Origin of the sequence: Pantoea dispersa, assembly GCF_014155765.1 — a bacterium.
GTDB classification, from domain to species: Bacteria; Pseudomonadota; Gammaproteobacteria; order Enterobacterales; family Enterobacteriaceae; genus Pantoea; species Pantoea dispersa.
The window spans coordinates 1-52,404 of the sequence record NZ_SCKT01000008.1; the positions used below are offsets into that span (position 1 = coordinate 1).

Below are 52,404 nucleotides of genomic sequence, written 5' to 3' on the forward strand. Positions count from 1 at the left end.
CCTGCTGAGCCGCCTGCGTTGCCGCTTTGCCGTCTCAGTGGTGGCGCATTATAGGGAGTTAATTCTGGCTGACAAGGGTTTATTGCAAAAAAATGATCGTTCGGCCTAAATTTCACCACTACGCGTTATTTTGCGGCAATTTGCCTGGTAACTGTGCGAAATCCTGGGCAAAACGCGTGACTTTCTCCCAGTCAGTGTATTCAACTTCTTTGGTGGTATCCGTTTCGCCGCCGGTCATACGCATAATGAACTGAATCATGATGCGATCGAACCAGCGATAGCGTGGATAGCGCAGCGCACCGGCAAACACCGCACAGCGATCCGGTTGCCACGGTGACTGCGCCAGGAACTTACGCGTATAGGCATTGGTTTCCGGCGTGCACTTATCGGCTTTGCGCGCAGTAAGATTGACGCTGAAAAAGCCGCTGACGCGCTGCTGCAGTTCCGCCTTATGTTGCGTGACGAATTTCATCAGCTCGGGCTGGAAATGACCATAGCGGATCGAGGCACCAATCAGCACGCGATCATACTGTGCCCACTCCACCTGCGGTGCCTGCGCCAGATCCAGCACATCACACAGCTGCTGCGGTGTCAGCGTGCGGGCAATACGCGCCGCGATTTCACGGGTTTGCCCGTCGCGGCTGGAATAAAGAATTAACGCTTTCATCACTCATTCCTGTTTTATTATTCGCGCCAGAAGGTGGGCGTGAACAGCACCAGCAGCGTGAACACTTCAAGGCGTCCAAACAGCATGGTGGAGATTAAAATCCACTTGGCGACATCATTCATCGACGTGAAGTTATCTGCCACCACACCCAGCCCCGGGCCAAGGTTATTCAGCGTCGCCGCCACCGCGGCGAAGGCCGAGAAGTCATCCACACCGGTGGCGATAATCGCCAGCATGCTGACCAGAAACACCAGCGCGTAAGCCGAGAAAAAGCCCCACACCGCTTCGAGAATACGTTCCGGCAGCGCACGGTTGCCCAGCTTAATGGTATAGACCGCATTGGGATGCACCAGGCGTTTCAGTTCGCGCGACCCTTGCTTGCACAGCAGCAGAATACGAATCACCTTCAGGCCACCGCCGGTCGAACCCGCCATACCGCCGATAAAGGCTGAACACAGCAGCAGCACCGGCAGGAACAGCGGCCAGCGCGCAATACTGTCGGTGGTAAAGCCCGCCGTCGTCGCCATCGATACCACCTGGAAAAACGCCTGATTGAGGGTTTGCCAGCCGCTGGAATAGACATTATGGAACCACAGCACCAGGGTACAAATCAGCACCAGCGTCAGCTGCACGCCAATGAACATGCGGAATTCCGGATCGCGCCAGTAGACTTTCAGGTTTCGCCCGCTGAGCAACGAGAAGTGCAGGCCGTAGTTACAGCCGGAGATCAGCAGGAAAATCGCCACGATGGTATTAATGGTCGGGCTATTGAAGTAGCCGATGCTGGCATCATGGGTAGAAAAACCGCCGATGGCAATGGTCGAAAAGCTGTGGCCGATAGCATCAAACATCGGCATGCCCGCCAGCCACAGCGCCAGCGCACAGGCCACCGTCAGCAGCACGTAAATCAGCCACAGGGTTTTCGCCGTTTCGGCAATGCGCGGGCGCATTTTGTTATCTTTCAGCGGTCCCGGCATCTCGGCGCGGTACAGCTGCATGCCGCCGACGCCGAGAATCGGCAGAATGGCCACCGCCAGCACGATGATCCCCATGCCGCCAAGCCACTGCAGCATCTGGCGATAGAACAGAATGGCTTTGGGCAGCGAGTCGAGCCCTACTAACGTAGTGGCACCGGTGGTGGTTAAGCCAGAGAACGATTCGAAGAAGGCGTCGGTCACCGACAGGTGTGGCTGCTCGGCGAAGATAAACGGCATTGCCCCCACGCTGCCCAGCACGGTCCAGAACAGCACCACAATCAGAAAGCCTTCACGCGGTTTCAGCTCACTTTTTTGTTTGCGGTTGGGCCACCACAGCAGCGAACCGATGACGATCGCCATCATAAACGTCTGACTGAACGCGCGCCCGGCACCGTCGCGATAAATCAGGGCCACTAAGCCAGGCAGGATCATGGTTACCGAGAACAGAATCACCAGCAGGCCCACGATGCGGGTAATGGCGCGAAAATGCATTCAGCCGTTTCCTTTAAACAGATGCGGTTAGTTGTCCAGCGGGATCAGCGCCAAAGCGCCCCGGCTGTAATCAGAAAGGTTTTGCCTGAAGCCATCAATCTGCGGATGGGGCAACGCCAGACGTAGCGTAATGCGATCCTGATAATGGCTCTGTTCAATGCTGCCGTCAAAACGCTGCAGCAGGCGCTCTATATCGCTCAGTTGCGCATAGTCACACTGCAGGGTGAAACATTGCATCGGCACTTTACGCTGGCGCGCCAGCAGCTTCAGCCCCTGCTGCACGCCGCCACCGTAGGCTTTCACCAGCCCGCCGGTGCCCAGCATGATACCGCCATAATAGCGCACCACCACGGCGGTGATCTCGCCCACGCCGCTGCCCATCAGCTGCGCCAGCATCGGCTTACCGGCCGTGCCGGAGGGTTCGCCATCGTCAGAAAACCCCAGCTGTTGTGAATCATCGGGCGCGCCCGCCACCCAGGCCCAGCAGTGATGCCGCGCGGTCGGGTGTTCGTGCTTTACCTGCTGCACAAAGGCGCGCGCAGCGGCCACCCCATCGGTATGCGCCAGCAGGGTAATAAAGCGGCTCTTTTTGATGGTCTCCTCGCTGAGACTGACGGCCTCAGCGGGAATGTCGTAAGCGTCCATCAGGCCAGATGCAAGTCACGCGTCATGTTTTCGATGCGGCTGGCGTGAATCACCACATTATCCTCGATACGAATGCCCCCGTACGGCTTCAGGGCATCAATCGCCTGCCAGTCAAAGTGCTGACTAAACTTACCGCTGCGCAGCGGCGCCAGCAGTGAATCGATAATATAGAAGCCCGGTTCAATGGTCAGCACCATGCCCGGCTGCAGTACCCGCGTACAGCGCAGATAAGGATACTGCGATGGCGCCGCCAGATGCGTGCCGCTGTCGTCCTGCATAAACCCGGCAACGTCGTGCACCTGCAGGCCGAGCGGATGGCCGAGACCGTGCGGCATAAACGGCCCGGTGAGATTTTCCGCCACCAGCGTCTCTTCGCTTAGCCCCTGCACCAGTTCAAACTTCAGCAGCAGACGCGCGATACGCTGATGCATTTGCAGATGGTAATCGGTATAGCGCACGCCGGCTTTCAGCGTGGCGATCAGCGCCAGCTCTTCTTTATTCATCGCAGCAACCATTTCCGCGTAGCGCGTTTTGCTCTGCGCCGCGTAGCTGCGCGTCAGGTCTGCCGCATAGCCAAGATACTCTGCGCCGGCATCTATCAGGAAGCTGTGACGTTTCGCCGGCGGCTGATGGTCAAGCCGGGTGTAGTGCAGCACCGCAGCATGTTCATTCAGCGCGATGATATTGCCATACGGTACATCAATGTCACGGTGGCCGGTGGCGGTCAGATAGGCAAGATTGATATCAAACTCGCTCATGCCGGAGAAGAACGCCTCTTTCGCTGCGCGATGGCCTGCCACCGCCAGCTTCTGCGCTTCGCGCATACAGGCCAGCTCGTAATCGGTTTTGATGCTGCGATGATAATGCAGGAAGTCGATCACGCCCTGAGGATTGATCCCCTCGCTGCGGATGCCCAGTTGGGTGGCGCGGGACGGTACCGGCCCGATATAGGCCACATTGTCGCGCTGTGCCGGCAACAGCTGAGCGATATCGTCAGCGTTTTTCAGGCCGATGACCTCGACATCCTGGGTCCAGAAGCTGTCCGGCAGTGGCTCGACGTTGTGCCAGTAATCGACCGGCGAGTAGAACCACAGTTTGGGTTTATTCACGCCATCGATCCACAGCCAGCAGTTGGGCACCTGGGTCACTGGCACCCAGGCTTTAAACTGGGGATTCACCTTAAACGGATAGTCATGATCGTCAAGAAATACGGTCAGCAACTCGCCTGAATGAATCAGCATGGCGTCCAGCTTAAAGCGCGCCAGCACCTGTTGCGCACGCTGCTGCAGCGTTGAGATATGCGCGTGATACAGGGTTTTCAGTGAATCCATGGACTTGTCTCCGATGTCGCGAAAGTGGCGGCAGTGTAGCACAGCCGCGCGGGGGATGCCGTGCTGCGCGCGCTGTGATCGCCGTATCAAATAAGCAAACTCTCGTTTGCAAAAAATTAACATGACACCCACACTCCTGATCATCTGGTATGACCAGATCACCTTTCGCGTTTCAGGAGACGGACATGCTCTACCAAGGCGATACCCTTTCAGTGCACTGGCTTGACGATGGCATCGCCGAGCTGGTTTTTGATGCGCCCGGTTCGGTGAACAAACTTGATACCAAAACCGTCGCCGCCTTAGGCGAGGCGCTGAGCGTACTGGAGCAGCAAAGCACGCTGCGCGGCCTGCTGCTCTCTTCCGCCAAACCGGCGTTTATTGTCGGGGCGGATATCACAGAATTCCTGTCGCTGTTTGATGCGCCCGCTGAGCAGCTCAGCCAGTGGCTGACATTCGCCAACAGCATCTTTAATCGTCTGGAAGATTTGCCGGTGCCAACCATCGCCGCCATTGACGGCTACGCGCTGGGCGGGGGCTGCGAGTGTGTGCTGGCGACCGACTTCCGCGTGGCCACGCCCACCGCGCGCATTGGCCTGCCGGAAACCAAACTCGGCATCATGCCGGGCTTCGGCGGCAGCGTGCGTCTGCCGCGCCTGCTCGGTGCCGACAGCGCGCTGGAGATCATCGCCGCCGGTAAAGATATTGATGGCCCGGGCGCGCTGAAGCTCGGTCTGGTGGATGCGGTGGTCAGCAGCGAGAAGCTGCGCAGCGCGGCGCTGACCATGCTGCAGGATGCCATAGCCCAGGGAAGCTGGCAGGCGCGTCGTGCGCCGAAGCTGGCACCGCTTAAGCTCAGCCCGATTGAAGCTGCGATGAGTTTTACCCTCGCCAAAAGCATGGTGCAGCAAACCGCCGGTAAACACTATCCAGCGCCGATCGCCGCGGTGCGAACCATCGAAGCGGCAGCGGGCTTAGGTCGTGATGATGCGCTGAAGCTGGAAACCGCTGCTTTTGTGCCGCTGGCGCAGAGTGATGTGGCACGCGCGCTGGTCGGCATCTTCCTCAATGACCAGTACGTAAAAGGCCTGGCGAAGAAACACAGCAGCGCGGCCGGCACGCCAGAGCAGGCGGCGGTACTGGGCGCAGGGATCATGGGCGGCGGGATCGCCTGGCAGTCGGCCTGGAAAGGCGTGCCGGTGAAGATGAAAGATATTAATCCGCAGGCGCTGACGCTGGGCATGAATGAAGCCAGCAAGCTGCTTAACAAGCAGCTGGAGCGCGGCAAAATCGACGGCACGAAGCTGGCGAGCGTGCTGGCGAGCATTCAGCCGACGCTGGATTACAGCGGCTTTGATCGCGCCGATGTGGTGGTGGAAGCGGTGGTCGAGAACCCGCAAATCAAAGCCAAAGTGCTGGCTGAAACCGAGCAGCAGCTGCGGGATGATGCCGTGCTGGCCTCGAATACCTCCACCATTCCAATCAGCCAGCTGGCGCAGGCGCTGCAGCGTCCGCAAAATTTCTGCGGCATGCACTTCTTCAATCCGGTGCCGCGTATGCCGCTGGTCGAAGTGATTCGCGGTGCGCAAACCTCTGAAGCCACTATCAGTAAAGTGGTGGCGTGGGCCAGCAAGATGGGCAAAACGCCGATTGTGGTGAATGACTGTCCCGGCTTCTTTGTGAACCGCGTGCTGTTCCCCTACTTTGCCGCCTTCAGCCTGCTACTGCGCGACGGCGCGGACTTCCGCCAGATCGATAAAGTGATGGAGAAGCAGTTTGGCTGGCCGATGGGGCCGGCGTGGCTGCTGGACGTAGTGGGCATTGATACCGCGCATCATGCACAACAGGTGATGGCCCAGGGCTTCCCGTCGCGGATGCAGAAAGATTACCGCGATGCCATTGATGTGCTGTTTGAAGCCAAACGCTACGGCCAGAAAAATGGCCAGGGCTTTTACCGCTGGGAACAGGACAAAAAAGGCAAAGCGCAGAAGCGCGCCGATGTGGAGGTCGATGCGCTGCTGGAGCCGGTATGTGAACCGAAGCGGGTATTCAGCGATGAAGAGATCGCCAACCGCATGATGCTGCCGATGCTCAACGAAGTGGTGCGCTGCCTCGAAGAAAACATCATCGCTTCCCCCGCCGAGGCGGATATGGCGCTGGTGTATGGCTTAGGCTTCCCGCCGTTCCGCGGTGGCGCGTTCCGCTATATGGACACGCTGGGCATCAGCAATGTCGTCGATCAGGCTAAACGCTACCTCGCGCTCGGCCCACTGTACGCGCTGCCTGAGCTGCTGGTTCAGAAAGCCCATCAGCATCAGAGCTGGTATCCCGTCGCTCAACCGATTGATGCAGCGGCGCTGCAAACTGCCTGAGGTAATGAACATGGAAAACGTAGTGATTGTTGATGCCGTGCGCACGCCGATGGGCCGTTCCAAAGGCGGCGCCTTTCGCCAGGTGCGCGCCGAGGATCTCTCCGCCCATCTGATGCGCGAACTCCTCAGCCGCAATCCGGCCGTCGATGCCGCCGCGCTGGATGACATTATCTGGGGCTGCGTGCAGCAGACGCTGGAACAGGGCTTTAATATCGCCCGCAACGCCGCGCTGCTGGCGGAGATCCCGCATCGCGTGCCGGCCAGCACCGTCAATCGCCTGTGCGGCTCGTCCATGCAGGCGCTGCACGATGCGGCGCGCGCGATTATGGTCGGCGATGCCCACAGCTGTCTGATTGGCGGCGTGGAACATATGGGCCACGTACCGATGAACCACGGCGTGGATTTTCATCCCGGCCTGGGGCGCACCGTGGCGAAAGCGGCGGGCATGATGGGGCTGACCGCCGAGATGCTGGCGCGCATGCACCACATCAGCCGTGAACAGCAGGATGCCTTCGCGCTGCGTTCACACCAGCGCGCTGCGGCCGCCACTCAGCGCGGTGATTTCAAACGCGAAATCGTGCCGACCTACGGCCACGATGCCGATGGCGTGCTGAAACGCTATGACAGCGATGAAGTGATTCGCGAAGACACCAGCCTTGAAGGCTTAGCCGCGCTGCGTCCGGCGTTCGATCCGGTCAACGGCACGGTTACCGCCGGCAGTTCGTCGGCGCTGTCCGACGGCGCGGCCGCCATGCTGATCATGAGCGAAAGCCGCGCGCGCGAACTGGGGCTGTCGCCGCGCGCACGCATCCGCAGCATGGCGGTGGTTGGCTGCGATCCGTCGATCATGGGTTACGGTCCGGTACCGGCCAGTAAGCTGGCGCTGAAGCGCGCCGGGCTGAGCGTGCAGGATATCGATCTGTTCGAACTCAACGAAGCCTTCGCCGCGCAGACGCTGCCGTGCCTGAAAGATTTAGGGCTGCTGGAGCAGCTGGATGAGAAAGTGAACCTTAACGGCGGCGCAATCGCACTCGGGCATCCGCTGGGATGTTCCGGCGCGCGTATCAGCACCACGTTGCTGAATCTGATGGAGCGTCGCGATGCACAGTTTGGTCTGGCAACCATGTGCATTGGCTTAGGCCAGGGCATCGCGACGGTATTCGAACGGGTTTAATACGTTGACCACTACACTTGCACGTGTTCCCGCCCAACCGGGCGGGCTTTTTTGCAGCAGCACGTGCATGCGCACCATGTCACGCATCAGATAAAGGCAAACGCATCGCCATACATCTGCGCTTCTAACGCACCACGTTCGGCACAGAAGCGCTCGCGGGCAATTTTTGCCATCTCAAACCGGCCAGCAATATAGATATCGTGTCCGCTCAGGCTGGCATAGTCCTGCATCACCGCGGTCAGCACCGTGCCGCTGCGCCCCTGCCAGTCCTCCGCTGGCTGCTCCACCACCGGAATCACTTTCAGGTTCGGATGCTTCACCGCCAGCGCATTGAGCTCATCCAGATCGTACAGATGTCTCAGCTCGCGGCCGCCCCAGTAGATAGCGATATCGCGATCCGGCTGCTGCGCCAGCGCGGTCAGCAGAATCGAACGCGCATAGGAGAAGCCGGTGCCGCCGGCAATCAGCACAATCGGCCGCGCGCTGTCTTCACGCAGCCAGGCGTCGCCGTGCGGCATATCCACGGTGATCTGCCGATCGTTTTTGATGCGATCCATCACCGCCATGGCGTACAGGTTCAGCTCTGAGGCACCAATGTGCAGCTCAATGATGTCCTTTTCCATTGGCGTCGATGCCAGCGAAAACGGGCGCTTGTCGCGCTCATCCATCACCACCATCAGATACTGGCCGGCGCGGAAGCTAAAATCCGCCGCTGGAATTAACCGCACGCGGTAAACCGTGTCCGTAATTGCTTCAACCGAAGTCACTTTGCAGCTTAACGTCGTCATAGGTGCCCTTTTTTATGGTTCTCAGCCGCCATCAGCGCTGCGGCGGCTCGGCAAAGATCGCTAACTCATCCCAGATTGCATCAATACGCGCCGTAACCGCAGGATCTTTCACAATCGGCGTCCCCCATTCACGCTGGGTTTCACCCGGCCACTTGTTGGTGGCATCCAGTCCCATCTTCGAGCCAAGTCCGGAAACCGGCGAAGCGAAGTCGAGATAGTCAATTGGCGTGTTTTCTACCAGTACCGTATCGCGCGCCGGATCCATCCGCGTGGTGATGGCCCAAATCACGTCGTTCCAGTCACGCGCGTTGACGTCATCGTCACACACAATCACAAACTTGGTGTACATAAACTGGCGCAGGAACGACCACACGCCGAACATCACGCGCTTGGCGTGACCGGCATACTGTTTTTTAATCGTCACTACCGCGAGGCGATAAGAGCAGCCTTCCGGCGGCAGGTAGAAATCCACAATCTCCGGGAACTGTTTGATCAGAATCGGCACCAGCACTTCGTTCAGCGCCACGCCCAGTACCGCGGGTTCATCCGGCGGACGGCCGGTGTAGGTGGAGTGGTAAATCGGGTTGCGCCGCTGGGTCACGTGCGTCACGGTAAACACCGGGAAGCTGTCTACTTCATTGTAGTAGCCGGTGTGATCGCCGTACGGCCCTTCCGGCGCCATGTCGCCCGGTTCGATGTAGCCTTCCAGCACGATTTCGGCGCTGGCCGGCACTTCCAGATCGTTCGAGACGCACTTCACCACCTCGGTTTTGTTGCCGCGCAGCAGACCGGCAAACGCATATTCCGATAGCGTATCCGGCACCGGCGTCACCGCGCCAAGAATGGTGGCCGGATCGGCGCCCAGCGCCACCGCCACCGGGAAGCGTTCACCGGGATGCGCTTTGCACCACTCCTGGAAATCCAGCGCGCCACCGCGATGCGACAGCCAGCGCATGATCACCCGATTTTTACCAATCACCTGCTGACGATAAATGCCGAGATTCTGCCGCTCTTTATGCGGTCCGCGTGAGACGGTTAAACCCCAGGTAATCAGCGGCGCCGCATCGCCCGGCCAGCATTTCATGACCGGGATGCGCGCCAGGTCGACCTCGTCACCGCTGAAAATCTCTTCCTGACACGGCGCATTACGCAGCCGTTTGGTCGGCATGTTCAGCACCTGTTTGAACTGCGGCATCTTATCGAACAGGTCGCGGAACCCCTTCGGCGGCTCCGGCTCTTTCAGAAACGCCAGCAGCTTACCCACTTCGCGTAGCGCGCTGACCTCTTCCTGGCCCATACCCATCGCCACGCGCTTCGGCGTGCCAAACAGGTTGCACAGCACCGGCATGCTGTAGCCCTTCGGGTTTTCGAACAGCAGCGCCGGGCCACCGGCCCGCAGCGTGCGGTCGGCGATTTCGGTCATCTCGAGGACAGGATCGATCTCCTGAGTGATGCGCTTTAACTCGCCGCGCTGTTCCAGCAGCGCGAGAAAGTCTCGTAAATCCTGATATTTCATGCGGCGTTAGTCTTCCGGCCAGAGTGAAGCGTCATTATAAGTTTGTTCACGCCAGCGTGTTTGAGTTTCTGCGTCAGGCGGGCTGACAGGAAAACGGCACCAGCGACTGCAGGGCCAGCACATCGTGATAAGCGGCAATCGCTTCACCGTGACGGAACACTTTGAAATCTTCACCGCGCGCGCTGTAGTAGCGCAGACGGTTCTCACTGACGTGCAGGAAGCTGGCTTCCCGCAGCGCAATCACCGACTCCTGCGGATTCACCGCGCAGAATTCGGCCAGACGCTCATCACGGGTTTCGCCCATGTGGCCGCTGACGTGCGCATCGAGATAGTGAGGATTGATTTGCACCGGGAACAGCCCCAGCGCAGGCAGCACCACGCTGCTGCGTACCGGCATATCATTGGTGGTGCGAATCGACGGTGTCGCCACGTTGCAGCCCGCGCTCCAGCCAACGTAAGGGACGTCGCGCTCGCGCACTGCGCGCTGAATCGCCACGATCAGCCCCTGCTCGTGCAGCATCTGGTTCAGCAGCCAGGTATTGCCGCCGCTCACCAGAATCAGCTCCGCCTGCTCAATGGCCGCAACCGGTGTCTCGAACTCGTGTACCGTGCGCACCGGAATGCCCAGTGACTGAGACAACGCCTGCGCACGCTGGGCGTGATCGTCACGAATAATGGCATAGGGCACCAGCACCGCCGAGGTGATGCCGCGCTGGGCAATCATCGCGTGCAGCTGCGGATGCGCATAGCTCAGCAGCGGCGCATCGTCGGCCACTTTGCCATTGCTCAGTAAAAACAGTTCCATCAGCCCGTCCTTTTTCTTCGTCTAATGGGTTGGCAGTCTGATACAGATGATCGCCAGACGTCAATTTTCTTGCTGAAAAGCGTTAGTTCGCCGCACCAATCGGAAAATTCGTAGAGATTTTTCTTGTGTGACCGGGTTTCCGGCCGCCGATGCGCTATAACTCTGACAACAGGTTTGTTATTCTTAGCGTCCATTATTTGGGAGCAGTTATGGAATCCTGGTACTTACTCTATTGCAAACGTGGTCAGCTGTTGCGCGCGAAGGAGCATCTTGAGCGGCAGGAGGTGAATTGCCTCAGCCCGATGATCGCTCTGGAAAAGATTGTGCGCGGCAAACGCACCACCGTGAGTGAGCCGCTGTTTCCCAACTATCTGTTTATCGAATTCGATCCGGAAGCGATTCACACCACCACCATCAGCAGCACGCGCGGCGTCAGCCACTTTGTGCGCTTTGGTGCCATGCCCGCGACGGTGCCGTATGAAGTGATCGAAGCGCTGCAAACTGATGCGCCGCAGATCCTGCTGGATCCGGAAACGCCGCAGGTCGGTGATGAAGTGCTGATCACCGACGGCACCTTTGAAGGGCTGCGCGCTATTTTTGCCGAGCCCGATGGTGAAACCCGCTCAATCCTGCTGCTTAACCTGCTGAATAAACAGGTGATGCGCAGCGTGGACAACAAGCAGTTCCGTAAGGTTTAAGCCAGCCTGAATAGCTGACGTGCGTTGTGGTCGACGCGTGCCGCCAGTGCGTCTGGCTGTTCACCACGCCAGTGCGCCACCTGCTGAACGATATGCGGCAGAAAGCAGGGTTCGTTACGGCGCGAGGTCGGACGCGGACGCATATCGCGCGGCAGCAGATAGGGCGCGTCGGTCTCCAGCAGCAGACGATCTGCCGGAATCAGCGGCAGCATGTCACGCAGTGCCATTCCGCGCCGTTCATCGCACACCCAGCCGGTAATGCCCACCGATAAACCCAGCGCCAGGCAGGCTTCCAGCTCGTCACGCGTGCCGGTAAAACAGTGCACCACCGCGCCCACCAGTTTCGGCAGCCACGGCTGCAGCACCGCCAGAAAACGTTCATGCGCCTCACGACAGTGTAAAAACACCGGCAGCTGCAGTTCCGCCGCCAGCTGGAGCTGCGCATCAAACGCGTACTCCTGCTGCTCGTGCGCGGAAAGATTACGGTTGAAGTCGAGTCCGCATTCACCAATCGCCACCACCTGCTCGCTGTCAGCCAGGCGGCGCAGCGTACTGGCGGTTTCCGCCGACCACTCGCTGGCATGATGCGGGTGCACGCCGGCGGTCGACCAGCAGTAGCCCGCGTGCCGGGTCGCCAGCTGACGCGCCTGCTGGCTCTCCAGGGCATTGGTGCCGGTGATTAACAGGCCGGTGACGCCTGCTTCGCGCGCGCGTTTTACCACCTGATCGCGATCTTTTGCGAATTGCGTGCTGGTCAGGTTTACACCGATATCAAACATGTTTGCTCCCCATTCCGTCTTAAAGCGACGGATAGAAAAACCGCCCGGCAGGCGGGCGGTTAAGATTCATCATCACCCCATCAGCGGGATGCCCTGCATAAAAGACATCAGGCGTCGGGGTTCTGTTCCTCATCGTCTGCCGCCTGACGTCCTTTACCCACATAGTAGCGGGAGAAGAATACGCCGACTTCAAACAGGCAGTACATCGGAATAGCGAGCAAAGTTTGCGAGAAAACGTCCGGCGGTGTGAGCAACATCCCAACCACGAACGCGCCGACCAGAATATACGGCCGTTTCTTTTTCAGATCGTCCGGGCTGGTAATGCCGGTCCAGCACAGCAGCACGATGGCAATCGGTACCTCAAACGCCACGCCAAACGCCATGAACAGCGTCATGACAAAGTCGAGGTAGTTAGTGATGTCCGTGGCGATGGTGACGCCCTGCGGCGCGGTTTTGGCGAAGAAGCCAAATGCCAGCGGGAACACAATGAAGTAGGCAAAGGCCACGCCGACATAAAACAGCAGCGTACTGGAGAACAGCAGCGGCATCACCAGGCGGCGCTCATGGCGATACAGCGCGGGGGCGACAAACGCCCAGACCTGATAAAGAATCACCGGCACCGCAAGAAACACCGACACAATGATGGTCAGTTTGATCGGCGTAAAGAACGGTGAGGCCACGTCGGTGGCGATCATGCTGGCGCCGGCGGGCATCTGGCTAATCAGCGGCGCTGCCACCGCGTGATAGATGTCGTTGGCGAAGTAAACCAGACACAGGAAGATAACAAACACCGCGATGATGCAGTTCAGCAGACGCTTGCGCAGCTCAATCAGGTGGCTGATGAGCGGTTGGGTATCTTCAACGGCCATGTTTATCGTTCATCTTTTACGGGAGGAGTGGTCGCAGGCGCGACGGAATCGGTGTGGCTGGTGGCTGGTGCAGGCTGCGGCGCCTGCGCCGGGGCGCTGGCCTGATGTGCCGCGCTGGCCGGCGTCACGACGCTGTGCGGCTCTGCGGGCTGCGGTGCGGCAGCGGGCTGTGGCGCGGCAGCGGGCGGCTGATGAATGGTGTTGGCTTCATCTTCCGCTTTCTCGATATCGATGCTTTGCTGCACCGAGCGCTTCATGGAGTCCGCGGTTTTACGCAGCTCTTCCATGGATTGCTTCAGCTCCGGCGACAGCGTGCCGCGTCCTGCCTCTTCGACCTTTTTCAGGCTGTCCTGCAGCTCCTGCAGTTTCAGCTCCTGGGCCAGTTCGTTCTGCACATTAGCAGCCAGCGAGCGAATGGCCCGGATCCAGCCAACAACGGTTTTCACCGCAACCGGTAAGCGCTGCGGGCCCAGTACAATCAGCCCGATCACGAACACCAATACCAGTTCACTAAAACCAATATCGAACACAGTTTTACCTTACTTGTCCCGGGCGTCGTCTTTGCTCGCCGGGGTGTGCTGTTTGTCTGCCAGTTTGGCGTTGAAGTCAGCGTCCTGCTCTTTCGGTTGATCCTTTTTCTCGTCTTCATCGCTCATGGCTTTTTTGAAGCCGCGAATGGAAGAGCCTAAATCCGAACCCAGGTTACGAAGCTTATTGGTACCGAACAGAAGTACAACAATGACGGCAATGATTAACAATTGCCAAATACTGATACCGCCCATGAGATATGCCTCTAATATTCTGTGAAAAACGGTTAACTGTAACGCACAGAAAGTCCGTTTTTACCCGGACTTAAGCCTGCGACATTACGCGATTTGCACCAGGCAGACAATCAGTTTGTCTTGCGCCAGCCGATGAGCCAGGTGACGATGCCGGCGGCCATTAACAGCGCCGGGAAGAAGTCCCAGTCAGGCCGGCTCAACAGCACGGCGGTGCCACTTAATAACAGTGTAGCCCCGACGCCAAACAGATAACGTGCCTGATGATGACGGGTGCGCTGCGCGTTCAAATCGGTGACGAGTTTATCGACACTGTGCTGCAATAACTTGTGCTGGCGCATACTGTCGTAAAAAAGCTCCGGCAGCTCCGGCAGTTTCTCCGCCCAGAACGGCGCCTTCTCTTTCACCGCCCGCAGGATGGCCGGAATGCCAATCTGATCCTTAATCCAGTCCTCCAGGAACGGCTTGGCGGTTTTCCACAGATCGAGCTGCGGATAGAGCTGACGACCAATGCCCTCGATGTACAGCAGGGTTTTCTGCAGCAGCACCAGCTGCGGCTGCACTTCCATATTGAAACGGCGCGCGGTGTTGAACAGATTGAGCAGCACGTGACCAAAGGAGATTTCCGCCAGCGGCTTTTCGAAAATCGGCTCGCACACGGTGCGAATCGCGAACTCAAAATCTTCCACGTTGGTATCCGGCGGTACCCAGCCCGAGTCGACGTGCAGCTCGGCCACTTTGCGGTAGTCGCGGTTGAAGAAGGCGATGAAGTTTTCCGCCAGGTAGCGCTTGTCTTCTTTGTTCAGCGAGCCAACGATGCCGCAGTCAATGCCGATGTACTGCGGATCTTCCGGATGCTCGTAGCTGACGAAGATGTTGCCGGGATGCATATCGGCGTGGAAGAAGCTGTCGCGGAACACCTGGGTGAAGAACACCTGCACGCCGCGTTCGGCCAGCAGCTTCATGTTGACGCCGTGCTGCTCCAGCGTGGCAACATCGGAGATAGGAATGCCGTAAATGCGCTCCATCACCAGCATGGTTTCGCTGCAGTAGTCGGAGAACACTTCCGGCACGTACAGCATGCGGCTCTGGTCAAAGTTGCGGCGCAGCTGAATCGCATTGGCGGCTTCACGCAGCAGATTGAGTTCATCAATCAGCGTTTTTTCGTAGTCGCGCACCACTTCCATCGGACGCAGACGGCGACCGTCCGGCAGCAGACGTGGCACCCAGCGCGCCAGGCGGTAAATCAGCTTCATGTCAGCTTTGATCACCGGCAGGATATCCGGGCGAATCACTTTGATCACCACTTCGCGGCCGTTGGATTTCAGCGTCGCGGTATGCACCTGGGCGATCGAAGCCGATGCCAGCGGTTTGATATCGAAGTCGTCGAACCAGGTTTCCACCGGGCCGCCAATCGAACGCTCAATCTGCGCTTTGGCTTTCACGCCGTCGAACGGCGCCACACGGTCCTGCAGAATCGCCAGCTCATCGGCAATTTTCGGCGGGAACAGGTCGCGGCGCGTCGAGAGCATCTGACCGAACTTGATCCAAACCGGACCGAGCTGCTCCATGGCCAGACGCAGACGGATGCCCATCTCGGCTTCTTTGTGCCGGTTGGGGATCCAGAAAACACAGCGCCGCCACAGCCGCAGCGGCAGCGTAATGCGCATATGCGGAATCAGTTCATCCAGCCCGTAGGTCAGAAAAACTTTGATAATGAAGTATAAGCGCCGAATTTCTCCCAGCGTCATTTCGCCTCCAGCTGTGCCAAACGCGCCTCAAACGCATTAAGCGCACGTTCCATCGCTTCTACCTCCTCACAAAACCACGCCTGCTCCAGCGCCCCAGGTGCCACGCGCCACTCTTCGGTCAGCACCTGCCCCAGATAATCCTGACGGCGGGTGACCTGCTGCCTGAGCTGGGCCAGCGCACGCTGAGCGGCCTGGCTGATGCCCTGTGCCGCGATGTCGCCCACCCACGGCGCGAGATATTCGGCCGGGTCGAGTTCAGCCAGATCCATCAGCGCGGAGAATTGCTGTACCACCTGCAGATCGCCTTCCACGTCCAGCTCACCGCTGCGAATCAGGCTGGTCAGCTGCTGACGATCGCGCAGCTTAGGCAGCGTGCTGAAACGCAGGCTGACGCTGCAGTCGCTGCGGTCCTGCCAGTCACTCAGCACATCCAGCTGGTTTTCACTGAACACCAGCACCAGCGGAAAATCCAGCTCCTGCAGGCGCAGCAGCAGGACTTTGCCGGCCAGACGCTGGCGTGCGGTTTTCAGGCTGCGATCGCGGTACAACACACGGTTCAGGGCGGTCTCAAGACCGCCGGTGATGAGAGGGGTAAAAGTCATGATTAATCAGAACTTAAAGCCACGATGCAGCGCCACAATGCCGCCGGTCATGTTGTAGTAGCTGGTATTTTCAAAGCCAGCGTCGTTCATCATCGCCTTCAGGGTTTCCTGATCCGGATGCATACGAATCGACTCCGCCAGATAGCGATAGCTCTCCGCGTCTTTTGCCACCAGCTGGCCGATGCGCGGCAGAATGTGGAAAGAGTAAGTGTCGTAGGCTTTGCTCAGCGGATCGAAAACCGGTTTAGAGAACTCCAGCACCAGCAGACGGCCGCCCGGCTTGAGCACGCGGAACATCGACGCCAGCGCCTTCTCTTTTTCGGTCACGTTACGCAGGCCGAAGGAGATGGTGATGCAGTCGAAATAGTTATCCGGGAACGGCAGCGCTTCTGCGTTAGCCTGCACGTAGCTGACGTTGCCGGTTACGCCGAGGTTGCGCAGCTTTTCGCGTCCCATCTTCAGCATTGAGCTGTTGATGTCCGCCAGCACCACCTGACCGGTTTCACCGACCAGGCGCGAGAATTTTGCCGTCAGATCGCCGGTACCGCCGGCCAGATCCAGGACGCGCTGACCGCGGCGCACGCCGCTGCTGTCGATGGTAAAACGCTTCCAGACGCGATGGATGCCGAACGACATCAGATCGTTCATCAGGTCATATTTCGCCGCGACGGAGTGAAACACGTCCGCGACTTTATCGGCCTTTTCACTTTTGGCGACGGTCTGAAAGCCAAAATGGGTAGTTTCCTGCTGTGATTCATCTGCCATCGGTTTTACCTGTTCCACAAACAATACTTCCCGAAGTGTATCAGAGTCGGGCGATCCGAGCACGCCACCGGCGTGTTATTCGTTGATGCGGCGCAGGGAGGCGGCGGAAGAATCTGCCGCATTTTCAGCGGGCTCGCTGTCATCGGCCCATGCATCATCCGCCGTGTCGGGCTGCGCCTGCTCCGCCAGCTGCGGGTTAATCGGCCGTTTGATCTCCACGCCAAGCGCACGAAACGACTCGCTCTGGGCGATCAGGTTGCCGCGCCCCTGCGCCAGCTTTTTCATCGCCAGCTGATAACTCTGCTGCGCTTTGTCGAGGCTATGCCCGATGCCGCTCATGTCATCGACAAACAGCCGCATCTTGTCGTACAAGCGCGCAGCGCGGTCGGCGATGCGCTGGGCATTACGGCTCTGATGCTCATAGCGCCACAGATTATTAATGGTGCGCAGCGCCACCAGCAGCGTGGTCGGGCTGACCAGCATAATGTTTTGCTGCAGCGCTTCGCTGATCAGCTCCGGCTGACGGTCGATCGCCAGCAGAAACGCCGGTTCGACCGGAATAAACATCAGCACATAATCCAGCGAGCGTAAACCGGGCAATTGTTGATAATCTTTACGCCCCAGCAGCCGGATATGGCCGCGCACCGCGTTGATGTGCTCCTGAATCGCCTGTTCGCGCGTCAGCTCATCGTCGGCGTTGAAGTAGCGCTCATAGGCAATCAGCGTCATTTTGGCGTCAATTACCACATCTTTACCCTGCGGCAGACGCACAATCACATCCGGTTGCATACGGCCCTGCTGCTCCAGCTGCACGCTGACCTGAGTCTGGTACTCGTAGCCTTCGCGCAGGCCCGACGCCTCCAGCACCCGGCTGAGCACCACTTCGCCCCAGTTGCCCTGAATTTTATTGTCGCCCTTGAGCGCTTTGGTGAGGTTAATCGCTTCCTGCGCCATCTGTGCGTTGAGCTGCTGCAGCTGACGAATTTCGTGTGCCAGCGTATGACGTTCACGCGCTTCCTGGCCGAAGCTGTCGTTGACCTGGCGACGAAAGCCGTCCAGCTGCTCGCGCAGCGGGCCGATCAGGCTGTTGAGGCTCTGCCGGTTCTGCTCGTCGACGCGTTTTCCGCTGTTTTCGAAGATTCGGTTGGCGAGGTTTTCAAACTGCGCACTCAGGCGCTGTTCGCTGTTGGTCAGCAGACGCTGCTTCTCCTCAGCGGCGAAACGCGTCTCTTCTAATCGAATGGTGACTTCGCGCAGTTCGGCTTCCTGCGCGCTGTTAACTTCCAGCTGATTACGCAGCTCGCGGCTGAGCTGTTCACTCTCGGCCCGCCAGTAATCCAGCTGCTGCAGGCGCTCCTGCGCGCCGCTTAGCGTGCCGTGTAGCTGGCGCAGCTCCTGTTCGCGCTGCTGCAGTTGCTGTTGCAGCTGCTCCAGCTGCTGCTGCTGACGCTGCTGCGCCTGTTCCAGCAGGCGGCGTTCGGTGGTGAAGCTGGCGTGCTGATGGCCGGCGCGCAGCTGGGCAATAATCCAGCCAATGCCCAAACCGGCCAGCGCCAGCGCGCCGCTGATGATAAGTTGCTGATCCATAATCCCCCCGCGGATCGTCTCGCTGAGGAGAAGGTAGAGCGCCACTGTATGAATGTCCAGAACATTCATGGCAACCCGCGGATTTTATCGCGGGCGCGATGGGCACCGTCCGGGCAACTACAGGGCGCGCACGGTCAGATCGCCGGCTTTCCAGGCGTCAATCAGGAAAAACGGCATCGGCAGCACCCATTCGCTGTCGCTTTTCACCTTCGCCGGATAGCACCAGCTGTTGCCGCCGTAGGTCAGCTCCACCTGCTGCTGGCCATTTTCGGCGTTGGCCACTTTGCCGGCCATGCTGGCGAAACCGGCGTTGCTGCCGACGTGGAAGCTGTCGGTCTGCCAGCGAATCGGCGCATGCGCCGGCCACGGCTGCGCGTGGTGGAAGTGAAAGATATCGTCGTGATTGAGGATGCTGTCGCGCACCGTTGGCCACAGCGCTACCTTGAGGAAGTACTGGTCGGTAAAGCGCTCGCTGCCGTCATACTGCGCGATAAAGTCGCGCATTTGCTGCTCCACGTTGTGAAACACGCCGTGACAGCCGCCCCACATGCCGGCCAGTAACAGCTCGGTGTGAGAATAATAATCGCGCATGTGGTGGAACCAGAATGGCGAAGCCAGCCAGGCGTCGACGGCCGCGACTTCGCGCTCTGACAGCAGCGAATCCGCATCCCGCACGATGTAGCGTTTTACGCTGACATCGTCCATCACCAGAAAACGCCACAGCGTAGGGAAAATGGTTTTCTCCTGCGACATATCCACCAGCTGGGTGTTTGGCTGGGTCAGGCGCTGCCACACGTGCTGCGGCACGCTATCGTCGAGATAGATGCGGCACATCCAGTCCGGATAGAGCTCGCGCGCCACCTCAACGTTTTTAATCAGGGTTTCGCAGTAGCGCGGCTGACCGCCGTACAGGCTGAAGGAGATGATATTTTCTGCCGGATTGCTGCGGTTAATCGGCGCAGGCGCCGGTGCGGGAAAAGTCGCTTTCGCGCCCTGACTGAAACGCACGTCGGATTGGGTGAGCGATTCCAGGCCATAACGCGCCACTTCATCTTTCTTATCCAGCCAGCCACACACTTCCGTCAGGCCATCCAGCCAGGTTTCCGACGCCTGCGCGCGCTGCGCCGCCGGTGCCTGATAGATTTTCTGGTAAATCTTGTAGGATTTTTTATGTTCGCCGACGCGCATCAGCGTCAGCGCGTAGTCGCTGAGCACCTGCATCTGGTTAGGCATGACGCGCAGCACTTCTTCGCAGCACTGGCGCGCCAGAGGATAATCTGACGCGGCCATTGCCTGACGAAAGCGCGCGGCGGCACTCTCAACGCGGGCCTGCATTGCAGCAGGGCGGCTGGTAAAACCCGGACGTGGGACAGAGATCGTTTTGCGCATAGGAAATTTCTCAGAATCGGCTGAAATTGCGCGCATTCTAATCAGGCAATTGCTGAGCTCCCTATAAGCCTGGTCTCGAAATCATTCCCTGACTGGCGCGCTAAAGTAAACGACGCGCGGCATCCACCACAATTTTCACCGCATCGCTTTCTGTCTGCTTCATAGTGGCCGCATCCGGGATCTCTTTTTGCGTGCGATTCACGATGACGCCAGCCACCATGCCGGCACGCAGTCCCTGACTGGCGCACATGGTTAACAGTGTAGCGGATTCCATCTCATAGTTAAGCACGCCCATTTGCTGCCACTCTTTCATCGAGCCCTGGAAGCGGCTCACCACGCGTCCGGAGAAGGTGTCGTAGCGCTCCTGGCCAGGATAGAAGGTGTCTGACGAGGCGGTGACACCAATATGCGTGGTCGCACCGCAGGCTTCTGCCGCGGCCACCAGCGCGGTGGTACAGGCGAAGTCAGCCACCGCCGGGAATTCCATCGGCGCAAAGTGCAGGCTGGCACCGTCCAGACGGACCGAGGCGGTGGTCACCAGCACATCACCCACGTTGATGTGTGGCTGAATCGCGCCGGTGGTACCCACACGCAGGAAGGTACGTACGCCCAGCTGCGCCAGCTCTTCAACGGCGATAGAGGTGGACGGACCGCCAATACCGGTGGAACAGACAACCACCGGTTTGCCGTCGATCTCCGCCAGCCAGGTGGTGAATTCACGGTGCGACGCGAGGTGCTGTGGATTCTCCATCAGCGCCGCGATTTTCTTCACGCGCTCCGGATCGCCAGGAACAATCGCCAGCGTGGCTCCTTTCAAATCGGCTTTGGTGATGCCAAGGTGGAAAACGTCAGACTGGGCCATATCAGACTCCTGGAAGATAAGGGGGAATAAGCGCGCCACTTTACGTCAGCGGCCCGGATAAATATGTGACTGAATTCACTATCAATAATGAAAGTTACTTTGAACTAAAAATATTGTGTGACTCTAATCACATATTAGCGGTCTGCTGCGCTGAATTGCTACAAGCGGTGCTGTGTAACCGTAAAAGGCAGTGTTAATAGAGAAGCAGACCAGGTTAACCATCCCCCGTACCCTACGCCAGCCTTGCCGTAAGGCCAGGCTATAGTTACGTGATTGCGCACTTGCTAGCACGGAGAGAACCATGAAAACCGAAGACAATATGGCACAAAAATCCGCCACCGACGGCTTTGCGCCAGCGGTGCAGCCCACCGCAGCCAGCACTATCATTACCGCCAGCGATGCCATTCACGCGGGCGAGACGTCCGTGCCGAGCCAGGGTGAGAACCTGCCGGCTTATTATGCTCGTCCGCAACAGTTTAGCGGCACGCTGCCGGTCGTGCTGGTGGTGCAGGAAATTTTCGGCGTGCACGAGCACATCCGCGATCTGTGCCGCCGTCTGGCACTGGAAGGCTATCTCGCCGTGGCGCCGGAGCTCTATTTCCGCGAAGGCGATCCCAACGATTACAACGATATCCCTACCCTGTTCAAAGAGCTGGTGAGCAAAGTGCCGGATTCGCAGGTGCTGTCGGATCTCGACCACGTGGCCAACTGGGCGGCGCGCCACGGCGGCGATATCCGTCGTCTGGCGATCACCGGTTTCTGCTGGGGCGGTCGCATCAGCTGGCTGTTTGCCGCCCATAATCCGCAGGTGCGCGCCGCCGCCGCCTGGTACGGTCGCCTGGAGGGCGAGAAAACGCTGAAGCAGCAGAAACATCCTATTGATATTGCAGTGGATTTGAATGCACCGGTGCTGGGCCTGTACGGCGGCCAGGATGAAAGCATTACACTGGAGAGTATCGATAAGATGCGCCAGGCCCTGCACGCGGCCAATGCCAAAGCCGAGATTGTGGTGTATCCGGAAGCTGGTCACGCCTTCAACGCCGACTATCGTCCGAGCTACCACGCCGATTCCGCACAGGATGGCTGGCAGCGCATGCTGGCGTGGTTTAAGCAGTATGGCGTCGCGCCGAACGCGGAATAAAAAAGGGGCGCCAGGGCGCCCCAACTCAACAACACAACGTATTATCCTGCTATTAAACGGTTTCGGCGCGCAGCTTCTGCGCCGCTTTCACCATGTTGGCCAGCGCCTGACGCGTTTCACTCCAGCCACGCGTTTTCAGGCCACAGTCCGGGTTCACCCACAGGCGCTGCTGCGGAATACTCTGCGCCGCTTTGCGCAGTAGATCTTCCATCCACTCCACGCTCGGTACGTTGGGTGAGTGGATGTCATACACGCCCGGCCCGATTTCATTGGGATACTCAAACGCTTTAAACGCATCCAGCAGATCCATATCAGAACGTGAGGTTTCGATAGTGATCACGTCGGCGTCCAGCGCGGCGATCGAATCCATGATGTCGTTGAACTCGCAATAACACATGTGGGTGTGAATCTGCGTCTCGTCCTGCGCCACCGCAGCGTTGAGGCGGAACGCGTCCACCGCCCAGCGCAGGTAGGCTGCCCAGTCAGACTGATGCAGCGGCAAGCCTTCACGCAGCGCCGGTTCGTCAATCTGAATGATGCCGATACCGGCTTTTTCCAGGTCCTGCACTTCGTCGCGCAGCGCCAGCGCAATCTGTTTAGCGATGGTTTCGCGCGTCACGTCCTCCCGCGGGAACGACCAGCACAGGATGGTGACCGGTCCGGTCAGCATGCCCTTCACCGGTTTGTCGGTCAGCGACTGCGCATACTTTGCCCACTCGACGGTAATCGGCTGCGGGCGGCTGACATCCCCGATGATCACCGGCGGCTTAACACAGCGCGAGCCGTAGCTCTGTACCCAGCCGTTCTGCGTGAAAACAAAGCCGTCGAGGTTTTCGCCGAAGTACTCCACCATGTCGTTACGCTCGGCTTCGCCATGCACCAGCACGTCGAGCCCCAGACGTTCCTGCTCCGCAATCGCCTGCCGGATGTGTTCCGCAATACCGGTGCGGTAGTGGCCACCGTCAATGTTGCCTTTTTTGAAATCGAGGCGCAGGCCGCGAATCTCGGTGGTCTGCGGGAAAGAACCGATGGTGGTGGTGGGCCACGCCGGCAGGTTAAAGCGCTGACGCTGCGCCTGAGCACGCACGGTGTAGCTGCTGTTGCGCTCAGTGTCTCTGGCCTGGATTTGCGCCAGACGCTGCGCCACGACGGGATTATGCACGCGAGCAGAGTTTGCCCGGGCGCGAATCGGCGCGCTCCAGGCGTGCAGCACAGCGGCATCGTGCTGGTTTAGCGCCTGACTCAGCAGCGACAGCTCCGTGCACTTCTGTAACGCAAAGGCGAACCAGCTTTTTACCTCGTCGTCGAGGCGGGTTTCCACGCTCAGGTCAATGGGGCTGTGCAGTAGTGAACAGGAAGATCCAATCCACAGTTGCTGACGCTGGCCGATCAGCGGCTGCAGGCGCTCAAACCAGCGGGTGAGATCGGCGCGCCAGACGTTACGGCCATTGATCACCCCCAGCGACAGCAGCCAGTCCGCCGGGATCTGCTGGTTGAGTTGCTCAAGGTCGTCTTTGCCGTGCACCAGGTCCACGTGCAGGCCCTGCACCGGCAGCGTTTTGATGACATCAAGATTCTGACCAATGCTGTCAAAGTAGGTGGTCAGCAGCAGTTTCACTTCGCCCTGTAGCGCGTCGTACGCCGGTTTAAACGCCTCGCGCCACGCCTGCGGCAGTTCCAGCGCCAGCGCCGGCTCATCAATCTGCACCCATTCGATGCCGCGCTGATGCAGTTCAGCCAGCACCTGACGGTACACCGGCAGAATGGCCTGCAGCAGCGACAGGCGGTCAAAGGCGTCACCTTTCACCTTACCCAGCCACAAATAGGTCACCGGCCCCAGCAGCACCGGTTTGATGGCGTGGCCGAGCGCCAGCGCTTCATCCACCTCGTCCAGCAGCTGCGTCCAGCTGAGACGGAACTGCTGACCCTGGGTAAATTCCGGCACGATGTAGTGATAGTTGGTGTTAAACCATTTGGTCATCTCCGCCGCCGCCGCGGGCTCGCCGCTGGGCGCCCGACCGCGGCCGATGCGGAACAGGGTGTCGAGGTCAATCGAGCCGTCTTTATTCTGGTGCCGTGCCGGTACGTTACCGAGCAGCAGGCTGGTGGTCAGCACGTGATCGTACCAGGCAAAATCGCCGACCGGCAGCAGATCAACACCGGCGTCTTTCTGCTGCTGCCAGTGACGGGCGCGCAGTTCACGACCCACCGCCAGCAGTTCGTCCTGTGAGCTGTTCCCGGCCCAGTAGCTTTCCTGTGCTTTTTTCAGTTCGCGGCGCAGTCCGACGCGAGGGAAACCGAGAGTATGGTTCAGAATGGTCATGTGAGATTCTCCAGAAGTTGTTCGCTGTGCGACAGTCGCAGCAACCGATTTACGTTCATCCAGCGGGCAATCCTGCCGTGCGCTGAGCGTGTTAGCTGGACAAAGGTAAAGTGGCCGTCGCGTCTGACCGAGATGTTTAGCCGTCCAGATGTTTACACCGCTATAATCTGCGGGTACTGTATGTGTCTCAAGCGCAATTTGTTCAATCTCGATGTGAAGGACTCTCATGATCGAACTCAAACACCTGCGGACGCTGCAGGCGTTACGGCACACCGGCTCGCTGGCTGCCGCCGCCGCCCAGCTTCATCAGACGCAATCGGCGTTGTCTCACCAGTTCAGCGACCTGGAACAGCGGCTGGGCTTCCGGCTGTTCGTGCGTAAGAGCCAGCCGCTCCGTTTTACGCCGCAGGGAGAGATTCTGTTGCAGCTGGCGGAGCAGATTCTGCCGCAGATCCAGCAGGCGCTGCAGGCCTGTCATGAGCCGCATCAGACCACGTTGCGCATCGCTATCGAATGCCACAGCTGCATCCAGTGGCTGACGCCGGCCCTGAACAATTTCCGTCAGAGCTGGCCGCAGGTAGTGATGGACTTCAAATCCGGCGTGACCTTTGATCCGCAGCCGGCGCTGCAGCAGGGTGAACTGGACGTGGTGCTGACGTCCGATATTCTGCCGCGCAGCGGTTTGTTCTATGCGCCGATGTTTGATTTTGAGGTGCGGCTGGTGCTGGCGCCGGATCACCGTCTGGCGCAGCTGGCCCACATCACGCCGGAAGATTTGGCCGATGAGGTGCTGATGATCTATCCGGTACAGCGTCAGCGGCTGGACGTGTGGCGTAACTTCTTACAGCCAGCCGGCGTCAGCCCGGCGCTGAAGAGCGTGGATAATACGCTGCTGCTGATCCAGATGGTGTCGGCCGGCATGGGCATTGCCGCGCTGCCGCACTGGGTGGTAGAGAGCTTTGAGCACCAGGGGCTGGTGGTGACACGCACGCTGGGCGACGGATTGTGGAGCCGTTTATACGCGGCGATGCGCGACGGCGAGCAGCGGCAGCCGGTGCTGGAGGCCTTTGTGCGCTTTGCCCGTCAGCACGCCTGCGAGCACCTGCCTTACGTGCGCGATGCCTCGCGCCCCGGTTCCCTGCAGCCGGTCTCGTCCTGATGCCGCGGGCGGCCAATGTCGCCCGTGCTGTTATCCCTGCCCTGCCTGCTCTATAATGCGCCGCCTTAACCGCTACCGGAGAGTTTCACCATGACCAATAACGATGTGCTGCGCAGCGTGCGCTATATGCTGGATTTGAGCGACAGCAAAGTGGTGGAGATTTTTGCGCTGGCGGGCAGTGAAGTACCGCGTGAAGAAGTGCAGGCGTGGCTGAAGAAAGATGACGATGAGGCGTTTCGTAAACTGCCGGATGTGCTGATGGGCTACTTCCTCAACGGTCTGATTTTCTACCGTCGCGGCAAAAGCGAAGACGCGCCGGCCCCGTCGGTTGAGCGCCGCATGAACAATAATATCTTTCTCAAGAAGTTACGCATCGCCTTCGCGCTGAAAACCACCGATATCCCGGATATCTTATTGAAGGCTAACTTCAAGGTGTCACAGGCTGAAATCGGCGCGATTTTCCGCAACCCGGATCATAAAAATTATCGCGAGTGCGGTGACCAGATTCTGCGTAACTTCCTGAAAGGTTTAACGCTGATTCAGCGGCCATCGACACCCGCGAAAAAAAGCTAAGCGCCTGAACTGCTGCTTTTGGCCGTGTGTCCCAGTACCCAGCGTTTATGCACGTACAGGGACGCAAAAATCACTATCGCCCCGGCGATAAAGCTCGGCCAGTGCGGCTTCTCCTGCCAGATCGCCAAATTCACCAGTAATCCTGCCGGCACGTGCATGTTGTTCATAATGCCCAGCGTCCCGGCATCGACCTGGGTCGCGCCGTAGTTCCACATGAAGTAACCCAGCCCGGACGCGACCACGCCCAGCCACACCAGCACGCCCCACTGCAGCGTGGTGGTCGGCAGCTTGTGCGGATTGCCCCAGATGCACCAGGCGATCACCGCGATCAGCACTGCGCCGAGATAGAACCACGAGAACGCGGTGTGCTGCGGCATCGGGCGGACTTCCTGCAGGCGCTTATAGCCCACCATGCCAATCGCAAAGCAGATGTTAGCCGCCTGCACCAGCAGCAGTCCGAACCAGAAATCATCGCTGACTTTGTCGTAGCGGATAATGGCCGCACCGAGCACCGCCAGCAGCGCGCTGAAAGCATAGCCAATGCGCAGCGGGCGCTTGCTGAGCAGGTCATAAATCAGCGTGACATATAGCGGCGTCATCACCGTAAACAGCAGGAATTCCGGCACGCTGAGATAGAGATAAGCCTCGAAACTGATCAGATACATGATGCCTAATTGCAGCATGCCCACCAGCATATAGAGCAGTAACGTTGAGGCGCGGTAACCGCGCCAGCGCAGAAACGGCAGAAAGACCAGCGCCGCCAGGCCTAAACGCATCAGCACCGAGAACCAGGTATCCACCTGCCCCGCCAGATACTCCCCGATTAAACTAAAAGAAAAAGCCCACAGAATGGTGGTAACGATCAGCAACAGCACGGTTATGTATCCTAAAGTTCAACACTGGCGCTAGTGTAAACAAACTACAGCGCGCTGGCGGGATAATCTGGTTGACATGTGATGAAATTAAACACGATCGCATCTTCACTGCCCGGTCAGCAGGCACGCATCCGCAAGGCGGGATGACCGACGGGCGGCAATTTTTATGAGGCAGCGCGCCGTTTTTCTGGCAAAAATGCGCGAAATCCAACATTTACTGGTTTATATCGCTCTTTATTGTCATAAAACTGTAACATATGTGTCACACGTCACAGTAACTGCGCGTAACCATCACTATTCTGTGCGCGAAATGGAAAGGTTGCTTTCTGTTCGCTGTCGTACTTTTTTTGCCCCAACCTGCTGGGAATCGATAACTATATTGCGCCCTGGAGGGCCATTCTGATGTTGAGTATTTTTAAACCTGCACCACACCAGCCCCAGGTGGCGGACGATCGCGTCGATCCGCTCTATCGTCGTCTGCGCTGGCAGATCTTCTTCGGCATTTTCTTTGGCTACGCCGCCTATTATCTGGTGCGCAAAAACTTTGCGCTGGCGATGCCTTACCTGGTCGAACAGGGCTTTTCCCGCGGCGACCTTGGCTTTGCCCTCTCCGGCATCTCCATCGCCTACGGTTTTTCCAAATTCATCATGGGATCGGTCTCGGATCGCTCCAACCCGCGGGTATTTTTGCCCGCCGGCCTGATTCTCGCCGCCGCCGTGATGCTGGTGATGGGCTTCGTGCCATGGGCAACCTCAAGCATCATGGTGATGTTCGTGCTGCTGTTTCTGTGTGGCTGGTTCCAGGGCATGGGCTGGCCACCGTGCGGACGCACCATGGTGCACTGGTGGTCGCAGAAAGAGCGCGGCGGCATTGTGTCGGTATGGAACTGCGCGCACAACGTGGGTGGCGGTATTCCTCCGCTGCTGTTCCTGCTCGGCATGGCGTGGTTTAACGACTGGAAAGCCGCGCTCTATATGCCGGCGTTTGGTGCCATCCTCGTCGCCATCATCGCTTTTGCGCTGATGCGCGATACGCCGCAGTCGTGCGGGCTACCGCCGATTGAGGCATGGAAGAATGACTATCCGCCGGATTACAGCGAGAACCACGAACAGGAGCTGACGGCGAAGCAGATTTTCATGCAGTACGTGCTGCCGAATAAGCTGCTGTGGTACATCGCGCTGGCCAACGTATTCGTTTATCTGCTGCGCTACGGCATTCTCGACTGGTCACCGACCTATTTGAAAGAGGTGAAGCACTTCACGCTGGATAAATCCTCGTGGGCCTATTTCCTGTACGAATACGCCGGGATTCCGGGCACGCTGCTGTGCGGCTGGATGTCGGACAAGGTATTCCGCGGCAATCGCGGTGCCACCGGGGTGTTTTTCATGACGCTGGTGACCATCGCCACCATCATTTACTGGCTGAACCCGCCGGGCAATCCGGGCATAGATATGATCTGCATGATCGTCATTGGCTTCCTGATCTACGGTCCGGTGATGCTGATTGGTCTGCACGCGCTGGAGCTGGCACCGAAAAAAGCGGCCGGCACTGCGGCAGGCTTTACCGGTCTGTTCGGCTATCTCGGCGGATCGGTGGCAGCCAGTGCGATTGTCGGTTACACCGTGGATTTCTTCGGCTGGGACGGCGGTTTCTTAGTGATGATTGTCGGATCGGTGCTGGCGGTGGTGTTACTGCTGCTGACCATGGTCAGCGAGCATCGCCACAAGCAGCAGCAGGCATAATCTGAGCGGGCCGGTGAATACCGGCCCGTTTTATTCAGGCCAGGAACAACTTACGCAGCGTCTGCGGCACCGCGTCGTCGGCGTTGCTGCCAATCACTTCCAGCGTCGGCAGCGTATCTTTCAGGCGCTGATGGGCGTTACGCATGATGCAGCCTTTGCCCGCCATACTCAGCATCTCGACATCATTCATGCCGTCGCCAAACGCGATGCACTCTTTCAGCGAATAGCCAAGCTGTTTCGCCACGGCTTCCAGCGCGTGCCCTTTCGAGACGCCGCCAGCCATTACTTCCAGACAGGTGGGCAGCGAGAAACTGACGTTAACCCGGTCACCCCAGCGCGCTTCAATCGCCTGTTCCAGCGGAACCAGATGCTCCGGATCGTCGCAGGTGAAGAACACTTTGCTGATGCCGTCGGTGGCCAGCATGCCTGGCTGATACACCTGATAGGTGAACACCGATTCCTGGAAAAACTCCGCTTCCTGTGGATTATGGCGGCTGATGTGCCACTCATCGTCGCGGTAAACGTGCGTCAGGATTTTCTCATCGTGATACTTCAGGCCATACAGCTCGCTGGCGATATCGCTGTCCAGATTGTGGCTGAACACCAGTTCGCCGTCGGCGTTGTGCACGCGCGCGCCGTTTGAGGTGATCATATACGCCGGAATGCCGAGCTTATCGCGCATCTGACCGACGTCGATGTAGTGGCGTCCGGTGGCAAAGATAAAATGCACATCGCGCGCCACCAGTTCCTGCAGGGTGGTGCGGGCAAACGGCGTCAGACGATGTTGCGGAGAAAGCAGCGTGCCATCCAGGTCGGATGCAACGATGTGGTACATGTAGGCCTCTGGCATTGATGTCTAAGAATACATTAGTCACGGTGGCGCTGATAAAAGTCGACCACCGCATTGAGCGCTTCGGCGCGCATGGCGTCTGTTTCAAACAGGATCTCGTGACGCGCGCCCTGAATGATGTAAGGCGTGGTGCCTTCCACCGCATGTCCCGCTGCCGCCATGGCCTCACAGAACAGATCCTGCGCGCGGTTATCCACCACATCGTCTTCACTGGCCTGCAGCAGCAGAATCGGTGTCGTAATCTGCGCCACCTGATTAAGGATATGGCGTCCGGCCTGAATCCCTTCCCGCACCCAGTGATAGGTGGGGCCGCCGACGCGAATCGCCGGCTCGTCGGCATAAAAACGCAGATTGCGACGATAGCGTTCGCGACTGTGCGTCAGCCGGTTAATGCCAAACGGGCTGGCGCGCCAGCGTCCGGTGCCCAGCGCGTAGCCGTCGCGCAGCGCGGGCAGCTTTTCCGCCCAGTCGAGAATACGGTGCGCCAGAAACGGCGGCAGCGGCAGCACGATACCAAACATCGGCGCACAAAACACCGCCGCGTGGAAGGCCTGCGGCTGACGCGCCAGAAACAGCGCCACAATTGCGCCGCCCATCGAGTGCGCCAGCACGTAGCGCTGCTGATAGTGATGGCTGACGATCTCTTTCAGATACAGCGTTTCCAGATCGTCGACATAATCGCTGAACTCCACCACATGACCGCGATGCGAATCAGCCAGCAGCCGGTCTGAACGCCCCTGACCGCGATGGTCGATAATCACCACATCGTAGCCGCAGTGGAACAGGTCATAGGCCAGCTCGGGGTATTTGATGTAGCTTTCAATGCGTCCGGGCACAATCAGGATGACACGGCGGTGTTGCGGTGAGGTGAAGCGCACATAGCGAATGGTCAGATTGCCCACGCCGCTGAATTCACACTCTTCACGCTGACGCCAGAAGTCGAGCAGCGGACCGGTAGCAAAGGCTGAAAAAGCGTGCTCACGTCCGAGCCAACTCTGTTTATGCTGCTGCATCCGTCCCCCTGAAAAAACGTCAAACGCGGCCCTGCACTTAATAGCGCAGCGCGATTTTCTGGCGTATTGTGTCACACTTCACTCTCTTCAGGGAATGTCACCCATGACCATTGAATGGTGGTTAACCTACCTGTTAACCACGACCATCCTCAGCCTCTCGCCCGGTTCCGGCGCGATCAACACCATGAGCACCGGCATCAGCCACGGCTATCGCGGTGCGGCAGCCTCAATTACCGGATTACAGCTGGGTCTTGCCGTGCATATTGTGCTGGTGGGCGCCGGTCTGGGCGCGCTGTTTTCGCAGTCGGTGCTGGCGTTTGAGGTACTGAAATGGGCGGGCGCGGCCTATCTGGTGTGGCTTGGCATTCAGCAGTGGCGCTCAGCGGGCGGAATCGATCTCAATGCGGTGGCCAAAGCGATGCCGCGTCGTCGTCTGTTTCAGCGCGCGCTGCTGGTGAATCTCACCAATCCGAAGAGCATTGTGTTTCTCGCCGCGCTGTTTCCGCAGTTTATCGTGCCGCACCAGCCGCAGCTGATGCAGTATCTGGTGCTCGGCGTGACCACCATCGTGGTCGACATCATTGTGATGATTGGTTACGCCACGCTGGCGACGCGCATTGCTGGCTGGATCAAAGGTCCGAAGCAGATGAAACTGCTGAACCGGGTGTTTGGTGGCTTGTTTATGGCGGTCGGCGCACTGCTGGCCAGCGCACGTAAAATGGCGTAACGATTGGCATTGATCGTAGCGGCACGCTTTATCGCGCCCAGTTGAAACGCGCAAAAAATTGCGCCGCTACGGTTCGGGATCTTATCGGGAGATGATGAGGTGAATACCAAACCCGGCAAACAGCACGCCCGCCATACCGTCCACCCACTTCGCCATCCGCTGATACTTATCGCGCATCCACGGCAGGGCAAAAATCGCCGCCACCAGGGTAAACCAGGCAAAGGTTTCACCGACAATCAACAGGAACAGGCCCCAGCGCTCAATCGCGCCCACATCGTTACCCACGAACAGTGAAAACACACTGCCGAAGTAGATGATGGCTTTCGGGTTAGACAGGTTGGTGAGAAACCCTTTGAGGAAGCTCATGCCACGCTTTGGCAGCTCAACCACCGGCGCTTCCGTATGAGGTTGCTTGTGACGCTGACGCGCTGAGCGCAGCAGCTGCCAGCCCATCCACAGCAGATACAGCCCGCCACCGACCATGATGATTTCATGCAGCCACGCCATTTTCTCCAGAATCAGATGCAGGCCCATCAGCGCGACACCGGCCCAAATCACAATCCCCAGCGTAATGCCGAGCACGCCCATCATCGCTTCTTTGCGCGAGCGGCTGGCGGCGGTCTGTGAGACAAAAAAGAAGTCCGGTCCCGGACTCATCAGCGCAACCAGATGCACCAGCGCGACGGTGGCAAATAACATCAGCATGGTTTATTTCCCTTATTCTTCATCAAGATGTTCTTTGATCATCAGCAGGAACGGCTTACCGAAGCGCTCCAGTTTGCGATGACCGACCCCGTTCACGCTCAGCATCTCTGAAGCGCTGACCGGCATTTGTTCTGCCATTTCAATCAGCGTGGCGTCGTTAAACACCACGTAAGGCGGAATATTCTCTTCGTCGGCGATGGCTTTACGCAGCTTACGCAGCTTGGCGAACAGCTTGCGATCGTAATTGCCGCCGTAGACTTTTGGCGCGCTGCTGCGGCTTTTCACCGTCACAGTGCGCGGTACCGCCAGCATCAGCGGCACTTCAGCGCGCAGCACCGGGCGCGCGGCCTCAGTGAGCTGCAGCGCCGAGTGCATGGCGATATTTTGCGTCACCATGCCCAGATGGATCAGCTGGCGCAGCACGCTGACCCAGTGCTCCTGACTCTGCTCGCGCCCGAGGCCGTACACCGGCAGTTTGTCGTGGCCGTTATCGCGGATGCGCTGGTTGGTTGAGCCGCGCAAAACTTCAACAATATAGCTCATCCCAAAACGCTGCCCGGTACGATAAATGCCCGACAGCGCTTTTTGCGCTTCGACCAGGCCGTCATAGCGCCGCGGCGGATCGAGGCAGATATCGCAGTTGCCGCACGGCTGCTGGCGACCTTCACCAAAGTAGTTAAGCAGCACCAGACGACGGCAGGTTTGCGCCTCGGCAAAAGCGCCCATGGCGTTGAGTTTGTGGCGTTCAATATCCTGCAGCGGCCCGGGCGCTTTCTCTTCCAGACACTTACGCAGCCACGCCATGTCGGCCGGGTCGTACAGCATCATCGCTTCCGCCGGCAGGCCATCACGCCCGGCGCGGCCGGTCTCCTGATAGTAGGATTCGATATTACGCGGAATATCGAAGTGCACCACAAAACGCACGTTGGGCTTGTTGATGCCCATGCCGAACGCCACGGTCGCGACCACGATTTGCAAATCGTCACGCTGAAAGGCTTCCTGCACGCGTGCGCGCTGCTCGCTGTCGATGCCGGCATGATAAGCGCCAACGCTGATGCCGCGACTCTGCAGACGCGCAGCGGTGTCTTCCACTTTGGCGCGGCTGTTACAGTAGATGATGCCGCTTTTGCCGCGCTGATCCTGCACATAGCGCAGCAGCTGCTCGGTAGGCTTGAACTTCTCCACCAGCGTGTAGCGAATGTTGGGACGGTCAAAACTGCTGATCTGAATCAGCGGATCGTGCATTTGCAGCAGATGCACGATGTCGTTACGCGTGGCTTCATCGGCGGTGGCGGTCAGCGCCATCACCGGCAGCTGCGGAATGCGCTGGCGCAGCTGACCGAGCGCGCCATATTCCGGACGGAAATCGTGGCCCCACTGCGAAATACAGTGCGCTTCATCGACGGCCAGCATCACCGGATTCCAGTGCTGCAGGGTGTCGAGGAAGTTATCCATCATCAGACGTTCCGGCGCGATGTACAGCAGCCGCAGTTTGCCGCTGCGGCAGTCCGCAAACACCTGCTGCTGCTGCTCACGCGTCTGCGTCGAGTTAAGGCACGCCGCCGCCACGCCGTTCGCCAGCAGCTGATCGACCTGATCTTTCATCAGTGAAATCAGCGGCGAAACCACCAGCGTCAGCCCTTCGCGCACCAGCGCCGGGATTTGATAGCACAGCGATTTGCCGCCGCCGGTCGGCATCACCACCAGGCAGTCGCGCCCTGACAGCGCGGTTTCGATGATGGTTTGCTGACCCGGACGGAACTGCTGATAGCCGAAGGTATCCTGTAATACCTGCTGCGCCAGCATTTCCTGATTAAGCACTGCCGATGTTGCCACGGTAATCCTGTTTTGACTGGTTAGAACAGATCGTTAAGCGTTACGCCGACGCCAAGACGCGTCTGGCGATGGTTATAGTCAATAAGGGATTCACCATAACCGCTGAACAGCTGCGTGTAAAAGCGCACGTGTTCAGAAATCGGATAGCTCCACGCGAAGGTTGCACCGCCGTAGCCGCTATTCCAGTTGTAGTTGCCTTCCACGCTGAAAATGCTGTCGCCGAGCATATAGCCCAGCTTCGCGCGGTAGTAGCCCATGTATTTGGTGATGTCCGGGTTATCGTCGTTGCTGGCACTTTCCGGCAGACGATACCAGGGTTTGATTTCCGCCAGGAAGTTGCCGTTCTCCGCCATCAGACGGGCGTAAGCGCGGTTCCAGCTGCGTGACGTGGGATCGCTGCGGCCGTTTGACTGATGATTCAGACCCAGCTCGACGTCGCGTAATGTCCAGCCGCCCAGCGAATAGTCGGTAGCCCAGCCGAGAAAAATCTGCGGCTCATAGTTGGTTTCACGAAACGGTGATGAAGCCCCCCGGTTCGACAACTGCCACCAGGAGCGCTGAGTATACGACGCGGCCAGCACCGAGTTGTCACCCAAAATGCCGCGCCACAGCGGAAACGCCAGGCTGAGCTGGAATTTTACTTCATCCTTTTTCGCTTTGTCTGCCCAGTTGTAAGAGGAAATCGCCTCTTTATTCATGTCGCTGGTGTAGGTGTAAAGCAGATAGTTATTTTCATAGGGATAAAGCACGAATGGGTTATCGTGTTTTTCCAGCAGGTTAGCGATAATACTGCCCTTCACTGCTGGTGCGTCATGAACCTCTTTCACGGTGGCTTCATCGGCCTGCGCCAGCGCAGGGACCATAAATGCCGCGGCCAGCAAGGCGTACTGCTTACGCATAGAATTCTCCAGAGCGCTGCAAAAGTTATCGTCGGGCGACGGTTCAAAAAGCACGCCATTCTACACGCAAACCCGGTGGTTGATTAGCGCGGATTTCTGAAACTGGAAAGCGGCGCGAACGCGGCATAATATACACAATTCTTTAACATCTTAAGGCAGGAAAAATGTCATCCCCGATGCTGACACAGCAGGAAGCGCGCCGGCTGATTGGCGAAATTTTTGTCTATCACATGCCGTTTAATCAGGCACTGGGCCTTGAGCTGGATCGCCTTGAAGCCGATTACGCCGAACTCGGCTTTGCCAATAAAACCATGCTGGTGGGTAACGCCGCGCAGCAGATTCTGCACGGTGGCGTGATTGCCTCAGTGCTGGATGTTGCCGCCGGGCTGGTGTGCGTCAGCCATGCGCTGTCGCGCCAGCAGAGCATCAGCGAAGAGGAGCTGCGTCAGCGCCTGTCACGCATGGGCACCATCGACATGCGCGTCGACTATCTGCGCCCGGGCCGCGGCGAGCGCTTTGTCGCCACCAGCAGTCTGCTGCGCGCCGGGAATAAAGTCGCGGTAGCGCGCGTCGAGCTGCACAATCAGCAGGGCGATTACATCGCCACCGCGACTGCGACCTATCTTATTGGTTAATCTCACGCGGCCTGCGACACTCGCCGCTTTTCTGGAATAGATGATGGATACGCAACAAACGCGTCAGGGCATTTTTTATGCGCTGGGCGCTTACTTTATCTGGGGCATCGCGCCGGCCTATTTCAAGCTGGTCAAAGAGGTGCCACCAACAGAAATTATGACCCACCGTGTGATTTGGTCGGCCCTGTTTATGCTGGGGCTGATTACCCTGAGCCGCAGCTGGCGTCAGGTACGCAGCGTGCTGGCCCAGCCGAAAAAAGTGCTGCTGCTGGCGCTGACCGCACTGACCATCGGCGGCAACTGGCTGCTGTTTATCTGGGCGGTGAATAATCAGCATATGCTGGAGGCCAGCCTCGGCTACTTTATCAACCCGCTGATTAACGTGGTGTTTGGCATGCTGTTTCTGCGCGAGCGTTTCCGCCGTCTGCAGTGGCTGGCGGTGCTGCTGGCGGCCACCGGCGTGCTGGTGCAGCTGTGGCAGTTCGGTTCGCTGCCGATCATCGGCCTCGGCCTGGCGCTGAGCTTCGCGCTGTATGGGCTGGTGCGCAAGAAGATTCAGGTTGATGCACAGAGCGGTATGCTGATTGAAACCGCGTGGCTGTTCCCGCTGGCGGCCATCTATCTGTTTGGCTTTGCTGACAGCGCCACCAGCCACCTCAGCGCCAATCTGCTCAGCCTGAACCTCAAGCTGATCGCCGCCGGCATCATTACCACCATTCCGCTGATGCTGTTTGCCGCCGCCTGCGCGCGCCTGCGCCTGTCGACGGTCGGTTTCTTTCAGTACCTCGGGCCGACGCTGATGTTCCTGCTGGCGGTGCTGTTTTACGGTGAGAGCCTGACGCCGGATAAAATGGTGACCTTCGGCTTCATCTGGCTGGCGCTGGCGATCTTCATTCTGGACGCGCTGCTGTTTTCAGCCCGCACGCGCGTGCGCATAGCGTGAGATAAAACGGGCCATCGCCGGGCCAGTGAGCAGAATGGTAAACAGACGCAGCGTCTGCAGCGCCATGACAAACGCGATATCGACCCGGCTGCCAGCAGCAATAATTGCCACCGTATCCAGCCCGCCCGGGCTGGTTGCCAGATAAGCGGTCATCAGATCGACGTGCAGCACGCGCGTCAGCATCCACGCCAGCCCCCCGCACAACAGCATCAGGCCGATAATCGAGGCGATCATTTGCGGCAGCGTGCGCAGCGCCAGCAAAAAGATCGGCCGGGTAAAGCGCAGGCCAACGCTCCAGCCGATCAGCGCATAGGCCAGTGCCAGCAGCCACTCCGGCACCTGCAGCGTCGCGACCCCCGTTCCGTGCAGCGTGGCACCCATCAGCGCCGGCAGCAGCAGCGCGCCGGACGGGATACGCAGTTTCTGCCCCAGCCACGCACCCGCCACCATCACCAGCAGCGTCAGCGCGAAGCCACTGTGCAGCGGCGGCAGCCAGACAATGTGGGCGGCGGCACCGCTGCTGCCAAGGCCGATGCGGGCCACCACGGCCGCCGCGGTGGCGACAAACAGTACGCGCAGATATTGCATAAACGCCACCAGCCGCACGTCGGCGCCGAAATCACCCGCCATCGCCACCATTGCGGACGCGCCGCCCGGCGACGATCCCCACGCGCCGGTCGGTCCCGGCAGCGAGCTAAAGCGCACCAGCAGAAAACCGGACAGCCCGCTGGCCGCCAGCGTCAGCAGCAGCACCGCCAGCACCACCGGCCAGTCATCGAGCAGCGGTGAGAGGATCGCTGGCGACAGGCTCTGGCCGATCATGCAGCCCAGCACCGCCTGCGCCAGCACGAACAGCCGTTTGTCGATGCGCACGGTTGCGCCGCTCAGCCCCATAATGGTACCGACAATCATCGGACCGAGCAGCAGTGCAGCCGGCAGGTGCAACAGCTGCAACAGGCAGCCCAGCACCAGCGAAGCCGTCAGCAGCAGCGCCCACTGCTGCCGCAAAGAGAAACGCGCCATAAGGTGGAAATCAGAAAGTGAGTTGAGGCAACAGGTTAGCAGATTAGCGCTGGCGCGTCAGGGGTAAGGCGCCAGCAAAAGACCGCACGCTGTTGTAGCGGCGCAATTTATTGCGCTCAGGTTTGCGTATTAATAACGCGAATGCCACGACGCAATATGCTGAGCATCCGTTAGACAAAGCGCGATGAATCGCGCCGCTACGGTTCTGTGCGATGATGCAATGCTGTGCGATTACAGCCAGTTCTTCCGTTTGAAATAGAGATACGGCGCCAGCCCGGCGAGAATCATCAGGCCAATCGCACCGGGATAACCAAAGCTCCACTTCAGCTCCGGCATAAACTCAAAGTTCATACCGTAGCTGGAGGCCACCAGCGTCGGCGGCAGGAACACCACGGACACCACCGAGAAGATTTTGATGATGCGGTTCTGCTCGATGTTAATAAAGCCCATCGCCGCCTGCATCAGGAAGTTAACCTTCTGGAACAGCGATTCGTTGTGCGGCAGCAGCGATTCGATGTCGCGCAGGATCTCGCGCGCCTGCTCCAGCTGATTGCCCGGCAGCCGCGCTTTACGCACCAGGAAGTTCAGCGCACGCTGGGTATCCATCAGACACAGGCGTACTTTCCAGCCGATATCTTCCAGCTCCGCCAGGCGCGACAGCGCGTCGTCGTACTCTTCGCCCTGCTGCCCTTCCATGATCACGCGGCTGAGTTTTTCCAGCGCGCTATAGATGTTCTCGATCTCATCCGCCAGTTGCTCGATTTTGGTTTCGAACAGATCGAGCAGCAGTTCGTAGGCGTTGCCGTCGGTCAGCTGCTGATTGCGCGCGCGCATGCGGTACAGGCGGAACGCCGGCAGCTCACGCTCGCGCAGTGTGTACAGGCGATCTTCGCGGATGGTAAACGCCACGGTGGAGTTGCCGGCGTGATCTTCAGCATCTTCAAAAAAGAAAAAGGAGTGGATGTGCAGGCCGTCTTCGTCCTCGAAGAAACGCGCCGAGGCCTCAATGTCCTCCAGCTCGGGGCGCGTTGCCAGGCTCTGCCCCAGTTCCGACTGCACGCGCTCACGCTCGCTGTCGTCCGGCTCGATCAGATCGACCCACACCGAGGTGTTGAGTTTGTCGTTGTTGTCTTCCAGCTCGATGCGCGTCAGGCGATCGCGCTCCAGTTTAAATGCGCTCAGCATAGCAATACTCCCCATTGCAGACGACATGGGACAAGGCGGTGAACCGCAGTGCTGCTGGCACCACGGGCACGGCAAAGCCTGAACGCGGAAACTTTCGCTTCAAGGGTAAATCAGTGCTGACTCGTGCGACGGGATCAAAAAGGGAGGTCGCTGATAACCGCTAAGGCTACCCGCGTTAAAGAGGTAGCCTTAGAAATTGTCCCTGTTAACCAGGGTATAGAGCCAGCATCGACTGGGCGCGTCCAAGGCATTGTCCTCTCATGATAATAGTGCGCGCATGTTACGCTGAGACGAAAAAGTCGTCAAGGTAGCGCAACCGCGCTACACGGTTTCCAGCCGGGCGTAAGCCGCCACCAGCCACTTGATGCCCTGGCCCTGGAAGGCCACCTGCAGACGGCTGTGCTCGCCGCTGCCTTCCAGATTGATAATGGTGCCTTCGCCGAACTTAGCGTGGCGCACGCGCTGCCCGAGCGCGAAGCCGCTGTCGCTCTTCGCCACCGGTGTGCCCATGCGCTGATGACTCACCGGCCGGCTCACGCTGGCGCGCAGCCGCACCTCTTCCACGCACTCTTCCGGCAGTTCACCAATGAAACGCGATGGCCGGTGATACACTTCCTTACCATAAAGGCGGCGGGTTTCAGCGTAGGTGAGCGTCAGCTTCTCCATCGCGCGCGTCACGCCGACATACGCCAGGCGACGCTCCTCCTCCAGCCGGCCGCCTTCGTCCAGCGACATCTGGCTCGGGAACATGCCCTCTTCCATGCCGACGATAAACACCTGGCTGAACTCCAGCCCTTTCGCCGAGTGCAGCGTCATCAGCTGCACCGCATCCTGCCATTTGTCCGCCTGGCCTTCACCGGCTTCCAGCGCCGCGTGCGACAGAAACGCCTGCAGCGGCATCAGATCTTCGTCTTCGTCCTGATAGCTGAACTGGCGCGTGGCAGTGACCAGTTCCTCTAAGTTTTCGATACGCGCCTGGCCTTTTTCGCCCTTTTCCTGCTCGTACATCAGCCACAGACCGGAGTCTTTAATCACCCGATCGGTCTGTACGTGCAGCGGCAGCTCAGCGGTTTCCGTCGCCAGCGCATCCACCAGTTCGCAGAAGCGCTGCAGCGCCGAGGCGGCACGGCCAGCCAGCGCTTTGGATTGCAGCAGTGCGCGCGTGGCCTGCCACAGCGTCAGCTGCTGCTCACGCGCGGTCTGGCGCACCACATCGAGCGTGCGATCGCCAACGCCGCGCACCGGCGTGTTGACCACGCGCTCGAATGCCGCATCGTCGTTGCGGTTGGCCAGCAGCCGCAGATAGGCCAGCGCATCTTTGATCTCCTGGCGCTCGAAGAAGCGCATGCCGCCGTAAATGCGGTACGGCATACTGCCCTGCAGCAGCGCCTCTTCCAGCACGCGCGACTGGGCGTTGCTGCGGTAGAGAATGGCGCAATCCTGCAGCGCGTTGCCGTTTTCATGCCAGGTTTTGATGCGATTGACGACAAAACGCGCTTCATCCAGCTCGTTGAACGCGCAATACAGCGAAATCTTTTCGCCGTCGCTGCCGTCGGTCCACAGCTCTTTCCCCAGACGGCCATTGTTGTTGGCAATCAGGGCGTTGGCTGCTTTCAGAATGTTATTGGTGGAGCGATAGTTCTGCTCAAGACGGATGGTTTCCGCGCCTGGGAAATCCTGCAGGAAACGCTGGATGTTCTCCACCTGCGCGCCGCGCCAGCCGTAAATGGACTGATCGTCATCGCCAACGATGATGACCCGGCCGCTGTCGCCAGCCAGCATGCGAATCCACGCGTACTGAATGTTGTTGGTGTCCTGGAATTCGTCCACCAGAATATTGCTGAAGCGCTCGCGGTAGTGATTGAGAATCTGCGGCTTGTTGAGCCACAGCTCATGCGCCCGCAGCAGCAGTTCGGCGAAGTCGACCAGCCCGGCGCGATCGCAGGCTTCCTGGTACGCCTGATAGATACGCAGCCACGTCTGCTCCACCGGGTTGCCGTAGCTTTCGATGTGCTTAGGCCGCAGCCCTTCGTCCTTTTTGCCGTTGATGTACCACATGCCCTGACGCGCCGGCCACTGTTTCTCGTCGAGGTTCATGGCTTTGATCAGGCGCTTGAGCAGACGCAACTGATCTTCGCTGTCGAGGATTTGGAAATCCTGCGGCAGCCCGGCATCCAGGTGGTGCGCGCGCAGTAAACGGTGCGCCAGGCCGTGGAAGGTACCAATCCACATGCCGCCCTGGCTGGTACCGATCAGCTGGTCGATACGGTGGCGCATCTCCGCCGCCGCCTTGTTGGTGAAGGTCACCGCCATGATTGAGTAAGGCGAGCAGTTCTCTACCGACAACAGCCAGGCGATGCGATGCACCAGCACGCGGGTTTTACCGCTGCCTGCTCCGGCCAGCACCAGCAGATTGCTGCGCGGCGCGGCGACCGCTTCGCGCTGTTTGTCATTCAAGCCGTTAAGCAGATCGGAAACGTCCATAAGCACCGTTTTAAGCAAGTAGGATGCGTATCCTGCACCGTTCGCGTTGCCGCCAGGCGGCAAGGGCAGATATCTGCGAGGGCGTAATCAGCTAAGCGATCAGGCTGGTGACACACAGCCTGCACGGCCGCGCGTTGCAGAATACAGAATACGACTGGATAAATTTACAGCCATTATAGCAGCGAGGTCAGCGATGCCAACTGATGAATTTCCACGTGTGGCAGCAGGCGCGCGTCATCAATCTTCATCAGATTGCCGTCACGCAGGTTGATCCAGCACGCCTGCAGACCGGCGCGCAGCGCACCGGCGACGTCGGTGGTCAGGTCATCGCCGACGTGCAGAATATGCTGCGGCGCAATGCCCAACCGTTCGGCGGCCAGATGGTACATATCCTGCCACGGCTTGGCGCGGCCGTGCGGACCGGCGCGCAGCGCGAACTGTAAGTAGTGATCAATGCCGAGCTTTTGCGGGTCGGCGTTGCCATTGGTGATCGCCACCAGCGGCACGCGCTCGCCGAGCCAGGCCAGCGTCTGATGCGTCTCTTCTGGCATCTCCACCGCACTGCGCCACTGGTGAAACACGCTCATCACGTCGCGGGCACCTGCGCTGGCTTGCGCGGCCGGCAGTCCGGCGTTGAGCAGCGCCAGCTCTACCGAGCGGCGACGCCACTCAGAGACATCGTGATAAATTTCCGGCTCACGCAGCAGCAGTTCATCGCGCAGCGCCTGATAATCTTCCGGCGTAAACTCGCGCAGCGCCGGGTGATACGCCTGCAGTGCAGCGTGCGATTCCGCCGTGGTTTTGCGGATCACCGGATAGTTGTCATACAGCGTATCGTCAAGATCGAAGGTGATGGCTTTGATCGGGCCCAGCGGGCGATAAAACTTCATTCAGACTTTCCTCGTTTGGCACGCGGGTGTGCCGCATCGTATACCGACGCCAGATGCTGGAAATCCAGGTGGGTATAGATTTGCGTGGTCGAGAGGTTGGCGTGGCCGAGCAGCTCCTGCACCGCGCGCAGATCGCCGCTCGATTCCAGCAGATGGGTAGCAAACGAGTGGCGCAGCTTATGCGGGTGGATATGGCTGGCGACGCCCTGCTTAATGCCCCATTCTGCGAAGCGTTTCTGCACATTGCGCGCCGAAATACGGCTGCCGCGCGTCGACACAAAAACCGCATCATCCTGCGGCGCGAAGCTGTTGCGTAACGGCAGCCAGTGCTGCAGCCAGGTGACGGCGGTGCCGCCAATCGGCACGCGGCGCTCTTTACTGCCTTTACCGCGCACCCAGACTTCACCACTCTCCAGGTCCAGATGACGGCAGTCGATGCCCACCAGCTCAGCGAGACGTAAACCGCCGCCGTACATGGTTTCCAGCATGGCGCGGTCGCGCACCGCCAGCGGATCGTCGAGATCGATCTCCAGCAGCTGGCTGACTTCGTCGACATCCATATTTTTTGGCAGATGCCGGGCGTTGCGCGGCGTGGCGATGCCTTTCGCCGGATTGGCGCTCAGCATGCCCTGGCTGACCTGCCAGTCGAGAAAGCTGCGCAGCGCCGACATGCGCAGCGCCAGGCTGCTGGCCCCGAGGCCACCGCGCCGGCTGCGCGCCGCCAGACTGCGCACCTGTGCCGGTTCCAGCTGCGACCACGCGGTAATGTGCATGTCATCCGCCATGGCGATAAGCGCCTGCAGCTGGCGCTGGTAATTTTTTTGCGTCAGCGGGCTGAGCTGGCGTTCGACTTTCAGATAGCGCAGAAAGCCCTCAACGGCCGGCAGCAGCGGGCTGGCGCTGCTCATGCGCGCTCAACCCAGCGAGACAGCAGGTCGGGCAGCATTTGCGCCAGGTGCTGCAGCAGCAGCGTGCCCATGCCCGCCTGATAGTGCTGGTTGTCGCGGCTGCTGAAGATCAGCACGCCGAGATCGCCCTGCTCGCCCATCAGCGACATCGCCACCGACCCGACGGCTTTTGCCTGCGGCAGCAGCAGCAGCAGCTCCGGTCCGTTCAGGCTGCCAAGGTAGTGATGCTGCTGACCAAAGCGCTGGATGCGCAGCGGCTCAAACGCCTGGCGTGACAGACCAAGCTGGGTGAAATCGGAGGGTGCGCCGATGCGCCAGCGGTCGCTGAACAGCCGCACATTGGCACCCGCCAGGCCAAGCTCGCGCGCCCAGCGGTGCAGGCGCGTCAGCATCTCCTGCAGGCTATCGGCCGCCGCGAGATGGCTCTGCAACGCCAGCAGGCGATCGAACAGCTGATGATTGGCGGTTGCCTGCTCCATCAGCAGCGTAATCTCCTCTTCCAGCTGCTGGATGTGGTTGCGCTGACGCGCCATATGCCACTCCACCAGCGATACGCTGCCGCGCACCGGATGCGGCACCATCATTTGCTCAACCTGGCGCGCATTGCGAATAAAGAAATCGGGGTTGTGACGCAGCCAGGCGCTCACCGCCTGATCGTCCAGCAAAACCGCGCTGTCGGTCTGCTCTTCGATATTTTTCATAGATGAATAAACCCATCATAGACGTGTGTGGCTGGCCCGGTCATAAACAGCGGCTGACCGGCCCCTTTCCAGGCGATATGCAGCGTGCCGCCGGGCAGATCGACGCGCACTTTCTCCGCCAGAATGCCCTGCTGAATGCCGCAGGCCACTGCGGCGCAGGCGCCGCTGCCGCACGCCTGGGTTTCGCCCGCGCCGCGTTCATACACGCGCAGACGGATGTGTTCCGGATTGACCACTTCCATAAAGCCGACGTTCACGCGCTCGGGAAAGCGCTCATGGCTCTCCAGTGCCGGACCGAGCGTCTCCACCGCGGCGGTTTTCACACTTTCAACCTGAATCACGCAGTGTGGATTGCCCATTGATACCGCGCCAAACATCACGGTCTGCTCGGCCACGCGCTGCAGATAGAGGTTTTCCGCCTTGTTAGCGCGCAGCGGCACCTGCTGCGGGTCAAAGTTGGGCTCGCCCATGTTAACGCGTACCAGCTCATCGCTGGTGACGCTCAGTACCATGCGGCCGGTCTGAGTGCTGACGCGAATGTCGCTTTTATTGGTCAGCCCTTTGAGGCGAACAAAGCGGGCAAAACAGCGCGCGCCGTTGCCGCACTGCGCCACTTCGCTGCCGTCAGCGTTGAAGATGCGGTAGTGGAAATCGAGATCCGGATCGTAAGGTGGCTCGACGATCAGCAACTGATCGAAGCCGATCCCCAGATGCCGATCCGCCAGGCGGCGAATCAGTTCCGGCGAAAAAAAGACGTTTTGCGTCACGGCATCGACGACCATAAAGTCGTTACCGAGACCGTGCATTTTCGAGAACTGCATTTTCTGCTCCGCCGGATGACTCATCGGGTTTAATTCGCCTGCACGCCAGCCGGTTTGCTGGTGACCAGGCCGCTGGTATCCGCATCCTGTGCCGCTTTCTGCTGCTGCTCAGTCACCGGCTGATTTTTCTGTTGCGGCCGATCGTTGGGCGGGAAATACAGCGGTCCTTTCAGGCCACAGCCTACCAGGCTGACCAGTGCCAGCGCCATACCCAGCTGGCTCATCACTCGTATCATTCTGTCTGCTCTTTTTATCCAAATCCCAGCTGCTTATCATCGCAGTTGACGTTGTAAAAGCAACAGGAAATATCCGGCAGAAGGTTCAGAAACGGGGGCAGGCCACTGCGTACAGCGCAGCGGCTTTAGTGCATCTGGTAGCGCGGCTGGAAGTCGCCGTTGTCGTTGTCCGGCTGGGTGGCGCACAGCTGCGTCAGCGTCTGGCTGCGGAACGGAATCACCTGGAAGCGATCGCCGGCGTGCACAATCTGATAGAACTGCGGCAGGTTGAAATTGATAAAACTCGAGCCGTAGGTAAAGCGATCGTGCGACGACGAATAGAAGCGGCTGACGTCACGCACCAGCTCCTCTTTGCTGCCTTCGCAATGGTGATACACCTCAACCCGGTTGCTTTCATCGAGGATATAGATGTTGAAGCCGCGATCGTCACTGGTGTCTTCAAAGAAGAACTGAATGATGCCTTCGCTGGCGTAGCCGTTGACCACCGGTGGCAGCGGCGTCTGGTTCGATTCAACTTTGATCGACAAACCGTGCAGCTTGTTGTTGGAAATCGCGCCGTAAAATTCGACTGCGTTTTCCAGCTTCTGCACCGAGACGCTCATGCGCTCGAAAAACAGCCCCCAGGTCTGACCGGCCATGCGCAGCGCTTTAAAGCGGCCCGGCTCCTGACGCGTGCTCGACAGGCGCAGCTCAATGCATTCCGACACCAGTTGCTGCACGCGGGTGCGAATCAGACCGCGCAGATGCTGGCTATAGCAGAATACTTCTACCGTGTCCGGCGGTGCAGCGTCCTGATGCATTTTGCCCAGAATGGTTTTCAGCGCTTCAATCATCGCCTGCTCGCCGCTGAAGTGCAGCGTACGCACTTCGTTCCATGAGTTGCGGTACAGCAGATCGATGCTGCCGATCAGGCACTGCTGCTGCTGACCAAAGCTGAATACATCCAGCTTGCGGAAGTCGAAGTGCACCACCTGATTGCGGAACGCTGAGGTCGGATCGTGTTCGAGGTTAACGATGATCGCCAGATGCCGGATTTCGCACGGGCTGTAGAGCGCTTTCGGCGTCGGTGCCGGCAGGCGCAGCGGGAAGTGGCTGGAGACATCGTTGACCAGCTCCTGCAGGCGCGGCAGATCGCAGAACTCGTTGCCTTTGATGTGCAGACGGGTTTTGCGCGTCAGCAGTCCGTTAAACCACGCCCATGCCACTAACTTGTTGAGATAGCGGTTATATTCCAGCGGCTGATGGCTGATGATTGAACTCATGTCCGGCGACTGGTTATACAGATACCAGCCGGCACGGTTGGCGCGCCCGGCCGGCACATGAATAAAGGTCAGGTTCTCTTCCGACAGATCGGGCGAGATTTGCGGGTTCACCAGCGTGACTTTGCCCGGCAGCGCTTCAAACGCGGCGTACAATTTACGCGTCAGCACGCCGATGTCCTGCGGGCTGGCGCTGACGCTTAAATTGTTGCGACGGGCAAAACGGATCAGGTTGCGATAGCTCTGCATCATCGCATCCAGCAGCTCGTTGTGCGCCTCGCGCACCCGTTCGATTTTCCACTGCGCGCGATTATCCAGCACCGCCAGCTTCTCATCGTCCCAGCCCCACTCTTTCACCAGCTGCGACAGGATTTCACGCCGCCAGCCCGCGCGCGGATGCTGCTCCTCGCTGGAGAGTTTTTCGCACACTTTGAGGTAGAAACAGCGGCGCACCAGATCAAGGCGCGCGGTGTCATCGACGCTGGTCAGGTAGCGCGTCACGCGCTCCAGCATCATGCAGTAGGGATCGAGACCGAAGCAGACAATTTCGCCGTCGTGCAGCCGCTGTTTGATATCCATCGCCAGCAGCTGCGTGTTTGGGTATTCCCAGCTGTAAGCTTCCAGCAGCAGGGTTTTCAGCACCGCTTTGTACGGCGAATCGATACTTTTATACAGCTGCCACAGGCTGGCACCGAAATACTCTTCCGCCGACAGCGTGCCGAGACCGCCGAGATCCAGCCACTCATTCGGCGTCAGCACGCCCTGTGAATAGAGCGACATCACGTAATCGTCGTAGTGATGTTCTTCTTCGCCAGGCACCATGTTCCACAGAATGCGTTTGCCCGCCATGCGCACGGCGGTACGGTAGAACTCATCCAGCAGTAAAATATGTTGGGTAGAACCGCAGTCTTCACCGCCGAGGCTGCCGCTCTCATTATGGCGGAAACGGTTTTCGTCGATCAGGAAGAAGCTGACTTCCACACCCAGCGACACACACCATTTTTGCAGGAGCGTACACTTGCGCTGCAGATTGAGACGCTCTTCGTTATCCAGCCATGACTGATGGCATACCCAGATGTCGAGATCGGAGACGCTGTTCTGGCCGACGGACGAGGTGCTGCCCATCGAGTAGATGCCGGTGATAGGCAGTTCGCCCTTCACCGCGCTGCTGAGGTCGAGCGGATGGTCGCCCGCTAACTGTTGCAACAGCTGCTGTTGGTTTTCATCAGGCGCAAAGAAGCTGACGCCATGGGGAACGCTACCTTCAAGGTAACCCGGCATCAGCGGATGATGATAATGCAGTAATGTTGGCAGCAGACTGTAGACGTGCTGGAAAGCAGGTCCCATGGCAGCCAGTGCGCGATCTACACGCAGCTGGTTAATCGCATCCAGTCTCTGTTTCAGTGTCTCAATGTAGAGGTACAAGACGTTTCGCCTGATTGTCCCAGTGTTAAGCACCCTGTTTCCAAAATCTGCCGCTTAATAATAAAGATGTCGGGCAAATTATTGCTGGAAACGTGATCAATCTAACACCTGGAAGATTGACCGTAAAGAAAGTTGCGCTACCTGACAGTTTAGCACGTTCCAAACGTAGCCCTGCATTTTCGGACTCCAGCCTCAGAATCTGACGCCGTAAAAAGCGGGCTCCGGTCTGAGATTGCAGCCTGGTCAATCCGTTGAAACTGACAGCATTCCCCTATCAATGATAGGATAATCGATGAACGATCAAAATGGTTAACAGCATGTTAAACAAAATTTTCAGAATTGCTACCAGGCAAAGCCCGCTTGCCTTGTGGCAGGCACAATATGTCCAACAGCGCCTGATGGCTGCGCATCCCGGCTTGCAGGTTGAGCTGGTGCCGATGGTCACCAAAGGTGATGTCATCCTTGATACGCCGCTGGCGAAAGTGGGTGGCAAGGGACTGTTTGTCAAAGAGCTTGAGCTGGCGATGCTGGAAAACCGTGCCGATATGGCGGTGCACTCCATGAAAGATGTGCCGGTCGATTTTCCCGACGGTCTGGGACTGGTGACCATCTGCGAGCGCGAAGATCCGCGCGACGCGTTCGTCTCGAATCATTATTCCTCGATCGACGCGCTGCCGCAGGGCGCGGTGGTCGGCACGTCCAGCCTGCGTCGCCAGTGCCAGATTAGCGCACGGCGCCCGGACCTGGTGATTCGCTCGCTGCGCGGTAACGTCGGTACGCGTCTCAGCAAACTGGACGCCGGCGAGTATGACGCCATCATTCTTGCTGCCGCCGGGCTGAAACGCCTTGGACTGGAAGATCGCATTCGCCAGGCGCTGCCGGCGGAGTTTTCCCTGCCGGCGGTGGGCCAGGGCGCGGTCGGCATTGAGTGCCGTCTTGACGATCAGCCGTTAATTACGCTGCTGCAGGCGCTGAACCACAGCGACACAGCCGTCTGCGTGCGCGCTGAGCGCGCCATGAATACCCGTCTCGAAGGCGGCTGTCAGGTGCCGATCGGCAGTTTTGCCGTGCTGGAAGACGATCAGCTGTGGCTGCGCGGCCTGGTCGGTGCGCCGGATGGCAGCCAGATGGTGGTGGGCGAACGCCGCGGCCCGCGTGAACAGGCCGAACAGATGGGGATTTCACTGGCCGAAGAGCTGCTGGACGGCGGCGCGCGTGACATTCTGCGTGAAGTTTATCAGGGACAGCCGCCCGCATGACTATCCTCGTGACCCGTCCGGAACCCGCCGCCAGCGAACTGGTCGCGCGCCTGCGCAGCCAGGGCAAACTGGCGTGGTCGTTTCCGCTGATTGAATTCACGCCGGGTCGCGATCTCCCCCAACTGCCGCTGAAACTGGCCGCCCTGCAGCCCGGTGACCTGGTATTTCTACTGTCGCAGCAGGTGGTGCACTTTGCCCAGCCCGCTTTACAGCAGCAGCGCAGCGCGTGGCCGGCATTTCTCGACTATTATGCCATTGGTCGCAGCACCGCGCTGGCGCTGCACACCTTCAGTAATCTGAAAGTTGACTATCCGCATGCGCGGGAAACCAGCGAAGAGCTGGTGCGGCTGAATCGCCTGCAGCAGGTCAGCGGCAAGCGTGCGCTGATTCTGCGCGGCAGTCCGGGCCGTGAACTGCTGGCGGAGACGCTGATCGCCCGCGGCGCGGACGTGCAATACTGTGAGTGCTATCAGCGCTGTGAAAAGCAGTATGACGGCGCGATTGAAGGCCGTCGCTGGCGCGATCGCGGTATTACCACGCTGGTGGTGACCAGCGGTGAAATGTTACAACAACTGTTTGCGCTGTTTCCGCCAATCGATCGGCGGGAATGGCTGCTGCACTGTCGACTGCTGGTCGTCAGTGAACGTTTGGCTACCCAGGCCGCCGAATTAGGCTGGCAGGAGATTGAGGTAGCCGATGGTGCGGATAACGACGCGCTGCTGCGTGCGTTACGCTGAACTTAACATTGGGATGAGCCACAATGACGGAACAAAAAGACTCCTCCGCCATGGTTGAAGAAACCACCCCTGCGGACACTTCCCCGACGCCAGCCAGCCAGCCGCCTCGCGCGAAAAAGAGCGACGGCAAGGTGCTGAGTGCGGTGGCAATTGTCATTGCACTGGCGATTGGCGCGGGACTTTACCTGAATGGGAAACACCAGGCCGACTTACAGGCTCAGACTAACCAGAACCTGAGCGAGCAGCTGAGCGCCCTGCAGCAGCAACTGGGCAGCGATAAACAACAGCTCTCGCAGCAGCTGGCGGACGCCAATACCGCGCTGCAGGAAGCGCGCAGCCAGCAGGATAACAGCGCGAAAGAGCTGGAGACGCTGCGTGAAAAAGTGGCCACTATTTCCGGCAACGATACCCGCACCTGGCTGCTGGCGCAGGCCGACTACCTCGTCAAACTGGCGGGTCGCAAACTGTGGAGCGATCAGGACGTCACCACCGCGGCAGCGCTGCTGAAAAGCGCGGACAGCAGCCTGGCGGAGATGAACGATCCCAGCATCATGAACGTGCGCCGTGCGCTGACCCAGGATATCAGTTCACTGGCGGCGGTCAGCCAGGTGGACTACGACGGCATCATCCTCAAGCTGAATCAGTTGTCGAACGGCGTGGATAATCTGCGTCTGGCCGATAACGACAGCGATGAATCGCCAATGGATGCCGACAGCGGTGAGCTCTCCAGCTCGCTGCACGAGTGGCGTCAGAATCTGGTGAAGAGCTGGCACAACTTCATGGATGATTTCATCACCATCCGCCGCCGCGATAACACCGCGCAGCCGCTGCTGGCACCGAATCAGGATGTTTATCTGCGCGAAAACATCCGTTCACGTCTGCTGATTGCTGCGCAGGCGGTGCCGCGCCATCAGGATGAGATCTACAAACAGTCCATCGATGCGGTATCCACCTGGGTGCGTGCCTGGTACGACACTAACGATGCGGCAACCAAAGCCTTCCTCGCCCAGCTCGACGAGCTGAGTCAGCAAAGTATTTCGATGGACGTGCCGGACACGCTGGAGAGCCAGGCGCTGCTGGAAAAACTGATGCAAACGCGCGTGCGCAATCTGCTGGCGCAGCCATCGGCTGCGGCTGATCAACAGGGAGGCTAACCATGCTGAAAGTATTGGTGCTTTTCCTGCTGCTGATTGCCGGCATTGTGCTGGGACCGATGGTTGCCGGCCATCAGGGCTATGTGCTGATCCAGACCGATAACTGGAACATTGAGACCAGCGTCACCGGTCTGGCCATCATCCTGATTCTCAGCCTGCTGGTGATTCTGCTGGTCGAATGGATTCTGCGTCGCCTGTTCCGCACCGGCGCCCGCACCCGCGGCTGGTTCACCGGGCGGAAACGTCGCAGCGCTCAGCGTCACACGCAAAGCGCGCTGATGAAGCTGGCGGAAGGTGATTACCGTCAGGTAGAAAAGCTGCTGTCAAAGAATGCCGATCACGCCGATCAGCCGGTGGCGAACTATCTGCTGGCGGCGGAAGCAGCGCAGCAGCGCGGCGATGAAATCCGTGCTAACCAGCATCTGGAGCGCGCCTCTGAGCTCTCCGAGAACGATACCATTCCGGTTGAGATCACCCGCGTGCGCCTGCAGCTGGCGCGTAACGAAGATCACGCCGCACGTCACGGTATCGATCGCCTGCTGGAAGTGGCGCCACGCCATCCGGAAGTACTGCGTCTGGCCGAGCAGGCTTATATCCGCACCGGCGCCTGGGGCGCACTGCTGGATATCCTGCCCTCGATGCAGAAGGCGCAGATTAACGATGAGAACCAGCGTAACGCGCTGCAGCAGCAGGCGTGGCTGGGTCTGATGAATCAGGCAATGGCCGATCAGGGCAGCGAAGGTCTGAAAAAATGGTGGCAGAACCAGAGTCGCAAAACGCGCCAGGAGACCGCGCTGCAGGTGGCGATGGCTGAGCATTTGATCGAGTGCGACGATCCGGACACCGCGCAAAGCATCGTGCTGGAAGGGCTGAAGCGTCAGTATGACGATCGGCTGGTGCTGCTGATGCCGCGTATCAAAAGCGGTGACCCACAGGCACTGGAGAAAGCGCTGCGTCAGCAGATTAAACAGCACGGTGCCACGCCGCTGTTGCACAGCACGCTCGGCCAGCTGCTGATGCGCCACGGTGAATGGCAGCAGGCCGCAGAAGCCTTCCAGCAGGCGCTGGCACAGCGTCCGGATGGCTTTGACTACGCCTGGCTGGCGGACGTTTACGATCGCCTGCATCGCCCGGAAGACGCGGCTAAAATGCGTCGCGAAGGTCTGTTACTGACGCTGAAGAACAATCCTGGCGCCTGATTTTACTGTTGTTATTTTTGTGCACGCCGGGCCAGTCCCGGCTTTTTTTTGCCTGAAAGAGCGTGCAGGGAATACGGCATCAATCCGTGAACGGCAGATAAAAAAACACCTGCCAGAAGCAGGTGTAAGATCAGGTCGGTAAGACAACTGATGGTATCCGACTCAACGTAATGTCCTTCTTACTGCAGTAGCGCGTGCACGTTACTGCCAGCTGGACAACGGATACCGTAAGGGGCTCTGCATCATTCCCAGGTTTATGTTGCATTGGCAAACATAAGAGGTGGAATGAGCATCTACGCTGAGATTATTGCACAAAGCGTGCCAGAATGGCATGAATCACGGGAAGTTATTTTATATCAGTCAGTTAGATAATCCCTGCCTGCTAACAGCGGTTACGATGTCGCGAAAACGCGACAGACCGGTTTAAAGCTGTCTCCGCTGAGCGACAGGCTGTGCAAGGAAAGGTAAGGCTGTTTAAAATCAGCAGGTTATATGTCGCGTAATAGCGACAACTACCTCGACTGCTTTTCCTTCGCTGCGCCCGGCGCAAACCTCCTGCGGAGGTTCTCATCCTCTTTTGCTACAGACGAAAAAAAACCTGCTTTTTGCAAAGCAGGTTTCTTAAATGATGGCCGGCGAGAGAGGATTACGCTTCTCTGCGAGAAGCGCCCTGCGGGCCGTTGCTGACGCAACGTTGTCTCGCTTCGCTCGGCTCAAACCTCCTTCGGGGGTTCTCATCCTCTTTTGCTACGAACGAAAAAAGCCCGCTTTTTGCAAAGCGGGCTTTTCGAATATGGTCGGCGAGAGAGGATTACGCTTCTCTGCGAGAAGCGCCCTGCGGGCCGTTGCTGACGCA

47 protein-coding genes and 1 other RNA gene are annotated in these 52,404 nt (G+C 59.0%); 14 read left to right on the plus strand and 34 right to left on the minus strand.

Going from position 1 to position 52,404, the window contains the following annotated elements:
- Positions 1 to 118 precede the first annotated feature (118 nt).
- The 4 genes from hemG to pepQ are packed head-to-tail and all read right to left on the minus strand — an operon-like array spanning position 119 to position 4,112.
- Positions 119 to 667, minus strand: a complete 549-nt coding sequence (gene hemG, locus H7K56_RS18690) for a menaquinone-dependent protoporphyrinogen IX dehydrogenase (protein WP_088516583.1) — start codon at positions 665 to 667, stop codon at positions 119 to 121.
- A gap of 17 nt (positions 668 to 684) precedes the next feature.
- Positions 685 to 2,136, minus strand: a complete 1,452-nt coding sequence (gene trkH / locus H7K56_RS18695; protein WP_021506935.1) for a Trk system potassium transporter TrkH — start codon at positions 2,134 to 2,136, stop codon at positions 685 to 687.
- Between the two features lie 27 nt (positions 2,137 to 2,163).
- Positions 2,164 to 2,781 carry an IMPACT family protein gene (locus tag H7K56_RS18700; protein ID WP_058758129.1) on the minus strand — a complete coding sequence of 206 codons (618 nt, stop codon included), beginning with the start codon at positions 2,779 to 2,781 and terminating at the stop codon, positions 2,164 to 2,166.
- Entirely contained in the window at positions 2,781 to 4,112 is a 1,332-nt protein-coding gene (pepQ, locus tag H7K56_RS18705) for a Xaa-Pro dipeptidase (RefSeq protein ID WP_058758128.1), read from the minus strand. The genes H7K56_RS18700 and pepQ overlap by 1 nt, the downstream gene beginning before the upstream one ends.
- 185 nt (positions 4,113 to 4,297) lie before the next feature.
- Between pepQ and fadB the strand changes: the two genes are divergently transcribed.
- Both fadB and fadA read left to right on the plus strand, forming a co-directional pair.
- A complete protein-coding gene (gene fadB / locus H7K56_RS18710; RefSeq protein WP_058771080.1) occupies positions 4,298 to 6,481 on the plus strand; it encodes a fatty acid oxidation complex subunit alpha FadB in 2,184 nt (727 codons plus the stop codon).
- 10 nt (positions 6,482 to 6,491) lie between these two features.
- Positions 6,492 to 7,655 carry an acetyl-CoA C-acyltransferase FadA gene (gene fadA, locus H7K56_RS18715; RefSeq protein WP_031279606.1) on the plus strand — a complete coding sequence of 388 codons (1,164 nt, stop codon included), beginning with the start codon at positions 6,492 to 6,494 and terminating at the stop codon, positions 7,653 to 7,655.
- 86 nt (positions 7,656 to 7,741) lie between these two features.
- On the opposite strand, the gene fre is transcribed toward fadA, so the two are convergent.
- The 3 genes from fre to pepE form a co-directional block, all read right to left on the minus strand.
- Positions 7,742 to 8,443 carry an NAD(P)H-flavin reductase gene (fre, locus tag H7K56_RS18720; RefSeq protein WP_021506940.1) on the minus strand — a complete coding sequence of 234 codons (702 nt, stop codon included), beginning with the start codon at positions 8,441 to 8,443 and terminating at the stop codon, positions 7,742 to 7,744.
- Between the two features lie 31 nt (positions 8,444 to 8,474).
- Positions 8,475 to 9,959, minus strand: coding sequence for a 4-hydroxy-3-polyprenylbenzoate decarboxylase (ubiD, locus tag H7K56_RS18725; RefSeq protein ID WP_021506941.1), 1,485 nt, complete (start codon positions 9,957 to 9,959; stop codon positions 8,475 to 8,477).
- A gap of 73 nt (positions 9,960 to 10,032) precedes the next feature.
- Entirely contained in the window at positions 10,033 to 10,764 is a 732-nt protein-coding gene (pepE, locus tag H7K56_RS18730) for a dipeptidase PepE (RefSeq protein WP_058758126.1), read from the minus strand.
- 209 nt (positions 10,765 to 10,973) lie between these two features.
- Between pepE and rfaH the strand changes: the two genes are divergently transcribed.
- Entirely contained in the window at positions 10,974 to 11,462 is a 489-nt protein-coding gene (rfaH, locus tag H7K56_RS18735; RefSeq protein WP_031279607.1) for a transcription/translation regulatory transformer protein RfaH, read from the plus strand.
- On the opposite strand, the gene tatD is transcribed toward rfaH, so the two are convergent.
- The 10 genes from tatD to udp form a co-directional block, all read right to left on the minus strand.
- Positions 11,459 to 12,241, minus strand: a complete 783-nt coding sequence (gene tatD, locus H7K56_RS18740) for a 3'-5' ssDNA/RNA exonuclease TatD (RefSeq protein WP_058758125.1) — start codon at positions 12,239 to 12,241, stop codon at positions 11,459 to 11,461. The two genes, rfaH and tatD, sit on opposite strands and share 4 nt — an antisense overlap.
- 107 nt (positions 12,242 to 12,348) lie before the next feature.
- Positions 12,349 to 13,110 (minus strand): Sec-independent protein translocase subunit TatC, encoded by a 762-nt coding sequence (gene tatC, locus H7K56_RS18745; RefSeq protein ID WP_021506945.1) that lies wholly within the window; start codon positions 13,108 to 13,110, stop codon positions 12,349 to 12,351.
- 2 nt (positions 13,111 to 13,112) lie between these two features.
- A complete protein-coding gene (tatB, locus tag H7K56_RS18750) occupies positions 13,113 to 13,640 on the minus strand; it encodes a Sec-independent protein translocase protein TatB (RefSeq protein WP_021506946.1) in 528 nt (175 codons plus the stop codon).
- A 9-nt stretch (positions 13,641 to 13,649) separates the two neighbouring features.
- Positions 13,650 to 13,892: a Sec-independent protein translocase subunit TatA gene (gene tatA, locus H7K56_RS18755; protein ID WP_010618194.1), complete on the minus strand. Its 243-nt coding sequence runs from the start codon at positions 13,890 to 13,892 to the stop codon at positions 13,650 to 13,652.
- A gap of 110 nt (positions 13,893 to 14,002) precedes the next feature.
- Positions 14,003 to 15,640, minus strand: a complete 1,638-nt coding sequence (gene ubiB, locus H7K56_RS18760) for a ubiquinone biosynthesis regulatory protein kinase UbiB (protein WP_021506947.1) — start codon at positions 15,638 to 15,640, stop codon at positions 14,003 to 14,005.
- Positions 15,637 to 16,242 (minus strand): ubiquinone biosynthesis protein UbiJ, encoded by a 606-nt coding sequence (gene ubiJ, locus H7K56_RS18765; RefSeq protein ID WP_058758122.1) that lies wholly within the window; start codon positions 16,240 to 16,242, stop codon positions 15,637 to 15,639. Before ubiJ ends, ubiB begins: the two co-directional genes overlap by 4 nt.
- Positions 16,243 to 16,248: 6 nt before the next feature.
- Entirely contained in the window at positions 16,249 to 17,007 is a 759-nt protein-coding gene (gene ubiE, locus H7K56_RS18770; RefSeq protein WP_021506949.1) for a bifunctional demethylmenaquinone methyltransferase/2-methoxy-6-polyprenyl-1,4-benzoquinol methylase UbiE, read from the minus strand.
- A 75-nt stretch (positions 17,008 to 17,082) separates the two neighbouring features.
- Complete coding sequence (gene rmuC / locus H7K56_RS18775; protein WP_150361807.1) at positions 17,083 to 18,594, minus strand: DNA recombination protein RmuC; 1,512 nt, start codon at positions 18,592 to 18,594, stop codon at positions 17,083 to 17,085.
- 117 nt (positions 18,595 to 18,711) lie between these two features.
- A complete protein-coding gene (locus H7K56_RS18780; RefSeq protein ID WP_104189298.1) occupies positions 18,712 to 19,983 on the minus strand; it encodes a tetratricopeptide repeat protein in 1,272 nt (423 codons plus the stop codon).
- A gap of 100 nt (positions 19,984 to 20,083) precedes the next feature.
- Positions 20,084 to 20,845 (minus strand): uridine phosphorylase, encoded by a 762-nt coding sequence (udp, locus tag H7K56_RS18785; RefSeq protein WP_021506952.1) that lies wholly within the window; start codon positions 20,843 to 20,845, stop codon positions 20,084 to 20,086.
- A gap of 301 nt (positions 20,846 to 21,146) precedes the next feature.
- Here udp and H7K56_RS18790 point away from each other — a divergent pair, with 301 nt between their 5' ends.
- On the plus strand, positions 21,147 to 21,986 hold the full coding sequence (locus H7K56_RS18790; RefSeq protein WP_150361808.1) for a dienelactone hydrolase family protein: 840 nt from the start codon (positions 21,147 to 21,149) through the stop codon (positions 21,984 to 21,986).
- A gap of 52 nt (positions 21,987 to 22,038) precedes the next feature.
- Here the strand turns inward: H7K56_RS18790 and metE are convergent, their stop codons facing one another.
- Positions 22,039 to 24,309 (minus strand): 5-methyltetrahydropteroyltriglutamate--homocysteine S-methyltransferase, encoded by a 2,271-nt coding sequence (gene metE, locus H7K56_RS18795; protein WP_150361809.1) that lies wholly within the window; start codon positions 24,307 to 24,309, stop codon positions 22,039 to 22,041.
- Positions 24,310 to 24,535: 226 nt separating this feature from the next.
- Between metE and metR the strand changes: the two genes are divergently transcribed.
- The gene (gene metR, locus H7K56_RS18800; protein WP_021506955.1) at positions 24,536 to 25,468 is read left to right on the plus strand and encodes an HTH-type transcriptional regulator MetR; all 933 of its coding nucleotides are present in this window, start codon (positions 24,536 to 24,538) and stop codon (positions 25,466 to 25,468) included.
- A 90-nt stretch (positions 25,469 to 25,558) separates the two neighbouring features.
- On the plus strand, positions 25,559 to 26,041 hold the full coding sequence (locus H7K56_RS18805) for a YehS family protein (RefSeq protein WP_150361810.1): 483 nt from the start codon (positions 25,559 to 25,561) through the stop codon (positions 26,039 to 26,041).
- On the opposite strand, the gene H7K56_RS18810 is transcribed toward H7K56_RS18805, so the two are convergent.
- Entirely contained in the window at positions 26,038 to 26,916 is an 879-nt protein-coding gene (locus H7K56_RS18810; protein WP_150361811.1) for a carboxylate/amino acid/amine transporter, read from the minus strand. The genes H7K56_RS18805 and H7K56_RS18810 overlap by 4 nt on opposite strands.
- 402 nt (positions 26,917 to 27,318) lie before the next feature.
- On the opposite strand from H7K56_RS18810, the gene glpT reads away from it, so the two are divergent.
- On the plus strand, positions 27,319 to 28,659 hold the full coding sequence (gene glpT, locus H7K56_RS18815) for a glycerol-3-phosphate transporter (RefSeq protein WP_021506959.1): 1,341 nt from the start codon (positions 27,319 to 27,321) through the stop codon (positions 28,657 to 28,659).
- 34 nt (positions 28,660 to 28,693) lie between these two features.
- Here the strand turns inward: glpT and yigL are convergent, their stop codons facing one another.
- Both yigL and pldB read right to left on the minus strand, forming a co-directional pair.
- On the minus strand, positions 28,694 to 29,494 hold the full coding sequence (gene yigL, locus H7K56_RS18820) for a sugar/pyridoxal phosphate phosphatase YigL (protein ID WP_058758117.1): 801 nt from the start codon (positions 29,492 to 29,494) through the stop codon (positions 28,694 to 28,696).
- Positions 29,495 to 29,526: 32 nt separating this feature from the next.
- The gene (gene pldB, locus H7K56_RS18825; RefSeq protein ID WP_150361812.1) at positions 29,527 to 30,522 is read right to left on the minus strand and encodes a lysophospholipase L2; all 996 of its coding nucleotides are present in this window, start codon (positions 30,520 to 30,522) and stop codon (positions 29,527 to 29,529) included.
- A gap of 103 nt (positions 30,523 to 30,625) precedes the next feature.
- Between pldB and rhtB the strand changes: the two genes are divergently transcribed.
- The gene (rhtB, locus tag H7K56_RS18830) at positions 30,626 to 31,249 is read left to right on the plus strand and encodes a homoserine/homoserine lactone efflux protein (protein ID WP_021506962.1); all 624 of its coding nucleotides are present in this window, start codon (positions 30,626 to 30,628) and stop codon (positions 31,247 to 31,249) included.
- Between the two features lie 81 nt (positions 31,250 to 31,330).
- Here rhtB and rhtC read toward each other — a convergent pair whose 3' ends face one another.
- Genes rhtC through pldA form a run of 3 tightly spaced genes read right to left on the minus strand, consistent with a single transcriptional unit; the run spans position 31,331 to position 34,689 of the window.
- A complete protein-coding gene (gene rhtC / locus H7K56_RS18835) occupies positions 31,331 to 31,954 on the minus strand; it encodes a threonine export protein RhtC (RefSeq protein ID WP_021506963.1) in 624 nt (207 codons plus the stop codon).
- Positions 31,955 to 31,966: 12 nt separating this feature from the next.
- A complete protein-coding gene (gene recQ / locus H7K56_RS18840; RefSeq protein ID WP_058758115.1) occupies positions 31,967 to 33,790 on the minus strand; it encodes an ATP-dependent DNA helicase RecQ in 1,824 nt (607 codons plus the stop codon).
- Positions 33,791 to 33,810: 20 nt separating this feature from the next.
- Positions 33,811 to 34,689, minus strand: coding sequence for a phospholipase A (gene pldA, locus H7K56_RS18845; protein ID WP_021506965.1), 879 nt, complete (start codon positions 34,687 to 34,689; stop codon positions 33,811 to 33,813).
- Between the two features lie 164 nt (positions 34,690 to 34,853).
- On the opposite strand from pldA, the gene H7K56_RS18850 reads away from it, so the two are divergent.
- Together H7K56_RS18850 and rarD are read left to right on the plus strand one after the other, a co-directional pair.
- Positions 34,854 to 35,324: a thioesterase family protein gene (locus tag H7K56_RS18850; protein WP_031279610.1), complete on the plus strand. Its 471-nt coding sequence runs from the start codon at positions 34,854 to 34,856 to the stop codon at positions 35,322 to 35,324.
- Positions 35,325 to 35,367: 43 nt separating this feature from the next.
- A complete protein-coding gene (rarD, locus tag H7K56_RS18855; RefSeq protein ID WP_150361816.1) occupies positions 35,368 to 36,267 on the plus strand; it encodes an EamA family transporter RarD in 900 nt (299 codons plus the stop codon).
- On the opposite strand, the gene H7K56_RS18860 is transcribed toward rarD, so the two are convergent.
- From H7K56_RS18860 to H7K56_RS18900, 9 genes are all read right to left on the minus strand, one after another.
- Positions 36,238 to 37,290: an AbrB family protein gene (locus tag H7K56_RS18860; RefSeq protein WP_150361813.1), complete on the minus strand. Its 1,053-nt coding sequence runs from the start codon at positions 37,288 to 37,290 to the stop codon at positions 36,238 to 36,240. The genes rarD and H7K56_RS18860 overlap by 30 nt on opposite strands.
- A gap of 231 nt (positions 37,291 to 37,521) precedes the next feature.
- Complete coding sequence (gene corA, locus H7K56_RS18865) at positions 37,522 to 38,475, minus strand: magnesium/cobalt transporter CorA (RefSeq protein WP_010617090.1); 954 nt, start codon at positions 38,473 to 38,475, stop codon at positions 37,522 to 37,524.
- Between the two features lie 321 nt (positions 38,476 to 38,796).
- Entirely contained in the window at positions 38,797 to 40,959 is a 2,163-nt protein-coding gene (gene uvrD / locus H7K56_RS18870) for a DNA helicase II (RefSeq protein ID WP_021506969.1), read from the minus strand.
- Positions 40,960 to 41,132: 173 nt separating this feature from the next.
- Complete coding sequence (gene yigB / locus H7K56_RS18875) at positions 41,133 to 41,849, minus strand: 5-amino-6-(5-phospho-D-ribitylamino)uracil phosphatase YigB (RefSeq protein ID WP_150361814.1); 717 nt, start codon at positions 41,847 to 41,849, stop codon at positions 41,133 to 41,135.
- A complete protein-coding gene (gene xerC / locus H7K56_RS18880; RefSeq protein ID WP_021506971.1) occupies positions 41,846 to 42,757 on the minus strand; it encodes a tyrosine recombinase XerC in 912 nt (303 codons plus the stop codon). Before xerC ends, yigB begins: the two co-directional genes overlap by 4 nt.
- Positions 42,754 to 43,458, minus strand: coding sequence for a DUF484 domain-containing protein (locus tag H7K56_RS18885; RefSeq protein WP_021506972.1), 705 nt, complete (start codon positions 43,456 to 43,458; stop codon positions 42,754 to 42,756). Before H7K56_RS18885 ends, xerC begins: the two co-directional genes overlap by 4 nt.
- Positions 43,455 to 44,279, minus strand: coding sequence for a diaminopimelate epimerase (gene dapF / locus H7K56_RS18890; protein ID WP_031279612.1), 825 nt, complete (start codon positions 44,277 to 44,279; stop codon positions 43,455 to 43,457). Before dapF ends, H7K56_RS18885 begins: the two co-directional genes overlap by 4 nt.
- 29 nt (positions 44,280 to 44,308) lie before the next feature.
- Entirely contained in the window at positions 44,309 to 44,515 is a 207-nt protein-coding gene (gene lptM, locus H7K56_RS18895) for an LPS translocon maturation chaperone LptM (protein ID WP_022548017.1), read from the minus strand.
- A gap of 125 nt (positions 44,516 to 44,640) precedes the next feature.
- Entirely contained in the window at positions 44,641 to 47,199 is a 2,559-nt protein-coding gene (locus H7K56_RS18900; RefSeq protein ID WP_021506974.1) for a class I adenylate cyclase, read from the minus strand.
- A 317-nt stretch (positions 47,200 to 47,516) separates the two neighbouring features.
- On the opposite strand from H7K56_RS18900, the gene hemC reads away from it, so the two are divergent.
- From hemC to hemY, 4 genes are read left to right on the plus strand one after another with little or no spacing between them, the layout of a single operon-like run.
- Positions 47,517 to 48,458: a hydroxymethylbilane synthase gene (gene hemC / locus H7K56_RS18905; protein ID WP_031279613.1), complete on the plus strand. Its 942-nt coding sequence runs from the start codon at positions 47,517 to 47,519 to the stop codon at positions 48,456 to 48,458.
- Positions 48,455 to 49,195: a uroporphyrinogen-III synthase gene (gene hemD / locus H7K56_RS18910; RefSeq protein WP_150361896.1), complete on the plus strand. Its 741-nt coding sequence runs from the start codon at positions 48,455 to 48,457 to the stop codon at positions 49,193 to 49,195. Before hemC ends, hemD begins: the two co-directional genes overlap by 4 nt.
- A gap of 23 nt (positions 49,196 to 49,218) precedes the next feature.
- Positions 49,219 to 50,349 carry a uroporphyrinogen-III C-methyltransferase gene (gene hemX, locus H7K56_RS18915; protein ID WP_021506977.1) on the plus strand — a complete coding sequence of 377 codons (1,131 nt, stop codon included), beginning with the start codon at positions 49,219 to 49,221 and terminating at the stop codon, positions 50,347 to 50,349.
- A gap of 2 nt (positions 50,350 to 50,351) precedes the next feature.
- Complete coding sequence (hemY, locus tag H7K56_RS18920; RefSeq protein ID WP_058775512.1) at positions 50,352 to 51,548, plus strand: protoheme IX biogenesis protein HemY; 1,197 nt, start codon at positions 50,352 to 50,354, stop codon at positions 51,546 to 51,548.
- 629 nt (positions 51,549 to 52,177) lie between these two features.
- On the opposite strand, the gene H7K56_RS18925 is transcribed toward hemY, so the two are convergent.
- Positions 52,178 to 52,307, minus strand: a non-coding RNA gene (locus H7K56_RS18925) — RtT sRNA.
- Positions 52,308 to 52,404: the final 97 nt, after the last annotated feature.

Bases quoted from the DNA above. Each gene is read 5' to 3' on its own strand.
- hemG (WP_088516583.1), bottom strand. From the start codon at position 667: ATGAAAGCGTTAATTCTTTATTCCAGCCGCGACGGGCAAACCCGTGAA.
- trkH (WP_021506935.1), bottom strand. From the start codon at position 2,136: ATGCATTTTCGCGCCATTACCCGCATCGTGGGCCTGCTGGTGATTCTG.
- H7K56_RS18700 (WP_058758129.1), bottom strand. From the start codon at position 2,781: ATGGACGCTTACGACATTCCCGCTGAGGCCGTCAGTCTCAGCGAGGAG.
- pepQ (WP_058758128.1), bottom strand. From the start codon at position 4,112: ATGGATTCACTGAAAACCCTGTATCACGCGCATATCTCAACGCTGCAG.
- fadB (WP_058771080.1), top strand. From the start codon at position 4,298: ATGCTCTACCAAGGCGATACCCTTTCAGTGCACTGGCTTGACGATGGC.
- fadA (WP_031279606.1), top strand. From the start codon at position 6,492: ATGGAAAACGTAGTGATTGTTGATGCCGTGCGCACGCCGATGGGCCGT.
- fre (WP_021506940.1), bottom strand. From the start codon at position 8,443: ATGACGACGTTAAGCTGCAAAGTGACTTCGGTTGAAGCAATTACGGAC.
- ubiD (WP_021506941.1), bottom strand. From the start codon at position 9,959: ATGAAATATCAGGATTTACGAGACTTTCTCGCGCTGCTGGAACAGCGC.
- pepE (WP_058758126.1), bottom strand. From the start codon at position 10,764: ATGGAACTGTTTTTACTGAGCAATGGCAAAGTGGCCGACGATGCGCCG.
- rfaH (WP_031279607.1), top strand. From the start codon at position 10,974: ATGGAATCCTGGTACTTACTCTATTGCAAACGTGGTCAGCTGTTGCGC.
- tatD (WP_058758125.1), bottom strand. From the start codon at position 12,241: ATGTTTGATATCGGTGTAAACCTGACCAGCACGCAATTCGCAAAAGAT.
- tatC (WP_021506945.1), bottom strand. From the start codon at position 13,110: ATGGCCGTTGAAGATACCCAACCGCTCATCAGCCACCTGATTGAGCTG.
- tatA (WP_010618194.1), bottom strand. From the start codon at position 13,892: ATGGGCGGTATCAGTATTTGGCAATTGTTAATCATTGCCGTCATTGTT.
- ubiB (WP_021506947.1), bottom strand. From the start codon at position 15,640: ATGACGCTGGGAGAAATTCGGCGCTTATACTTCATTATCAAAGTTTTT.
- ubiJ (WP_058758122.1), bottom strand. From the start codon at position 16,242: ATGACTTTTACCCCTCTCATCACCGGCGGTCTTGAGACCGCCCTGAAC.
- ubiE (WP_021506949.1), bottom strand. From the start codon at position 17,007: ATGGCAGATGAATCACAGCAGGAAACTACCCATTTTGGCTTTCAGACC.
- rmuC (WP_150361807.1), bottom strand. From the start codon at position 18,594: ATGGATCAGCAACTTATCATCAGCGGCGCGCTGGCGCTGGCCGGTTTG.
- H7K56_RS18780 (WP_104189298.1), bottom strand. From the start codon at position 19,983: ATGCGCAAAACGATCTCTGTCCCACGTCCGGGTTTTACCAGCCGCCCT.
- udp (WP_021506952.1), bottom strand. From the start codon at position 20,845: ATGGCCCAGTCTGACGTTTTCCACCTTGGCATCACCAAAGCCGATTTG.
- H7K56_RS18790 (WP_150361808.1), top strand. From the start codon at position 21,147: ATGAAAACCGAAGACAATATGGCACAAAAATCCGCCACCGACGGCTTT.
- metE (WP_150361809.1), bottom strand. From the start codon at position 24,309: ATGACCATTCTGAACCATACTCTCGGTTTCCCTCGCGTCGGACTGCGC.
- metR (WP_021506955.1), top strand. From the start codon at position 24,536: ATGATCGAACTCAAACACCTGCGGACGCTGCAGGCGTTACGGCACACC.
- H7K56_RS18805 (WP_150361810.1), top strand. From the start codon at position 25,559: ATGACCAATAACGATGTGCTGCGCAGCGTGCGCTATATGCTGGATTTG.
- glpT (WP_021506959.1), top strand. From the start codon at position 27,319: ATGTTGAGTATTTTTAAACCTGCACCACACCAGCCCCAGGTGGCGGAC.
- yigL (WP_058758117.1), bottom strand. From the start codon at position 29,494: ATGTACCACATCGTTGCATCCGACCTGGATGGCACGCTGCTTTCTCCG.
- pldB (WP_150361812.1), bottom strand. From the start codon at position 30,522: ATGCAGCAGCATAAACAGAGTTGGCTCGGACGTGAGCACGCTTTTTCA.
- rhtB (WP_021506962.1), top strand. From the start codon at position 30,626: ATGACCATTGAATGGTGGTTAACCTACCTGTTAACCACGACCATCCTC.
- rhtC (WP_021506963.1), bottom strand. From the start codon at position 31,954: ATGCTGATGTTATTTGCCACCGTCGCGCTGGTGCATCTGGTTGCGCTG.
- pldA (WP_021506965.1), bottom strand. From the start codon at position 34,689: ATGCGTAAGCAGTACGCCTTGCTGGCCGCGGCATTTATGGTCCCTGCG.
- H7K56_RS18850 (WP_031279610.1), top strand. From the start codon at position 34,854: ATGTCATCCCCGATGCTGACACAGCAGGAAGCGCGCCGGCTGATTGGC.
- rarD (WP_150361816.1), top strand. From the start codon at position 35,368: ATGGATACGCAACAAACGCGTCAGGGCATTTTTTATGCGCTGGGCGCT.
- H7K56_RS18860 (WP_150361813.1), bottom strand. From the start codon at position 37,290: ATGGCGCGTTTCTCTTTGCGGCAGCAGTGGGCGCTGCTGCTGACGGCT.
- corA (WP_010617090.1), bottom strand. From the start codon at position 38,475: ATGCTGAGCGCATTTAAACTGGAGCGCGATCGCCTGACGCGCATCGAG.
- uvrD (WP_021506969.1), bottom strand. From the start codon at position 40,959: ATGGACGTTTCCGATCTGCTTAACGGCTTGAATGACAAACAGCGCGAA.
- yigB (WP_150361814.1), bottom strand. From the start codon at position 41,849: ATGAAGTTTTATCGCCCGCTGGGCCCGATCAAAGCCATCACCTTCGAT.
- xerC (WP_021506971.1), bottom strand. From the start codon at position 42,757: ATGAGCAGCGCCAGCCCGCTGCTGCCGGCCGTTGAGGGCTTTCTGCGC.
- H7K56_RS18885 (WP_021506972.1), bottom strand. From the start codon at position 43,458: ATGAAAAATATCGAAGAGCAGACCGACAGCGCGGTTTTGCTGGACGAT.
- dapF (WP_031279612.1), bottom strand. From the start codon at position 44,279: ATGCAGTTCTCGAAAATGCACGGTCTCGGTAACGACTTTATGGTCGTC.
- lptM (WP_022548017.1), bottom strand. From the start codon at position 44,515: ATGATACGAGTGATGAGCCAGCTGGGTATGGCGCTGGCACTGGTCAGC.
- hemC (WP_031279613.1), top strand. From the start codon at position 47,517: ATGTTAAACAAAATTTTCAGAATTGCTACCAGGCAAAGCCCGCTTGCC.
- hemD (WP_150361896.1), top strand. From the start codon at position 48,455: ATGACTATCCTCGTGACCCGTCCGGAACCCGCCGCCAGCGAACTGGTC.
- hemX (WP_021506977.1), top strand. From the start codon at position 49,219: ATGACGGAACAAAAAGACTCCTCCGCCATGGTTGAAGAAACCACCCCT.
- hemY (WP_058775512.1), top strand. From the start codon at position 50,352: ATGCTGAAAGTATTGGTGCTTTTCCTGCTGCTGATTGCCGGCATTGTG.